The 42,727-nt window shown below is 40.8% G+C and carries 45 protein-coding genes, 1 pseudogene and 1 riboswitch; of the genes and pseudogenes, 3 read left to right on the top strand and 43 right to left on the bottom strand.

The window, feature by feature from the left end; genetic code table 11:
• The 19 genes from BM243_RS13440 to BM243_RS13360 form a co-directional block, all read right to left on the bottom strand.
• Window positions 1-1,791, bottom strand: a 1,791-nt coding sequence (locus BM243_RS13440) for a methyl-accepting chemotaxis protein (protein WP_074912885.1), incomplete at its 3' end; no start/stop codon positions are given.
• Between the two features lie 347 nt (window positions 1,792-2,138).
• Entirely contained in the window at window positions 2,139-2,837 is a 699-nt protein-coding gene (locus BM243_RS13435) for a GTP pyrophosphokinase (RefSeq protein ID WP_074912884.1), read from the bottom strand.
• A gap of 220 nt (window positions 2,838-3,057) precedes the next feature.
• Window positions 3,058-5,004, bottom strand: coding sequence for an FAD-dependent oxidoreductase (locus BM243_RS13430; RefSeq protein WP_074912882.1), 1,947 nt, complete (start codon window positions 5,002-5,004; stop codon window positions 3,058-3,060).
• A 224-nt stretch (window positions 5,005-5,228) separates the two neighbouring features.
• Window positions 5,229-6,029, bottom strand: coding sequence for a MerR family transcriptional regulator (locus tag BM243_RS13425; RefSeq protein ID WP_074912880.1), 801 nt, complete (start codon window positions 6,027-6,029; stop codon window positions 5,229-5,231).
• Window positions 6,030-6,065: 36 nt separating this feature from the next.
• On the bottom strand, window positions 6,066-8,333 hold the full coding sequence (locus BM243_RS13420; RefSeq protein ID WP_074912878.1) for a putative bifunctional diguanylate cyclase/phosphodiesterase: 2,268 nt from the start codon (window positions 8,331-8,333) through the stop codon (window positions 6,066-6,068).
• Between the two features lie 273 nt (window positions 8,334-8,606).
• Window positions 8,607-9,671 carry an EAL domain-containing protein gene (locus BM243_RS13415; protein ID WP_074912876.1) on the bottom strand — a complete coding sequence of 355 codons (1,065 nt, stop codon included), beginning with the start codon at window positions 9,669-9,671 and terminating at the stop codon, window positions 8,607-8,609.
• 96 nt (window positions 9,672-9,767) lie between these two features.
• Window positions 9,768-9,908: a hypothetical protein gene (locus BM243_RS15315; protein WP_177213532.1), complete on the bottom strand. Its 141-nt coding sequence runs from the start codon at window positions 9,906-9,908 to the stop codon at window positions 9,768-9,770.
• Window positions 9,898-10,446, bottom strand: coding sequence for a dihydrofolate reductase family protein (locus BM243_RS13410; RefSeq protein WP_074912874.1), 549 nt, complete (start codon window positions 10,444-10,446; stop codon window positions 9,898-9,900). Before BM243_RS13410 ends, BM243_RS15315 begins: the two co-directional genes overlap by 11 nt.
• Before the next feature lie 35 nt (window positions 10,447-10,481).
• Window positions 10,482-11,462 (bottom strand): serine hydrolase domain-containing protein, encoded by a 981-nt coding sequence (locus tag BM243_RS13405; RefSeq protein ID WP_074912872.1) that lies wholly within the window; start codon window positions 11,460-11,462, stop codon window positions 10,482-10,484.
• A gap of 184 nt (window positions 11,463-11,646) precedes the next feature.
• Window positions 11,647-12,510: an AraC family transcriptional regulator gene (locus tag BM243_RS13400; protein ID WP_074912870.1), complete on the bottom strand. Its 864-nt coding sequence runs from the start codon at window positions 12,508-12,510 to the stop codon at window positions 11,647-11,649.
• Window positions 12,511-12,679: 169 nt separating this feature from the next.
• A complete protein-coding gene (locus tag BM243_RS13395) occupies window positions 12,680-12,913 on the bottom strand; it encodes a heavy-metal-associated domain-containing protein (RefSeq protein WP_074912868.1) in 234 nt (77 codons plus the stop codon).
• 68 nt (window positions 12,914-12,981) lie between these two features.
• Window positions 12,982-14,886: a heavy metal translocating P-type ATPase gene (locus BM243_RS13390; RefSeq protein WP_074912866.1), complete on the bottom strand. Its 1,905-nt coding sequence runs from the start codon at window positions 14,884-14,886 to the stop codon at window positions 12,982-12,984.
• 26 nt (window positions 14,887-14,912) lie between these two features.
• Window positions 14,913-15,221 carry an iron-sulfur cluster repair di-iron protein, ric gene (locus BM243_RS13385; RefSeq protein WP_074912864.1) on the bottom strand — a complete coding sequence of 103 codons (309 nt, stop codon included), beginning with the start codon at window positions 15,219-15,221 and terminating at the stop codon, window positions 14,913-14,915.
• A 176-nt stretch (window positions 15,222-15,397) separates the two neighbouring features.
• Complete coding sequence (locus tag BM243_RS13380; protein WP_074912862.1) at window positions 15,398-15,784, bottom strand: hypothetical protein; 387 nt, start codon at window positions 15,782-15,784, stop codon at window positions 15,398-15,400.
• Window positions 15,777-16,208, bottom strand: coding sequence for an NAD(+)--rifampin ADP-ribosyltransferase (gene arr, locus BM243_RS13375; protein ID WP_074912860.1), 432 nt, complete (start codon window positions 16,206-16,208; stop codon window positions 15,777-15,779). The genes BM243_RS13380 and arr overlap by 8 nt, the downstream gene beginning before the upstream one ends.
• A 37-nt stretch (window positions 16,209-16,245) precedes the next feature.
• The gene (locus BM243_RS15310) at window positions 16,246-16,395 is read right to left on the bottom strand and encodes a hypothetical protein (RefSeq protein WP_177213531.1); all 150 of its coding nucleotides are present in this window, start codon (window positions 16,393-16,395) and stop codon (window positions 16,246-16,248) included.
• Between the two features lie 68 nt (window positions 16,396-16,463).
• Entirely contained in the window at window positions 16,464-16,805 is a 342-nt protein-coding gene (locus BM243_RS13370) for a hypothetical protein (RefSeq protein WP_074912858.1), read from the bottom strand.
• A 285-nt stretch (window positions 16,806-17,090) separates the two neighbouring features.
• Window positions 17,091-19,331 carry a glycoside hydrolase family 2 protein gene (locus BM243_RS13365; RefSeq protein ID WP_074912890.1) on the bottom strand — a complete coding sequence of 747 codons (2,241 nt, stop codon included), beginning with the start codon at window positions 19,329-19,331 and terminating at the stop codon, window positions 17,091-17,093.
• Window positions 19,332-19,402: 71 nt separating this feature from the next.
• Window positions 19,403-20,812, bottom strand: coding sequence for an MFS transporter (locus tag BM243_RS13360; RefSeq protein WP_074912855.1), 1,410 nt, complete (start codon window positions 20,810-20,812; stop codon window positions 19,403-19,405).
• A 194-nt stretch (window positions 20,813-21,006) separates the two neighbouring features.
• Here BM243_RS13360 and BM243_RS13355 point away from each other — a divergent pair, with 194 nt between their 5' ends.
• Window positions 21,007-22,242 carry a helix-turn-helix domain-containing protein gene (locus tag BM243_RS13355; protein ID WP_074912853.1) on the top strand — a complete coding sequence of 412 codons (1,236 nt, stop codon included), beginning with the start codon at window positions 21,007-21,009 and terminating at the stop codon, window positions 22,240-22,242.
• Window positions 22,243-22,312: 70 nt separating this feature from the next.
• Here the strand turns inward: BM243_RS13355 and BM243_RS13350 are convergent, their stop codons facing one another.
• Complete coding sequence (locus BM243_RS13350; protein WP_074912851.1) at window positions 22,313-23,149, bottom strand: prenyltransferase/squalene oxidase repeat-containing protein; 837 nt, start codon at window positions 23,147-23,149, stop codon at window positions 22,313-22,315.
• 191 nt (window positions 23,150-23,340) lie between these two features.
• A complete protein-coding gene (locus BM243_RS15430) occupies window positions 23,341-23,703 on the bottom strand; it encodes a cytochrome b5 domain-containing protein (protein WP_074912849.1) in 363 nt (120 codons plus the stop codon).
• A gap of 381 nt (window positions 23,704-24,084) precedes the next feature.
• A riboswitch (purine riboswitch) is annotated at window positions 24,085-24,187 on the top strand.
• Between the two features lie 219 nt (window positions 24,188-24,406).
• On the opposite strand from BM243_RS15430, the gene BM243_RS13340 reads away from it, so the two are divergent.
• On the top strand, window positions 24,407-25,732 hold the full coding sequence (locus BM243_RS13340; protein WP_074912847.1) for an NCS2 family permease: 1,326 nt from the start codon (window positions 24,407-24,409) through the stop codon (window positions 25,730-25,732).
• A gap of 86 nt (window positions 25,733-25,818) precedes the next feature.
• Here the strand turns inward: BM243_RS13340 and BM243_RS13335 are convergent, their stop codons facing one another.
• The 5 genes from BM243_RS13335 to BM243_RS13315 form a co-directional block, all read right to left on the bottom strand.
• On the bottom strand, window positions 25,819-26,925 hold the full coding sequence (locus tag BM243_RS13335) for a plasmid pRiA4b ORF-3 family protein (RefSeq protein WP_074912845.1): 1,107 nt from the start codon (window positions 26,923-26,925) through the stop codon (window positions 25,819-25,821).
• A gap of 39 nt (window positions 26,926-26,964) precedes the next feature.
• Window positions 26,965-27,432, bottom strand: a complete 468-nt coding sequence (locus BM243_RS13330; RefSeq protein WP_074912843.1) for a DUF3788 family protein — start codon at window positions 27,430-27,432, stop codon at window positions 26,965-26,967.
• Between the two features lie 24 nt (window positions 27,433-27,456).
• On the bottom strand, window positions 27,457-28,116 hold the full coding sequence (locus BM243_RS13325) for a hypothetical protein (RefSeq protein ID WP_074912841.1): 660 nt from the start codon (window positions 28,114-28,116) through the stop codon (window positions 27,457-27,459).
• Between the two features lie 51 nt (window positions 28,117-28,167).
• Window positions 28,168-28,866, bottom strand: a complete 699-nt coding sequence (locus tag BM243_RS13320; protein WP_074912840.1) for a flavodoxin family protein — start codon at window positions 28,864-28,866, stop codon at window positions 28,168-28,170.
• Between the two features lie 179 nt (window positions 28,867-29,045).
• Complete coding sequence (locus tag BM243_RS13315) at window positions 29,046-29,537, bottom strand: pyridoxamine 5'-phosphate oxidase family protein (protein WP_083422812.1); 492 nt, start codon at window positions 29,535-29,537, stop codon at window positions 29,046-29,048.
• Between the two features lie 221 nt (window positions 29,538-29,758).
• Here BM243_RS13315 and BM243_RS13310 point away from each other — a divergent pair, with 221 nt between their 5' ends.
• Entirely contained in the window at window positions 29,759-30,277 is a 519-nt protein-coding gene (locus BM243_RS13310) for a GNAT family N-acetyltransferase (protein WP_074912838.1), read from the top strand.
• A gap of 45 nt (window positions 30,278-30,322) precedes the next feature.
• Here the strand turns inward: BM243_RS13310 and BM243_RS13305 are convergent, their stop codons facing one another.
• From BM243_RS13305 to BM243_RS15340, 17 genes and pseudogenes are all read right to left on the bottom strand, one after another.
• Entirely contained in the window at window positions 30,323-30,544 is a 222-nt protein-coding gene (locus BM243_RS13305) for a YdbC family protein (RefSeq protein ID WP_074912888.1), read from the bottom strand.
• 88 nt (window positions 30,545-30,632) lie between these two features.
• On the bottom strand, window positions 30,633-31,388 hold the full coding sequence (locus tag BM243_RS13300) for a formate/nitrite transporter family protein (RefSeq protein WP_177213530.1): 756 nt from the start codon (window positions 31,386-31,388) through the stop codon (window positions 30,633-30,635).
• A 395-nt stretch (window positions 31,389-31,783) separates the two neighbouring features.
• Window positions 31,784-32,371, bottom strand: a complete 588-nt coding sequence (locus tag BM243_RS13295) for a helix-turn-helix domain-containing protein (RefSeq protein ID WP_074912836.1) — start codon at window positions 32,369-32,371, stop codon at window positions 31,784-31,786.
• 232 nt (window positions 32,372-32,603) lie between these two features.
• On the bottom strand, window positions 32,604-33,068 hold the full coding sequence (locus BM243_RS13290) for an immunoglobulin-like domain-containing protein (protein WP_074912835.1): 465 nt from the start codon (window positions 33,066-33,068) through the stop codon (window positions 32,604-32,606).
• 143 nt (window positions 33,069-33,211) lie between these two features.
• A complete protein-coding gene (locus tag BM243_RS13285; RefSeq protein WP_074912834.1) occupies window positions 33,212-33,733 on the bottom strand; it encodes a hypothetical protein in 522 nt (173 codons plus the stop codon).
• 26 nt (window positions 33,734-33,759) lie between these two features.
• Window positions 33,760-34,095, bottom strand: coding sequence for a hypothetical protein (locus BM243_RS13280; protein WP_074912833.1), 336 nt, complete (start codon window positions 34,093-34,095; stop codon window positions 33,760-33,762).
• A gap of 1,034 nt (window positions 34,096-35,129) precedes the next feature.
• Window positions 35,130-35,849, bottom strand: a complete 720-nt coding sequence (locus tag BM243_RS13275; protein ID WP_143093599.1) for a hypothetical protein — start codon at window positions 35,847-35,849, stop codon at window positions 35,130-35,132.
• 462 nt (window positions 35,850-36,311) lie between these two features.
• Complete coding sequence (locus tag BM243_RS13270) at window positions 36,312-36,845, bottom strand: hypothetical protein (RefSeq protein WP_143093598.1); 534 nt, start codon at window positions 36,843-36,845, stop codon at window positions 36,312-36,314.
• A gap of 493 nt (window positions 36,846-37,338) precedes the next feature.
• The gene (locus BM243_RS13265) at window positions 37,339-37,611 is read right to left on the bottom strand and encodes a hypothetical protein (RefSeq protein ID WP_074912830.1); all 273 of its coding nucleotides are present in this window, start codon (window positions 37,609-37,611) and stop codon (window positions 37,339-37,341) included.
• Complete coding sequence (locus BM243_RS13260) at window positions 37,608-37,985, bottom strand: hypothetical protein (protein ID WP_074912829.1); 378 nt, start codon at window positions 37,983-37,985, stop codon at window positions 37,608-37,610. The genes BM243_RS13265 and BM243_RS13260 overlap by 4 nt, the downstream gene beginning before the upstream one ends.
• Window positions 37,986-38,297: 312 nt before the next feature.
• On the bottom strand, window positions 38,298-38,612 hold the full coding sequence (locus BM243_RS13255) for a hypothetical protein (protein WP_074912828.1): 315 nt from the start codon (window positions 38,610-38,612) through the stop codon (window positions 38,298-38,300).
• 84 nt (window positions 38,613-38,696) lie between these two features.
• On the bottom strand, window positions 38,697-38,993 hold the full coding sequence (locus BM243_RS13250) for a hypothetical protein (protein WP_074912827.1): 297 nt from the start codon (window positions 38,991-38,993) through the stop codon (window positions 38,697-38,699).
• 160 nt (window positions 38,994-39,153) lie between these two features.
• Entirely contained in the window at window positions 39,154-39,756 is a 603-nt protein-coding gene (locus BM243_RS13245; protein ID WP_074912826.1) for a hypothetical protein, read from the bottom strand.
• A gap of 126 nt (window positions 39,757-39,882) precedes the next feature.
• Window positions 39,883-40,245: a hypothetical protein gene (locus tag BM243_RS15510; protein ID WP_074912825.1), complete on the bottom strand. Its 363-nt coding sequence runs from the start codon at window positions 40,243-40,245 to the stop codon at window positions 39,883-39,885.
• A gap of 100 nt (window positions 40,246-40,345) precedes the next feature.
• A complete protein-coding gene (locus tag BM243_RS13235) occupies window positions 40,346-41,854 on the bottom strand; it encodes a beta-barrel domain-containing protein (RefSeq protein ID WP_074912824.1) in 1,509 nt (502 codons plus the stop codon).
• Window positions 41,851-42,318 (bottom strand): AraC family transcriptional regulator, encoded by a 468-nt coding sequence (locus BM243_RS13230; protein ID WP_074912823.1) that lies wholly within the window; start codon window positions 42,316-42,318, stop codon window positions 41,851-41,853. Before BM243_RS13230 ends, BM243_RS13235 begins: the two co-directional genes overlap by 4 nt.
• Before the next feature lie 176 nt (window positions 42,319-42,494).
• Window positions 42,495-42,727 (bottom strand): annotated as a pseudogene (locus BM243_RS15340) (AAA family ATPase); the annotation flags it as partial.

The raw sequence follows: 42,727 nt of genomic DNA, 5'->3' as shown, positions 1-42,727 counted from the left end.
TTCTATGAACGTCGTGAGGATCGATTCCAAGGCATGGACATTCTGATCCACCTCGTCAAAGACCACCACGGTTTCATCAAGGCTTCCCTTGGCTGAATCCACAGAGCTTTGGGTTTCTTCCACAGTTTTTGTAGTGATACTCACAACAGACACGATATTGTGGATGATGCTGTTGATTTCTTCTGCAGATCCTGAAGACTGTTCCGCAAGCTTTCTGATTTCTTCTGCCACCACAGAAAAACCACGGCCCGCTTCTCCAGCTCTGGCTGCCTCAATGGACGCATTCAGTGCCAGAAGGTTCGTCTGGTCCGCAATGCCTTTGATGGTGCCAAGAATGTTCTCGATGGATTTGGAGCTTCTTCTCAGCTCCTCCACATTGGCTGCGACTTCTCCCGTGTTTTCCACGGTCTTTCGGAAGACTTCCTGCAGACTGCCAATTTTATCTCTGCCTTCTGTGTTCGAACGAACCATATTCCCCGATATCTCCTGCGCTTCAGAAAGACGTCCTGTGATCTTCTGGATGCTCTTTCCAAGATCCTGTCCTGCAGAAAGTCTTTCATTAACCCCTGTAGCTGTCTCCATGGCCCCTTCAGCAATCTCCTCCACAGCCTTGGTCACTTCTCTGCTTGCAGAAAGGAGTCCTTCCACATTGTTCATGACATTGTCTGACGCGCTGGTCACCGAGGCGAAACTTGAAACGGTTCCTTTGATGAGCCTTCGTATGTTTTCTGTCATAAGACCAAACTGTATGCTGGCAAGACCGATCTCATCTTTAGACTTGTAACCAATCTCCGCCGTAAAATCTCCCTGTCCTACTCTCTCCATGGCTTTCTCCATAAGTCCCAGAGGCTTTGTCACCCATCTGCTGAGAACCAAAGAAATAACCGCAAGAAGGATCACGATGGATAATACCACAGCAACGATATTATTGATCAGATTGTTTCTTGTGATGGTCATGATCTCCGCTCGTGGATAGGTCACGAGATAGGTTCTTTCTTCAAAATCTTTTGCCATGGCATAAAACGGCTTATCCCCTACAGTCACCTGATGCAGTGTATCTTTTTCTGATAGTACAGGTGCCATCCATGGATTATCCGCAGAAGTCTTACCCACAAAACTTTCATCTTTGTCATATAGAATGACTCCGTTCTGATCTAGAATAACAGCAAATCCACCATTGCCGATATCAAGCATTGCGATGGTGCTCTGTAAATCCAGGGCCTTGAGAAGTTCCTGCACTGCTTTAGGCTCCAGCCCAATCTGCACCACACCAGGAGCATCTACTCTGGAAACGCCGATGTACTGGAATAAAGTTCCATCGGTTCCACGCTCTGTCGGTTCCTGTGCAAGGCTTCCTCCATTCATATCAATCAGCGTCAGAAAGGGTTTTGTCTGATCTGAGCCCGCAAAATCAAAGCCATAGAAATCACTGATATTTCCATACTGCAGCACTCCATTTTCATCTGTGATGTGTATCTCGTCGACACCCAGCACTTTCGCCAAAGTAACCAGTTTCTCCTGCTCCAGATAGTCTGGATTGGACGCAATGATCTCCGCCACGGTTCTGGTTAAGGCGATATTTTTATCGTTCAGCGCATTTTTCGTGATTTCTACCACTTCATCCGCCGAAATGTGTTCGTTTTCAAGATTCTCAATCTGATCCTCCAGCTGCATGACAATGACCTTCTCCAAGGATCTGCTGGTGGAAATCATGCTGACTAGAGCCTGCGCTCCTATGGCCAGAACAATGATGATGCTGGTGACAAATACAATTTTCCCTTTTAACTTCATCGGAAATTTTCTCCTTCGTATACTAGAATGAGCAACCAAAACTGGTGCAATGGTCTTTCTAAGAATCCACACTGATTCTTATTCTCTGTCTTTCCCTGCTGTCCCGTTCCGTCCTTACTCCCCCCAAAAAGATTCCAATTTCACTTCTTAACTCCATCCAGTGAAATTAGGTGATATCATCTTTTTCGGCATATTTCACCTGATATTAAGTCTTCACTTGTGTATAATTTGGTGACACCGCTCTCACTTTCTGCGGCCTTCACTTATTTTCAACATGAAAACAAAAAAATAGAAGCACTCCTGTGACACACAGGTATGCTTCATATTTCTCTATTCTGATTTTACTTCTACGGCTCCAGATGCTTTTGCTTTTCTACACTCTTTCTGATGGCATCCATACGTAGGTCAAGATCTGCGCTGATCCTTGCGCACTCCATGAGTTCGTCCGCCATTTCCTTGGTGAAGTAGCTGTTTTTCTTATACCTCAGCTGATGTTCCAGGGATGCCCAGAAATCCATGGCAATGGTTCTCAGCTGCACTTCCACCTTCATCATTTTCTTTTCTTTAGCAAGAAAAATCGGAATCCCGATAATTAAATGAAGACTTCTGTAGCCATTGGGCTTTGGATTCTTTATATAGTCCTTTTCTTCCAGAAGCACCACATCATCTTGTCGGATGAGCGCATCTCTCATGGCGTAGACATCCTCTGGAAAAGAGCAGATGACTCTTACCCCTGCTACATCCATAAGATGCTCTTCGATATTCTCCATGGACAGCGGATGACCTTTTCTTTCCAGCTTTCCGATGATGGACGGCATGGATTTCAGTCTTTTCTTGATGCTACTGATGGGATTGTGGTCCAGTTCCCATGAGAACTCCTCATTAAGAACATTCAGTTTGGTTTCAATCTCCATCATGGCGCAGCGGTAATAGGACATGAGCCTTGCTACTTCTTTAGACTTTCTCTGTACCCAGATCAGCGTGTCCTCATCAATCCTCTTTATGTATTTCTCCATTTCACTGATTTCATTGTTTGCAATCCGCATATTTTTCCCCTTTACCGTTTATCATTATACTCTTCATCATAAAGCAGAATACTAAAAAACAGATGAAAAATCCGTAATAAAATAACTTTTCCTGCTCTGCTCAGAGAGCTAAACACGGAGAAAAATAAAAGGACGGCTGCTTTCGTTCCGTCCTCCGATCTTCCATATATGCAAGCACTTTACTTCTAATGAAATCTACTCTGGTCCCAAATCATCCCAACTAGTTCTCATTCTTAGCATTAACAGCTGCTTTTTCACCAGCGATTCTACCGGAATTATAGGCGAATCCTAAAGTTCCTCCTTCGAAGGTAACATAATTGTTTCCATAGATTCCGCCTGCATCAGCACCTGCAACCCATAGATTTTCAATAGGATTCCCCTCTCCATCGATGGCCTGGATATTCTCATTGATGGCAACTCCACCTAACGTACCTAGACATCTTAAATTAACAATAACGGCATAAAAAGGACCATTATTGACAGGATACATAAATTTGGCATCTTTGTAAAACTGATTGTCTTCCCCTCGAGCTGCCATTTCATTGTAATGTGCCACTTCTTCCACAAGATAGGGTGCATCCAGGAGTGCTGCAAGTTCTTCAATGGTATCTGCCTTTACCGCGACTCCTGCTTTTACAGCCTCTTCCATGGTATCAGTATAATCTTTAGGTGCTCTCCACTCTTCCGTGCTGGCATCAATATCCGTAACATGTCCTGCTTCTGAAAACTTGATTCCCTGACCATACATATGAGCCCAGCGATCCACAAATACTTCAGCTAGACCTTTTTCTTTCACGCTTTCTATGAGTGCAGTATCTAAAATAATATACATCTCTGCATTTGGCTGGTTATACATCATGGTTCCTAAAGCAGCGCTTTCATAAGCTTCTTCTTCATTCCCGAATCTTACTCCTTCGTTATTGACAAAGAGAAGAGGATTTCTCACAAGTTTTGTAAGATCTGATGTATTTCCCATCTTTTTTGAATTCTCAGAATCATATCTCATGCCAAACCACTGGGCTACATCAAGGCCTGCTTCCATTGCTCCAGCAGACCAGGCCATATTGATTCCATCCCCTGTAGCGGTACTTATAAGACCCGTACCTGCCTTCTCACCAAACACCTCTGCCATCATATCCTTATTTCCACCAAAACCACCGGTGGCAAGAATTACGGAGTCTGCATGTATTCTCAGTTCTGTTCCATCCGCCTTTTTTGCGATGACTCCAGCGACTTTATTGTTCTCATCAAATAAAATAGATTCACCAGCAGTCTCATAAAGAACCTCATTGCCGTACGAAACCACCTTGTCATGCAGCGTTTTAATCGCCACACTACCTCCATCTACATACCCATGGGCCGTGGCAGGCATACCTACATGGGCATACTGTGCCCCTTGTCCAGCATCCAGAAGAACCAGATTCACACCGTTTTCTATGAGCCAGTCAACTGTTGATGCGGATTTATCAATAATTGCACTGACAAGTCTGGAATTAGAGTAATAGTTGCTTCCCTTTGTGAACTGGTCATAAAGCCATTCACTGTCGACTTCTTTTCCCGCTTCCACTTGAAGTGAGCTGTGGTCTGCAAACAGCACACCTGCCATCGCCCCCGCTCCGCTAACGGATGCAGCCTTTTCCAGCAGAATCACTTTTGCTCCAGATTCTGATGCTGCCACTGCAGCTGCAGAACCGGAGGCTCCCCCACCTACAACCACTACATCTGTCACCACTTCTTCTACCTTTGCTTCTACGACCGGCTTCTCTTTATTTCTTAAAGCAGTAACATCTCCACCAGCCTGCTTCACGGCATCTTCCACCGCATTCAGTATCCCTGTGCTGGAATTGGTTGCTCCACTTACAACATCAATATTTAACGACTGATTCTCTATGATCTTCTGTGGAATGTTAGTTAGTGCAGGGTCTGAGATTCCCTCAGTCTCCTTGTGATTCGTCACTTTGACAGAAGAAATCTCATTCTCTGTAAATTCAACCTCTACCTCAATGTCACCATTGTGTCCTTTGGCAATCCCCGTAAAAGTTCCTGCTGAATAATTCTGGGATGTTTCATTTCCTTCTTCAGGTTTCTTTACAGTTTCATTTTCTTTACAGCCAGCAAGTGAACCTGTAAGAGCCAACAGCAAGACTGCAGATACGATTTTTTTCATTGCGATACTCCTTTTTGTTATTATTTTAACTAAAGTAAGTATAAGCTTGACCCCTAGGGTCAACTCAAGCCCTATTTCATTATTCTATGAAATAGAATCTGGCAAGTTCTTCCTGTGCTCCATATGCATAAACTGCCCCAATGAAGAAGTGGAACTTTTCACCGGAACTCGTAAAGTCCAAACAAAATAAAAACGACCGCTTTATCCGTCTTAAAGCAGCCGTTTCAATGGATTGGAATCCAAATTAAGCATTGATATATTCTTTTACCGTCAATATACTGATCATATCCGCCTTCAACAACATCTCCCGCCAGGGTCCATCCCTCTTTTTGCATAAGTGCCATGGCATCTTTCAATATTATATCCTTCGTTCCTTCTTGATAAGGTGCACTATAATAATACAAGAAACACTTCTGCTCTTCCAATAGCACCATCGTCTCCGGAATGATACGCATCAGCTGCTCCGCAGTCTCTTTTGAGATCCCCAATCCCAGATTATTCTTTGCAGAGCATTTATCCAATTCTTCTTTATAGTGGTATGCAAGCTGCAAAACATGGGGCTGCAGCTCCATAAGCATCTCAGCAGTATTCCATACAGTCCCAGGGATAAACTCATCATCGTGGACATGCTTCAGAAAATAGTATGCTTTTCTGTTTTCAATACTGTACCCGTTGGCATGATCCCTGATCAGCAGATACTTCTTTCTGATTTCCTTCAACCGCTGAATCTTAAGCCTTAGAAGCAGCATCTCCCTCTGATGCTCCTCCTCTTTACTGTCCAGCACTTCCACAATGCTTTCGCAACTCTTTTGTGTCATGATTTCAGAAGTCTCTTTTACTGTAAAACCCAGCTGGGTGAAGCACCTGCTGCGGAGCATTCGTCCTCCATGCATATAGCTGTAGTACCGGTAATTGGAGTCATCATCCACTTCTGGTACTACAATCTCATACTTCTCGTAATGCTTTAGTGTTTTCAGACTGACGCCCATAAATCTTGAAAATTCGCCAATCTTATACTTCTTCAAATCGACCCCCTCCTTTATAAAACAAACCTGCTGCTTTTACTGATCTGTTTTATTCTGTTTCTTTTCGTCGAGAAAAACCACTGCTTCCTTTGCTGATAGAGGTTTACTGATATAGTATCCCTGAACCACATCGCAGTGATACTTTATGAGATAATCCATCTGTAGTTTTTCTTCCACGCCTTCAGCCACAGCCTGTAGCCCAAATTTGTGCGCCATGGAAATGATATCCGCTGTGATGAGCTTATCCTCACTATGTTCTACAATCTTATCAATAAAGTACTTGTCAATCTTCACAATATCAATGTTCATGTCCCTCAGTCTGGAGAGAGAGGAGAATCCTGTGCCGAAGTCATCCAGAGAGATGAGGATCCCTTTTTCTTTGATCTGCTCCAGTTTTCTGTTCACCAGCTCATAGTTGCTGAGAAGTACGGATTCTGTGATTTCCAGCTCCAAACGCTCTGGGCTGATGCTGCAAATCTTCAGGATGTTCTGAAAATCAGTAAGAAATGTCTCTCTCAGCAGCTGTATTCCAGAAACATTCACTGACACAGTCATATCCTCATAACCCCTCTCTTTCAGCTTTTCCAGAAACTGTCCGGTTCTCCAGAAAATCAGGTTCCCCAGGTCATAGATCAGATGACGTTCTTCCGCTATGCTGATAAATTCCAATGGAGAAATCGGTCCTACCCCTTCTACATTCAGTCTGGCCAAAGCCTCAAATCCTTCTACTTCATTCGTCGCAAGATTCACCTTAGGCTGGAAAGCAAGAGAAAACTGTTCATCATCAAAATTCAGGATGCATCCACGAAGTACCTTTTCTATACGGTCCTGTCTTTTCAGCTGGTCCTCCATGGCTTCCTCATAAAATGAGATGGCAAACTGCTCATTGTGGTTGATACTTGATAACGCCAAAGCGGCATCTTGAATCATCTTATCGGATGTATTTTTCTGATTCTTATTCTCCACAATACTGAGTTCCATGGACAGGAACTGACTGCCTGCTGCAGTAGAGATGGGATGCTTAAAAAGACTCAGTACTTCTTCCCCCAGTTCTCTCAGCTGATCCTTATCTTTATAGTCCCCAACCACCACAGCAAACCTGTCTCCATCAAACCGGAATATCTTTCTGTTTTTTCCGGTGATGGCTTCCAGCTTCTTCGCCATCTCCTTCAGGATATCATTGCCATACCGGTATCCATAGGTCATGTTGAGCACTTTAAAGTTATTGCAGTTCAGCATCATCAGTGCCACTTTTTTTTGCTTTCCGTGGGTGAGAAGTTCTTCCAAATGATCTTCCAGATACGTCTGATTGGGAAGACCTGTAAGCTCATCATAAAAAGCAAGCTGTATATTTCTCCTGTTTTTCCGATATCCATAATACATAATAGAAAATAGCATGACAGATACTACTGTGAATTTAAGAACTCCCTGAAAGATGATTCCTCTGATCTCAGCGCTGCTTTGTGCCGTTTCCCAGTACACTGCCAGAATGCCATAGTTGTAGCCATTTCTTTTCACAGGTACAGAGACTCTGAATACTTCCTGATTCTTTAGAACCGTTCGCTCTGTGTGGATCTCCCCTGTGGCAAGTGTCTTCACAAACTGATTTTCCGCTGCGGGCCTTCCGATGTATTCTTTAAGACTGCTCGCTTCCACTTTAAGGTCGCTGCTGATGAACATCAGATTGTGGATGTAATCATAATCTGCCAGCTGATCCAGCATTCTCTGCATTGTAAAACGATCCAGAAAATACCGGATCTTATCTGTATGAATGCCGATCTGTATGAAGCTGCCATCCGCATCCCTGATATAAGCATACTTGTAGTAATTCTCACTTTCAGAATCTTTGCGGATATCCTCTACAAGATACTTCTCTCCGCTTTTCATAAAGGCATCTACTGGATGTCCCTCATAGGCTTTCCATCCCACATACTTGTTTTCTTTACTATAGATGATTTCTCCTGATGGATCATATAGATGAATCTCATCCACTTGAAAGCGCTCTCCAATCTCTGTGAGTTTATCGCTGTCCTTGCGGTCTTCCAGTAAAAGAATGGCTTCACTTACAATCTGAAGTTTATCTTCCAGCAGCTGTTCTATGATCTCTTGAGCATCGCTGGCATTGAGTAAGGATGAGGTATACCTGTCTGTAATTGCCAAAGCATAGTGTTCCAGTTCCTCATTCATTCCCTCCACCCGTTGCATGACATCCCGGTACATGAAGACAGAGAACAGAGCAAATATGATGGAAAATGGTATGGCAAAATACCGTAAGTCCAGATTTTTGATTCTGCTTTTCTTCAAACTTTGCTCCTTCCTGAGCTCAATCAGCCCAGATTCATTCTTACAGTACCTTGAGAACGGTGTTCATACTCCTTGATGGCCATTCCTTTTGGTAATCAATCGTTAACCACTAAAGTCTATCAGATATATTTGTCAAAGGTCAATCAATCTTTATGCTTATTGTGACTTTATATACAATTTGTGCTATAGGAAAGAGGAATGTCCTCGCGTAAACCTTCTCAAATGCCATACTAAAAAAGCACTGGCATAAAAACCCGTGCTGTTCCTATCATTTTATAAGTTCATCAGAAATGTTTTCTCCAAAAGACCTTCCTGAGGTTTACCAAAATAGTATCCTTGACAGAGATCTACTCCTGCACTTTTCAGGTATTCATATTCTTCCTGACACTCAATGCCTTCCGCCAGTATTTTCGCTCCAATTTTTCTGGCATTACCGATAAAGTCAGACAGTACCGTCTGATTCTTCAGGTTCTCATGAATGTTCCTGATCACATCCATATCAATCTTCATATAATTGGGTTTCAAGTTCAGAAGTGTTTCAATGTTCGAGTACCCACTGCCGATGTCATCCAGTGCCGTGGAATATCCCCGATTGCGGTAATAATCAAGAATTCTGTTGAGATGATTAAAATCTTCCACTCTTTCTGTCTCCACCACTTCAAAGACCACCTGGTCTGGAGAAAGGCCTACCTCACTGAGGGTTTTTGCTGTGGACTGAAGACAGAGGGAAGGTTCATAAATGGCCGTGGGAATAAAATTAATAAAGAGCTTCTTGGTTAGATTCAGCTTAGCAGCAGCTCTAATGGACGCTTCTCTGCAGACCTTGTCCAGATTGAAGAGAAGATCCATGGCTTTTGCTTCAGAGAAGAGTTTCCCTGGATTCATCAGAAGTCCATCCTTTTGAACACCTCGGCTGAGGGCTTCATAGCCATAGATTTCTCCCGTCTCCACCTCAATGATGGGCTGAAACAGGGTACGGATTCTTTTTTCTTGGATAATGGAGAGCACTTCTTCATTTGCTTCAAGTCTTTCCCATTCTTCGAGACTTCTGTAGTTTTTAAGATCGCAGAAGCTCAAAGATTTCCCATGGGGGATCTTCAGGATTCTCACATCCTTTTTCTCCACCGAGTTAAATACCGTAGTGGCAAGATAGGAAATGAACTCCTCTCCTTCCAGCTTCTCGATGAAATAGCCTTCTTCCATCTTCTCAAACATCAGACCTTTTTTCGCTAGAGATTTTTCAAACCCTTCCACATGATGGTCTGTGGGGAGCGTAATATAATAATCTTGTACATTGTGATCAAAAATTGGTATGGATTCACATCTTTTACACGGCATAAGGCTCTCCTTATAAAGTCTAGAATTTTTCTCTTATTTCTATCGGTCACTTCAGATGAATATTTACTCTGAAATCGGCTTTTTCTAAGACCCCACCTAAAAACAGTCTCCGATTTTTTCAAGGAGTTTTTTTAATACCCAGGCGACCTCTTCCTCTGTCTGATTGTCCATAAACACCTCATAGTCCGAAGTCCGGGATTCTTTAGGGACTTTCTCATGAAAAACTTCATTTTTCATAAATCAGCTGCACAACTCCGGAGGGGAAAGACTTGGTTTCTCTCAGTTTAAGATTCTTCCGCTCCATAAGGCCTGTAAAAAGAGGCTTCCCGCTTCCCAATAGCACCGGATGCACCGAGAGTCTGTACTCATCCACAAGATCTTCTTTCATGAATGCCTCAATGAGGCTGGCGCCTCCATAAAGCCACAGATCCTTCCCTGGCTCCAGCAAAAGCTTCTCCACTTCTTCCTTCAGATTTTCAGATATGATCCTTCCCTCATCTATGACTGTCAGACTTCTGGAAAACACAACTTTCTTCTTGCTGTTCATGGTTTCCATCATGGATCTGTCTTCTTCGGAAAGAAACGGATTTCTTAGAAACTGAAGAAACAGCTCATAGGACTTTCTGCCAAAAAGAATCGTATCCACTCTTTCCAAAAACTGGTCAAAAGCCATCTCTTCTTCCATGATGCACCAGTCAATCTCTCCATGAGGCCCCTCAATATAACCATCCAGTGATACTGCAAGATCTAAAAGAACTTTACGTTTCGTACCCATAAGATTCCTCCTGTTTATTCAGATTAAGACGACAACTATTTACTGAGCTCATTCCTGATATGATCATGAAGGGTCTCCGCATCATATTCTACATTGGAGAGTATGGTGATGATGCGTTCTTCCTTCAGATCAAAGGAAGTGTAAAAATTCACCCCCGGGTCACTTCCCTGAAAACAGGGTGTATCCAAATCAAGGATCCACAGCCCGTACCCATAAAAAGAGACTTTGCCCTGAGGCTTTTTCATCACATGAAACATCTCTTTTGACATGATCTTTCCTGATTCCAGTGCTTTCCAGAACTTCTCCACATCTTCTGCAGTCGTGAATGCACCGCCAGCCCCTGTTCCTTTCACATCCACAGAATAAATATTGTTTCTGTAGTCTCCCCTAACCTCATCATAGATATAGGCATAGGCACATCTTGCAGGGAGCCTGTCCATCTCAAAGTAGCCTGTATCTTTCATCCCCGCAGGATCAAAGATTATTTCCTGAAGGTATACATCAAAAGGAACCTTTTTCAGAGCTTCTATCAGCAATCCCAGCATCACATACCCAGAATTGTTATACTGAAACTTTTCTCCTCTTGCATACATCATTGGCTTGTCGATGAAAAGAGGAAGAAGATCTTTGGAGGTTCTGATACGATAATTAGGCACCTCCACCCACAAGTCCTCATAGTTCTCCATCACATATTCATCAAAGTAGTCGGGAATGCCGGAGGTATGGGTCAGAAGCTCATAAACTGTAACCTTTTTATCTATCCCCTGTAGATCAAAATCCAGCACGTCACCAAGCGCAGTCTCAAAGCTCAAACTCCCCTCTTCAATAAGCTTCAGAATTGCAGCCGCCACAAAGGCTTTTCCAGCAGAAGCGGTCTCAAATCTTGTATCAACAGTATTTGGGATTTCATTGGCACGGTCTCTATAGCCAAAGGCCTTCTGGTAGATGATCTTATCTTTCTCCACCACAGATATCACGCCAGAGAAGTCTTTGCCGATGTTCTTTTCAATATCCATACGCTAACTCCCTTCCAGGTCCTGACTGATATGAATCAGCTCGGAGACTCTATCATTTCTATTCTCTTATTGTAGCTTTTATTCAGAAGAAAAAACAGAATATTACTAAAAAAGTACCGGTTCTCCCTTTGAAAAACCGGTATCCTAGCGTTATTTGAGTTATATGGATTGTATTGATTTCATCTCACTTTTCCACTGCAATCCAGATTTCTTGTTTTTTCTCTGCCAGATAGCATTCTATGACAGGAAGATCTGCCAGACGAAAGCCGGACTGAGGCAGCCATTCTTTATAGAACTCCCTGTACTTTTCCTGAATCGCCTGAGGAAGCTCTCCATCTGCTTTAAGAATCACCCAGGTGGATGACGGATAAAACCTCTTTTCTAATCCTTCTGGAGCTTCACTTCTACTTTTCATATTCTCCTCATCCACGGTCACACCCAGGATATATTCCATACTGTCGCTTTCACCCCATTTCCCACCGGCTGCAATGCCAAGATACCCTTCCGGCTTCAGTCCACTGTACCACTCATTCAGCTTTTCCATGGTTCCATCCTTCCAGGCACAAGCCCAGATGTCAGGCACTTTCATAAAAGCTTCCTCTGTTCTCATTGGATGCACTGATCCCAGCACAGTAAAGGCTGGTCTTTCTTCCACTTGATAGTTCATGGTTTTTCCCCCTTCCATTTGTAAGGTAAACGTAAGTCTCGGGCAAGACTGAAGAGAAGCTCCACCTTTCCGAACTTTAGAGGGGAGGATTCCGTGGTATGTCCGAAAATCTCTGCTGAAGGCATCTTGAGACTCATACCCATATTTTAGCGTAAGATCAAGAATTCTTACTTCTCCCTTCAAAAGATCAAATGCCGCCTGAGTCAGTCTTCTGTTTCTCACATAGTCACGAAAATACTGCTCTGCCAAGTAAGAGAATACCCTCAGAAACTGATCTTCACTGCATCCAGCCAGCCTTGCTGCTGTATCAGCTGTAATGTTGTTTTCTAGATTCTCTTCCACATACTGAGTCACTTCATTCATTCTGCCAATCCAATCCATTTGTCACCTCTACTGCCAGTTTACTCGTAATCATCATCTGAAGCTCGACTTTTGGAGCCTGAGATTGTCGGTTTCTTCCTTTTTAGTGTAACATGGACCTTTTCCAGACTGAAGATAACCAAAAAGAAAAGCACCTGTATCAGATGCTTTCACTTTCCTGGATATGAGGTTAGGCTTCTTTTTCCTGGGATTTCAAAACGTCATACCCAAGTTTCACAATGGCTTTTTCCACATCATGAAGACTGACCTTCTCTTCATCAAAATCAAATTTCACTTTACTGGAGTTGAAGGATATTTTTAAGGTGTCTTCCTGGATGCCATCCATTTTCTTCACGGCACCTTCAATCTTCTGAATACAGGAAGGACAGGTCAGGGTTTCCAGCTGCATGGTTCCTTTTTTCATGGGGTTCACTCCTCTTTTTTCTTTGTCTTTATCCTATCTCTTTTACATGGGTTCGTACTTGATGCAAATCAAGTTCCATAGGATTCTTTCGGCATTATTTTTCTTTCTGATTCAGCTTTGGGAGAGAATAGGGAAAACTTCAGAAGTCTCATGCCATTTAGAATCACCACCAGGATACTTGCTTCGTGGACCAGCATACCGATGGACATATTCATCCATTCACTGAAGAATAAGCTGAATAGTAGAACCAGTACCACACCTACTGCAATGGCAATATTCTGCTTCATATTTCTAGCTGTGGCTTTGGTGAGCCCCAGGGCATGGGGAAGCTTTCCGAAGTCTCCATTCATCAGTACCACATCAGAAGTTTCAATGGCCACATCTGTTCCGCTGCCCATGGCGATACCAATCTCAGCCAGGGCTAGAGATGGACTGTCATTGACCCCATCCCCGACAAAGGCCACTACGTGACCTTCCTCTTGAAGCTTCTTAATATAGGCGGATTTGTCTTCTGGCAGCATATGTCCAAAGGCTTTGGTAAGCCCCAGTTCTTCTGCCACCACATCCACGGTGCCCTGATGGTCTCCCGAAAGAAGAACCAGCTCTTTCAGCCCAAGCTTCTTGAGTTTTTTAAGATCCTCTTTCACTCCAGGTCTCACCTGATCCCGGACACCAAGCGCTGATTCCAGCACTCCATCCACTGAGGTCAGAACCAGTGAATCTCCTCGTCTTTCATACTGATGGATGATTTCAAGGGATTTTTCAGGAAATGTAACCTGGTTTTCTTCCATGAGGTACAGATTTCCCACAAGAACCTGTCTTCCTTCCACTTTGGCTAAGATTCCTCCACCCTTCATCACCTCTGTTTCACTCACCTTATAAGGATCCGTGATGCCAATATGTTCCACCACGGCCTTTGCCAGGGGGTGGTCAGACTCTCTTTCCACGCTGGATAAATACTCCAGGGTTTCTTTCTCATCCTCGCCAAAATAAGCATGGTCTGATACCTTCGGATGTCCCACGGTCAATGTGCCGGTCTTGTCAAAAACCATCACATCCACCTTGCTGAAATCCTGGATCACTTCACTGCCCTTGAGTAAAATACCGTTCTTTGCTCCATTGCCGATGCCTGCGACGTTGGAGACAGGTACACCGATGACCAGAGCACCTGGACATCCCAATACCAGAATGGTGATGGAAAGCTCCACATTCCGGGTCAGAGCAAACACAAAAGCGGATAAGAGAAGTACCAGCGGAGTGTAATACTTGGAGAATCTGTCAATAAAGCGCTCCGCTTCAGATTTCGCATCCTGAGCCTCTTCCACCAGCTCTATGATTCTGCCAAAGGTCGTATCTTCTCCCACTCTATCCGCCACAATCTGAAGGGTTCCATTTTCCAGGATGGTTCCCGCAAAGACCTTTGATCCCTGCTTCTTCTCCACAGGAAGGGACTCTCCGGTGATGCTCGCCTCGCTTACATATCCTTCTCCAGAAAGCACTCTGCCATCCACCGGAACTTTGGCACCGGTCTTCACCAGAAGGACATCCTCCACATCCACTTCATCCACGTCCACTTCAAGAAAGGAACCATCCGGCTGTCTCTTTAAAGCACTTTCCGGTGCCATCTCAGTCAGTTCTTTGATGGCAGACCTGGTCTTATTGAGCGTACGCTGCTCAAGATAGGCTCCAAAGAGAAACAGGAAGGTAACGATGGCTGACTCTTCCAGATTCTTTATGGCAAAGGCGCCAAGAACCGCGATGGTCACCAGCACATCAATGCTCACAACCTTCACCTTCAGCGCCTGATAGGCCTGAATGGCAATGGGCAGGACACCAAGAATCGATGCGATGCCAAGGCCAGCTATGGCAAGCATTTCGTTCTGGAGTAGAAACTCCCCCGCAAAGCCCAAAGCAATAAGGATCCCACTCATGACTAAAATACGGTTCTTACTTTTTAATATGATTCTTTGCATCCTATTTCCCACCTTTCATGGTTCTATTACCGTTCACTGCCATAAGCCTCATCCATTTCTTCTAAGAGCCGATAGACAGCCTCATAACTTTCACAAACATCCTCAGGTACTTTGTAATGATCCGTGACCCCTCTAAGCTTCCAAAAATACTCTTCAAGGTCCTTGGTGCTTTCACCTGCTTGATTCATTTTGGAAAGCATTCCCTCAAACAGCTCCTTCACTTCGTTCATTTCAGGATGGTGTCCTCCATGAACTCTATTCACTATAGGAACATACTGTTTCAGTACTGGCACATTTTTTTCTGATACTTCTACAAACTTCTTCTTTAGCATCATGATGATCTCACTGCTCCTTTATTTTTTATTTCATTCGTATCTGATGAGCTTAGTATAAATCGAATTCTCTCTTTCTCACTTGACGTACATCAAGTAATAAAAATATGGAAGAAGAATTTTACAAAAAAATCCTGAGCCAGCAAAAGTTTTTCTTCCTTCTGTCAGCTCAGAATCTTCTATTTGATCATTCTATTCTCTCTTAAGTTCAGCTGCTCCATACTGATGGTGATGGTTTTGATGAGTCTTTCCAGTCTTTTTACCTGGGGTGAATGAGGCTTCGATTTCTCCAGAGCTTTCTGAGATTTTCTGATGATGGAAGCTAAGGGCTCCAGAATGCTCTCCATACTTTCCTTCGGTTCAGAACAGTTTCTAGCCGGATCTGAAAGAAATTCATAAGAGACTTCAAGTGCCCGGATCCGATTCAGGAGCAGTGTATGCTGCGGACTCTTCTCTGGAAACTTTGGCAGCATTTTCCTGCAGTTTTCTGTAAGCGCATGGAGATGCTTCCTTGCATCTTCCAACTCTTCCTCATGATATGGAATCCCTTCCTTGATGTTACTCATTGATGGCCTCAATACCCTGATTCTTCAGCTCCCTCAGATGACTCCTCATTCTCTCAAGATCTTCTTCTGAATGTCCCTGAAACCCCTTCACTTCCCCAAGTACGCGAAGCGCTCCTTCGGTTCGGTAGGATCTCGTCGGATTGCCTGGAAACCTTTTGTCTGTCAGATTCGGATCATTCTCAAAGTCTCCAGCAGGTTCCACAAGATAAATCCTGCCTTTTGACTCTCCCTGCGCCAGTTCAGCACCCCATATGGCCGCATCCATGGTTGCGGTAAAATAGATGAACTTTGCAGTTTTTCCTGAACCGTAATTGCTGGTAAATCCTGGAAACAGGAGATCCCCATCCTTTAGCTCCGCTTTTGTCCCATGATAGAACGGACCTTCATCAAGAACGTTCTTTTTCGTATTCGTGTAATCAGCCATAAATAACCTGCCTTTCTTTTCAAATAATCAATATTCTCTAGTATGGATTCTGGTAGAAATAAGCCCACACCAAAATAGTTCCCAGCAGTCCCAGCGCTGAAAAAATAAGTACTGCTGGTCTTCTGGCTCTGATGCCATGGTAGATACCATAAGCGGAGAACAAAACAAGAAAAACACCAAACAGCATTTTGACTCCCCCTTGCTTTGGAAATTCTTTCATTTTCACTTATCTTTCCCACAGTACAGATTTCTTCTTTACAAAGTAAAACCCAAAATCATGAGAATCAGGGATCCAAAGAAAATCAGACCCGTAAAAGAGAACCAGCCGCTGATAACAGCAAGGAGATACAGCAGCACCGTTTGGTCTTTGTATTTCAACAGCGCTTTTGCCGTGTAAAAAAAAGTGATAAAAGCAAGGACAAACGTCAGGTAGATCAGTGTGCCAAGCAGGGGGCTGTTCAGTGGATTCGGATACTCGATCTTATTGTCTGTGATGCTGGAGACCAAAGTACTTGCTGCTCCCGATGTGACAAAGAGAAAGAAAAAAAACAAAGCCCGTCTGCCTTGAAGAGTTTTTGGCATGATTTTTACTTTCATATAAACCCCTCCAAACCCTATGATTCTGTACTTATATCATAATACGGATTTCAGAAAAATAAATGAACATAAAGAATCATTCTTGATTTTTCTGACGACTACCTTATTCGGCCTGCTTCTTGAGGATCTATACTGCTCATCTGAACTCTTCTGCTTTTAGGAGATGAATGCTCAAAAAAGAGACCCTGTCAAAAGAAGAGTTCTTCTTTTGATAGGGTCTCCATTCTATCTTAGAGGGGACAAACCTCGTGGATGGTGATCACATAGATCGGTCATTAAATATTCCTACAGATGATCCGGCTTCTTTATTGTATTCAGTTTTGCGTTTAGGTCCAGCAGATCTTCTTTTGTCAGATTGACCCCCATCATGCCGATCATGCCGCTGAGGCGAAGCACTGTAAATCCGCCCAGCATGCTCATCATGGATTCATTCATCTCAAATCCCCCAGCTACTTTGTCTCCTTCTTTAGGCAGAAGTTTTGAGAACAGCCCCATGAAAAGTGCGCCACCTTGGGGTGTCTTCAGAATATCACTGATTTTGTCATTGAGGGAGAAGTATCCTTCTAGGATTGTCACATCAAACCAGTTGAGGATGGCATTCTTTTCTTTCAATCGGTAGGATTCATCAAAGGTATCCACTTTTCTCAAGAAGCTTTCATCCCGAAGATTTCCTGCAATGGCCACGAGCTCCGTTTCACCCACATTCGGCACCTCAAAGTAGAAGAAGTATTTCCCTTCCTTGCTTCCAAGAGATACACCATTCACAAAGAGCTCCACGGAAGGCGCATTGGAGTACACCGTCACCTTGGTCACATCTTCCACCCGGTTCACATATCTTTTGCCGCAGATATGGACAAAAGGCTCATCGGAAAGCCATGCCTTGTAGGCATAGAAGGCATCCTTCTTGTACTTTCTGTCAAAAGTCACAAGCCCTTTATGGTTCTGACCGTTTTCTCCACCTTCACTTCTTGCATCTGCGCCAAAGTCAAACATATTCCATACGTGAGTGGCCCATAGATACTTTCTTTCATCAAACTGCTTGATGAGTTCTTCATGATAAAGAGCCTGATACTCTTCGGTATAATCTCCCTGCACAGGATCCGAAGTATGCCAGTCGAGGCCTTCACAGCCATACTCAGAGCATCCGATGGGGATATGGGGATGCATTTCGTGGAACTTGTCAAACCAAGGTCCGTTCATAGACGTATCGCCGCCATACCATCCAAAGTAGTGATTATAGGACACCACATCCGGAATGTTGATATATGGACTGTCCATGGGACAAGGGGAGACAGCTGCAATGACTGTAGGTCTTGTCTTGTCCATCTCATGACAAAGGTCGTTCAGGATATGATGGTTCTCCAGAAGATCCGGATCCGAATCCCCTTTCATGGTGATTTCATTGGAAAGACCCCAGACCACGATGGAAGGATGGTTATAGCACTGTGCAATGAGCTCCTTCATCTGAGAAACTGTGTTCTCACGCCCCTTTGGCATATGCTGGGAAATATAAGGAATTTCAGCCCAGACCACCATACCTCTTTCATCACAAAGATCATAGAAGTACTGGTCATGCTGATAATGGGCAAGTCTTATGGTCGTAGCGCCCACTTCACAGATGAGATCCATGTCTTCTTCATGATGCTCCGGTAGAAGCGCATTTCCAATGCCCCATCTGTCCTGGTGTCTGGAGACGCCTCTTAAGAGGTACTCTTCTCCATTCAGAATAAAGCCTTTCTCCGCATCAATCTTAAAGGTTCTGCAGCCAAATCTTGATGAAACGGCGTCTACGGTCTCTTCTCCCTGTAGAAGCTCTGCCTTCATGGTGTAAAGATAGGGATCTTTTCTTCCATGCCAAAGATGCACTTCTGGAATGGTAAGTGTTACCTGGGTCTCTCTAGAAAATGAAGAAACCACCTCTTTACCTTCCTGATCGGAAATGGTATATTTCAGAATCTGATTTTCCTTAAAACTGCTGATCCAAGTCTCTACAGTCACTTCTGCGTTCTGTCCTTTTACTGTGGGGGTGACTTTAAGTCCTGAAGCCCCATAAAAATCAAGACCAAAATGGGAGTCTTTGACACAGATGATTCTCACGTCCCGATAGAGTCCACCGTAAAAGGTGAAATCTGCAGCTTGTGGGTAAACCCGGTCATTGGCTTCATTATTCACGGTAACCGCAAACAGGTTCTCCCGCTGAAGACTCTCTGTAATCTCCACTCTGAAGGTGGAATAACCGCCATCATGGTGCGTCAGATGCTTTCCGTTGAGGTAGACATCTGCAGAGGAGTTTGCCCCCTGCACTTCCAGATAGTACCTGTCTGCTTCAGGAAGATCCATTTTATCCAAGGTCTTTGCGTAGTAACCTGTTCCGCGGTAATAATCATTCCCGCCATCTTGGCCATCTAAAGCATTCCAGCTGTGGGGGAGGTTCACCCAGTTCCAATCCATTGGAATCACCTCTGGAATCCTGTCCGCCTGCTTCGTAAATGCCCATTTTTCATTGAAATTATAGTATGTTCTCATTACGTCCTCCTTTGTGTTCGCATGGAAAGGCACTTTCATCGCCTTTCCTCCTTCTGTTGCATTTTATTCTCTTATGCACGTCTTTTTTCAAGATCGCTGTTCATCTCTTCCAGTCTCTTCTTATCCAGATTGTAGATGAGCCCAAGCCCTGTAAAGGATAAGACAGCACTGACGGTATATAAGGCTGCCACGAGGTATCTCATATTCAGCGCAACCTCCATGGTCTGATTTCCTTTGTTCGCTTCCACATAACCAAAGCTAACCATGAGAACCAGGGCAAGAGCCGGTCCAACCCCTTGCGCCAGCTTTCGGAAGAAGGAATGAAGTGAATAGGTAACCCCTTCTTCCCGGACACCATTCTTCCATTCATTATAGTCGATGGCATCCCCCATGAGCGCCCAGGAAACAGTGGAATAGATGCCCATACCCAAACTGTTCACCAGCTGACAGACAACATAAATCATAAGTCCAGTAGCATCTGGTGTGATGGGCAGAACCAGCATCCCGATACTGGCTACGAGGCTGCAGATGGTTCCTACCACAGAGATTTCCTTCTTTCCATACTTCACCACAAGCTTACGGGCAAGTGGTGTAAAAATCATGATGGGAAGGAGGGAGAACAGCGAAACCACTCCGGAGATCCTGGCGTTCTGAAAATAGGACTGGAACAGCACCTGCACCGCAGTGGCAGCTCCCTGCATTCCAAGGAACAGTCCCATGGCAGCTACAGTTGCCCCCACTGCAGGCCTGTTTTTCATGAAATTGCCCATGGCTTTCACGGCATTGAACTTTTCTTTCTTTTCGTTCAGGGTAATAGGCTGTTCCACACGGATTTCCGTATTGCGGATCATGAACTGGAAAGAAATAAAGCCGATGGCTCCCATGAGAAGAGCTGCAAAGAACACTCTTTCTCCCACGATGTTGTTACTGGAGTCATAAATGAGAAACGGAAGAATCGCAATTGGAACCAAATTCCCAAAAATGGAACCTACAGACCGCCAAGCGGATAGAGATGCCCGGTCTGCCGGCTCACTGGAAATGAGCGACAGAAGGGATCCATAAGGAACATTGGCAATGGTGTAGAAGGCATCCCAGATCACATAACCGAAGATGAATATAATAACCTTCGCTGCTTTTGGTGCGCCAGGAAGCGGGATAAAGCAAAGTGCTCCACCTACGATAAGTCCTACAGAGCCTGTAAAAATATAAGATAAGAACTTGTTTCTCTTGTACTGTCTCTGGTCTGCATCGATGATGGAGCCGATGAGCGGATCGTTTATGGCATCCCAGATCTGCACCACAATGAGAAGCGTTGCATAAAGAATCGAATCCATCTGCATGAACTGTGTCCAGAATATGGCCATGGTTCCCTTCAGCGCAAAGCTCATATTGCAGCCAAAATCTCCTGCTGCATAAGCCAGGCTGTCCCGTATCCCGAATTTCCGGTGACCTTTTTTATCCAATACTACTTTCTTTTCCATTGGTAATCCCCTTTCTTTTGGCAGAAAACTCTTCCTTCTGCTTTTCACATTTATACTACCAATGATAACGTTTAATCGTGAGTATTTTTTTCAGATGTTTTCGTATTATTTTCAGATGTTCCTTGTTTTTCGTAAAAATCCCCATCATACTAGTAATCATAAACTTGTGCTTTATAAAGGAGATGTGGCTTGCTATGGAGTATGATCGTGAACTTACTTTCTACCTGAATATACTGAAGAAACTCAATGTGAAGTATTATTTTCTGAGTGACATTTCATTCCATGATGAGTCACTGGATCTAGGCATCAGACATTTCTTAAATCGTCCTGAGGAGTACTTTTATACCTTTAAAGAGCTTCCGATGAAATCCCAGCCCAACACCATCTATAAGCTCACGGACCAGTATCTCTGCAATTATATTTACTTCATTTTGCCTGATAAGAAAAATACATTTCTTTTCATAGGTCCGTATCTTAAAACACAGATCACACATAACCATCTTCTTCAGGAACTGGAAAGACTCCGCATTCCTCCACACTTATACAGCCAAATGGAGGACTACTATGGCATGATTCCCGTTTTTCAAGATGACCGGGTCTTTATGTTCTCACTAAATGCCATGGCAGAAACGCTCTGGCGTGGCAGTGATTCTTTTGCATTAATTGTTGTACAAGAAGATACCGTGTTTACAAATCCCGCTGATGTTGAAGAAAATAGTCCTACGGTTCAGGATACGCTGATTTCTATGGAGTACTTGGAGCAGCGCTACCAAGTAGAGAATCAGCTCCTACGTGCTGTTTCTTTAGGACAAACGCATAAGGCCCTTCAAATGCTGACATCCTTCAGTGAACTGGCACTCAAAAAGAGAGTCTCTGATCCATTAAGAAACGCCAAAAACTACTGCATCATCATCAATACTTTACTGAGAAAAGCTGCGGAGAATGGCGCAGTGCATCCTCTATACCTGGATAAAGTGTCCTCAGAATTTGCTAAGAAAATCGAACTCATGACGGATTTATCTTCCGTCATCCCGCTCATGACGGATTTTATCACTGCGTACTGCAGACTCGTGAAGAAGCATTCCTATGATAAGTACTCTCGAACGATTCAAAAGATCTTAGTCTCTGTGGATGCAGACCTCACTGGAGATCTTTCTTTGCATTCTTTGGCAAAGCTCCACGCCATGTCTCCTGGCTATCTCTCTACACTGTTCAAAAAAGAGATTGGAAAAACACTGACAGACTATGTGAACGAGCGTCGCATGAAACATGGCGCACAGCTTCTCACCACCACAAATCTTCAGGTCCAGACCATCGCTCAATACTGCGGCATTTCGGATGTGAACTACTTTTCCAAAACATTCAAACGCTATTATGAGCATACTCCCACAGAGTACCGTAAACTCAATCATGTCAGCGTCATAAAATAGAAAAAAGGACATACAGCTGTGTTACGGTGCAGCGGATGTCCTTTTGTATCACTCAATTTGAACTTCTTTCTTATTGGTGTTTTAGATTCTTAAGGATTTCATTGTATTTCATTGTGGCAAGTGCACTTTTCTCGCCTTTCTTGCAGAAGGAAAGCTTTGAGAGCTTGGGAACTGATCTTTCTACAACAATTTGTCCATCTTCTGTTTTGGATCTCAGCTGCGATAGTGCATCCAGAAACCTGGGATCTCCTTTTGCACAATCATAATAAGAGAGAACATAGACATAATAGAAGAGATTATAAGTCCGAAAAGGATACTCCACCTGACTAAAAAGAGTGCCAATGCCATAATGGCAGGGACCCAAGGGCAGCTTCGTGGTCCAGTGACGTAGAAGAAACTCTATTGCCTCATTCAGTTCCTCTTTTTGATTGATCCATGTCGTGTATCTGAAGGCATCTAGTGCAATCAGTGTGGGAAAAGGATTGGAGAATTCCGTCTCTGGTCCATGGCCATAGCTGAATTTTTGGCATCGCCATCCTCCATCCTCGTGCTGTATCTCTAGCAGATGCTGAAAGGTTCTCTGCAGTCTTCTGTCCTTTGCATATCCTAGACGACCCAAAGTATTCAGTACATGAATGGTCTGGCAAGGATAGAGGGCGCCTTTGGGATACACTTGAAACCGGCCATCTTCTCTCCAAAGGGAAAAAAGGAGATCAGCAGCTTCCATCAATAGAGGCTCCTCTGGCTTCATGCCGATTTCCAGCAGATACTGCACAGATTCAATCAGTGAAAAAGGGGATCCTTTCAGAATTCTTTTATCTTCGCTTGTCCAAAGATCCCCTCCAAGATCATATCTATGCGCACATATTTCCTCCAGATCTTTACGGTACTTTTCAGAAACTGACATCCACTTGGCACCTTCCTTTCTCGTGGTCCTATGTTAAATTCTATTTTCCATTTCGTCATGCATTTGTTTTCAATTGAATCATAGAATTTCTTGCTTTCATTCTAGTTCCAGTATGTTGAAGAATCAAGAAGCAGAAAAAAGAAAGCCTTGGCGCCCTTCACGGGAGCATCCAAGACTTCTAAGGTGTATCATCAGTTTTCTACAAGTTTACCAATGGCAGGGACATTCTCCAGTGCACTGATACCGTGAGGAGAATCTTCCATGATTTCCTTGGTCAGATCCTGACCTGCCTGATTTCCATTATGGTTTCCATCCTTCCATGCAGAGGAATCTGTAACATCATAGATGATGCCATCCACAGCAACATAGGCTTTGTTTCCATTTTTGCCGTCAAAGGCACTGAGTTCCTCCAGTGTAAGCATCAGTTCTTCCTCTTCTCCTTCTGCTGGTGTCTCTTCCGGAGTTTGAGGTTCTTCACTTGGTGAGCTGGAGCATCCTGCAATGACAAAAGATACGCTGAACAGCATGAGTAAAAGTACTACAATCTTCTTCATATTAACCTCCTTCAAATGCTTGAAAGCATTGCGATAGCGTTAGGTTCCACAAGATATCCTAAAAGCAATCCGTTCAATCCTGCAGTGAAATCATTATACAATATCCCTTGGACTTTGAGCGTAAATCCATGATTCTTATACAAATATTTCACTGTGTATTCATTATCTTCATATTCAGGCTAAATGACCAAAAGGCGAATGTTGAGTTCTCTTTAAGCTTTCTAGATAGATAATAGGATCGGAAGAATGGCAGATATCCTTGGATGAGACACTCTGAACAGACGCACCAGAACAACCACACACCAAAAAAAGACGAATATTATTCTCTTTTTGTTAAAAAACGTTTGACCATATACCGATCATTTGGTATTATGTACCTAAGAATTGAATATAGAGAAAACTCATATAGTGTCCGATAATGTGGTTCGACAGTCTCTACAGAATGACCTTAAATCATTCTACTATGAGTGAACATGTCTTTTTGAACTGGACTTTCTATCCTTTAGAAAATACATTCAGATGACATGGACTTATTTCCCTGCCGCGCCAACAAAGAGAAAGCCGGACGGATTGGTTTCACTCACAAGACAACCTACCGCCGAGCTCTATTTTTTTGCAATTATTCTACCATCCTAATGTTTGGGCACTGAAAAGAGATCTCAATTTATGTTCTAAAATAACGATTTTTAGGAGGCAACAAAACATGAATGAGTTCTTCAAATTGAAGGAACACAACACCACAGTCAGAACTGAAGTTATCGCCGGACTCACTACTTTTGTCACCATGGCATACATTCTGGTTGTAAATCCCGTCTATTTATCCGTGGCAGGTATGGATTTCAATGCTGTATTTATGGCAACCTGTATCTCTGCTGCCATTGGTACCCTCATCATGGGTCTATATGCCAAACTCCCCTTTGCTCAAGCTCCTGGTATGGGTCTCAATGCATTCTTTGCCTATACTGTGGTTGGTGCTCTGGGATATACCTGGGAAGCAGCACTGGCTGCTGTATTTCTTTCCGGAATTTTCTTTATCATACTGACCGTCACTGGATTCAGAAAAGTCATTGTGGAAGCCATTCCAAACTCTCTAAAACACGCCATTGGCGCTGGTATTGGTCTTTTCATCGCATTCATCGGATTCCAGAACTCAGGAATCGTTGTGAACTCAGAAGCAACCCTCGTCACCATCGGTGACTTCACCGAACCAACCGTTCTTCTTGCGGTCATAGGACTTGTGATCACAGCAGTGCTCATGGCTAAAAAAGTACGTGGCGGCTTGCTTCTTGGCATCATTGCCACCACACTCATCGGCATCCCCATGGGTGTTACGGATACCACCTTCAACAGTTTCTCCTTGAACATCATGCCTACACTGGGGAAGGCCTTCACTCCTGGATTTGCCCAGCTCTTCAATATGGAAAATGGCCTCGTAGCCATGCTGAGCAGTGTATTTGTAGTGATTCTTTCCTTCATGCTTGTAGATATGTTTGACACCATTGGTACCCTCATCGGTACTGGCGCCAAAGCAGGTATGCTGGATCAGGACGGAAAGCTCCCAAATATGGAGAAAGCGATGCTCGCAGATGCCGTTGCTACTTCTGCTGGTGCCCTTCTTGGTACCTCTACCGTTACTACTTATGTGGAATCTGCAGCAGGTGTTGCAGAAGGTGGAAAAACAGGTCTTACCGCTGTTACTACAGGTGTGCTTTTCCTTCTGTCCATCTTCCTTGCGCCTTTTGCTCTGATGGTTCCAGCCCAGGCAACTGCTCCTGCCCTCATCGTTGTAGGTGTCCTTATGATGACTACCATCAAGAACATCAACTTTGATGACTTTGAGGAATCCTTGCCCGCATTCTTTACTCTGGCTATCATGGCATTCACCTACAGCATCTCCAATGGTATTGCTGCAGGACTGATTTTCTACCCTATCACAAAGCTTGCTACCGGAAAGACCAAAGAGATTCATCCTCTGCTTTACTTCCTGTTCATCGTCTTTGTCCTTAAGCTTGCTTTCTTGCCAAGATAATTTCATTATAAACCCTATAGAAACTCCCCTGTCAGGCATTGCCAACAGGGGAGTTTTCCTTTTTCAGTCCATACATTTTCGAAGCTTCAATAGATGCGCAGAAGTCTGGGGCGTTTTTCCCAATCGGCCAGTTCAGGCTTCCAGTAGGGATTCCAATGGAGAAGATCTTCATATCTTGGATGAGATGGATCTTTTTTAGCTTCCAGGAAATCTTGAAAACCTCCGACACCTCCCACATCTTCTGGTGGAGTTTTTCCTTCTAACTCCAGAAGAAAAGGAAGACTGCCATCATAGTGTTCATGTTCCTTCAGAAAAGTGATCTGATGTTCCCAATAGTCGCCAAAATCATAGACATAATTGATTTCTCTTATCTTTGGCATGAACTCTGAAAGAATACGGCCTTCCATCGTTTCATCCTCTTCATGGTACTCAAGATCCTCTTCCCTTGGCACAATTCTCTTGATAACTTTTCCAGTTTTCTCGTCCTTCATCTCAAATTCAAAGAGATGGTAGTCCTGCCATCCAAATGCACTTTGTATGACCCTATGGAGATTTTCAAAACTGATGTCTGAAGGCACGAGGACTCTTCTTTTCACCTGATAGATTTCAAGGTCCAGTGTGATCTGGAGTTCAAAAGCTCTGGTATCATAGGCTTTCATTCCCGTAAGTTTCTGAAGTTCTGTAACCATGTCCATGAAAGGTACATGGATAACATCCTTGCTGGATCCTGCTTTTCTAAAAGTATTGTGGTTCACCAGTGCACCAAGGGTATCACTGTAGAAATTCGGAACATGGGCATAACTATCCGCAATGGGGATGGAAAGATCAATTCCTGTCTGGGTCATCCAAGAGGTGATCTGGCGGTTGCTGTTTTTTGCATAGACAAAGCTCCCTGAGAGCCTCAAATATTCTTCTACCATCTCCGGATTGAGATTCATCGCAAGCATGGTTTTCCGGATACCTTCCACAGCTATGCGCTCGAAATTCTTCAGATCTTTTTTCTTCACCTTATAAATTGCCACTGTGAATCTAGTAGCGTTATTTATGAGAATCAGAAGCTCCTCGGTCTTTCTGTCACTCCAGATTGTGGTCCAGTTTGCTGTCCAGGTGAAGAGTGGACTGATGGATTCATCAAAGGCTTCTGGCTTTTGTTTTAAAGCATCTGCAAGCTTTTTCGTTAGTGCGATCTGCATATAATACCTCCACATTCAGTTCGTTTTAGCATTGGGTCTTTATCTCACGGCTTTCCTAAATGAAAGCACTTTACTTAGATCCTCCAGTGTTTCTTTGGTATAGACTTCAAAAACAACGGGGAAAAACCTTAGCTTTTCGCCAAGTTTTCGGGTTTCAGCGATCTCTTTCCTAAGATTCTCTTTCATAGGAAGGTTCATCATATTCTCTTTCTCCCGGTCTGGCACATATACCGTCACTTTGAAAAACCCGTCCCAGATGGACAGCCAACATACAGTTGTTTCTTTTCTTCCACCTCTAGGACCAGTCCAGCCATAGATTCCTTTTCCAAGCCATGCTTGGCCATCTTTATAAAACTTCCAGTTTAGCCGGATGTCCTCTAGGTTCAGCCCTTCAAGAAATTGGCAGTATATCCCATATGTATTACCAAGCGCTTCTTTCAGCACTTCCTCTGTGGGTTCCGGTAAGGGGGTTCGCAGGAGCTGCAGTTTTTTAGAATCAACATTCAAAAATATCCCTCCAATACTCTCTCTCTACTTCTTCATTTCTTCCACTCGCTTTACAAACAGTACCGCTTTTTTCGCCACAGCTTTCCTCTCACTATGTAATTGCTTCTTTGCAAATTGCAGTATTTCTTCCTGATGCGCTGACTGGTCATAATACTGCTCAAAACATTCGAGCACCTTCCCACATACAATGGCATTGCATTCCGGAGAGGGCTCTCCCTTGTGAACATAGATGATCTCAGGTACTGAAAGAAGCTTCTCTGTGATGATTCCTTCAAACTGAGGCAGTGCATGAACTATTTTCCAGGCATTACCACCTGCATTGCCTGCGGTAATCATTTGTGGATCTTCTAGAAGAGAAAGATAAGCCTCAACATAGGAAAGCTGATTTTCCTGTTCTACATATCCGGCAAGATTTGCCATGACAAAAATCCCATCCCATTTGATGAAGCTGTTCTGATGATGGATCCAGGAAAAGATCTCATCCATGTGAGGCTTGAGCACTTCAGGGTGTTCCTCGCTGATGAGCCTTATGATTTTTGAGGCTTTATACTTCAGGCTGGACTGCTCCTTTTTCACAAACTTCACCACAAACTCCAGGTCCTCTTTTTTCTCCGCGAAATCCAAAGCCATCTGTTTGTAGTCTGGGTTCCCATCAAGGCTCAAAATCAGATCTTCCTTTTTCATACAATCCCCTTCTTATGATCTTGTACACAACCTAGGAAACTTGCTTCACTGTCAGCTCTGCCAAGGTCGAACCTTTCCCAGCCAACCTTCTTTTTCCCAATAGTTTTTCTCGGAGATACTTGCACCTCTATTCCCTTGCTGCATCTTTCTCATCATAAGGAAAAAAACCTTTGTCTTCATCCCTGCTTTGGGGTGATGGTTACGCTGAAGACTTCTTGCAATCCGGTCCGTTCTTTTTTCGATCTGTGACTTCTTCTGATCAGAAACTCCTGCCCAGTTCATCGCTTGCACACCGACGCCATAGGTTTTGATTTTGGGTATCCCCCAGAAGAACAGCGCATTAGAGATATCTTTCAAAGCATGTCTCATTCCGCTGCCAGCAGCGGTTGTCACCACCACAGCATTTTTTTGGAACATGACTTTTCTGGGTTTATGGACCATCCAGTAGCTGAACGTCAGATCCAGAAAACTCTTCATGGGTGCAGAGGCTCTCATACAATAGGTTGGTGTTGTGAAAATAAGAAGATCCGCTTCCTCCACTTTATCCATCATCTTCTTTTTCTCCCCATAGAAAGGACACTGGCTTTCATCTTCAATGCACCGGTAGCATCCAACACAGAAATGATTGAGATCTCGCGGCAGAAAAAACTCTGTCACTTCTTTCTCTCCTGGCAGTTTATTCTCAATCATTCTTCCAATATGATACGAACTTCCTTTATGATTTTGGCCATGGATGAGAACTATCTTCATTTTTATCACCACCTGTTCAACTTTGTGCTTTTCACTTCTAGTATACGCAATTTCGCCAAAGAATCTACATATCCAGTATTTTTTTCATACTTACAGTAGGAGTATGAGGGAAAAAATGGGAAGAGCAGAAATTACAAGAAACCACTGAAAAAGTATCAGCGGTTCCTTCTGTCTTTATGTTAGAAATCTTTGGGTTTTTTTCTTTCTTTTGCTGTGATCTCGAGAACTTTCACTCTTACTACTTCCACAGAAAGTGCCATCTCCTCACTCATCTCAAAGGATCTGCCTGTCTGGTGGAGCATCAGATGCTCTAGTCCTTTCACTTTTTCTTCTGGGTTCTCCACAATATCTGCACTTCCTCTGGCTATGACAGAGGAAAAGGTGGCTCCATATCTGCAAGGAACATCCCCGCCGGAGACTATTTCCACATCTACATCCAGTTCGATGCATACATTGGGATTGTCTCTTATCAGATCCAACTTATGTCCTTCTTTTGCAGAGTGCATATAGAAGATCAGATCTTTTGTTTCAGAATCATACGTATACCCGAAATGAAGCGGAACAATATAAGGATACGCACCATCAAATAGTCCAAGACGCAGAATCTTAGCTTTCTCTATTATTTTAAGAATGTCTTCAAACTCCCGTACTTCCCGATCCGTTCTTCTCATATTACTCTCCTTTGTATTCATATCTCAATTTCATCAGCCAGATAGAATTCTTCCCGCCCTTCATAAGGCTCTACCTCCTCACAAATCATGCCGTAAGACTTCATAACTCTATAGCGGCTTGAGTTTAACACTTTTTTTCTTTGCCATTGTATGACAAATGAATGTTTACTAGTTGTATTCTATTATCTTATAATTGAAAAGAGAAAGAAAGAGGTGTCCTTATGAGTATTATTTTCAGACGAATGAGCATGGAAGACGTGGAGAGTGTGTGGCGCATGTTCCAGGACATCAGAGAAGAGAAGATTGACATGTCCTTTGCCGAAATATCCAGTATAGAAGAGGTTACATCCTATGTGAACAATCCCTCAGAGCTCACTTATGTGGCCGTTTCAGAAGAAGATCCTCATACTGTGCTCTGCCTCATAAAAGGAAAGCGTGAGATGACGGAAGAAAAAAAGCATGCGGTCTTCCTGTCCGCAGCTACAGCCCGAAGCGCTAGAGGAAGGGGCCTTGTTTCAAAACTCACAGACTATGCTTTGAATGAGATGAAGCATGAAGGCATCACCATCGCGAGAATCTATGTCTACAGCAATAACATCTCTTCCATCAAAGCCATCCAGAAGATGGATTTTACACACGCTGGAACCGTGCTCATGCATCATAAAGATCGTGCCACCGGTGAATTCGTGGACGACTTGATTTTCCATAAGATCCTAAATTTAAAAAGCAAGGCATTCTAATTTTAGATTAGAGTGCCTTGCTTTTTCAGCAGCTTTATTACAATGTTAAAGGTCTAAATCATTCAAGAGATCACGAAGTTTCTTCATCTCTTCTACGCTCAATGTTACACCTTTTCCCATTTTCTCATGTTCAGGTGACCAGTCTCTGATGTCATACTTTGGCTCTCTGTCATTCCAGCTGATGAGGTTCACTTCCTTTGACCAGCCCCTGTTGTTTTCTGAAAGTATGCCTAAGGTTTCTTTGATCTCATACTTGATATCTGCCACAATCCTCATTCCTTTCATCTGTAAGTGATTCTTAGTATATACACTTTTTATGAAAAATCAACGTAATCGCTGGCTTTTAGAGACAGGTCTATGCAGCCAGTTCTTTGTCAATGTAGTAATTTGCTCCAGCAATTATCACTGCGCCACCAACGAAATTCCCAATCGCAACCACCACAAAACTAATTAGAATGCCAGATACAGTAATATTAGCTCCATTGACAAATGCCATGACCAGATAGAACATGTTGGCAACAATATGTTCTGTGCCGCTGAGAACAAAAACAGCAATCGGGAACCACACCGCGAGGATTTTCCCTGCTACTGTCTTCGCACTGTAAGCCATCATCACCCCACTGCAGACAATAATATTACACAAAACTGCACTGATGAACATTTGTCCAACGGGCATTGTTGTTTTTGCTATGGCACTATTGGAGATTACTTCAATCATATGTTCACTGAAGATTCCCGCTCCTGTGCTGAGCAGTGCGATGATCACTGCACCAACAAGATTTGCTGCGAGTACTGTAGTGAGCATCTTCATAAATCTGCCCATTTTTACAGATTTTTTATACACACTGAGAATCGCCATACAGTCACTGGTAAAGAGTTCGCTTCCCAAAAGCAGTATTGCAATAATACCTGTTGGGAAAATCAGCGCTCCCAAGAACTTTCCCACACCTGGATCTTCCGTATAAGCTACCAGTCTGAAATAAGCGATTGCACCAATCGCGATGAACATTCCTGCTAGAATCCCTTGAATGACCAGCGCCTTAATATTTCTTTCTGTTTTGCTCACTCCGGCATGTTCAATGTATTCCATGATTTCTTTAAAACTTTTCATTACTTCCTCCAACATTCTTCCTGTATACTGTTTTTTTGTTTCTTTTTCTCTTCCCCATGAGATCCTAAGAGTACTAGGATCCGCTTCACTTTTGTTTTGTTGCTATCTTTTTGTGGTCTCCTTCCTATGATTTTAAACAGTGACATTTCTTTAATAATGGCAATTGAAACTAGGCCTAAACGCAGTTCATCATCGAAACACTTTAAACAGTAAAATGTTTCGATGATGAATTAAATCTAGATTATAAACCCTACATGACAAACTCTCTGTTAGGGTTCTTTTCTTCAGCGTTTCTCCTGCATTTACACAATCGCATTCCATTATACAGTATGAAAGAGGAGGAGGTCAACAAAAGCATCTGATTTCCAAGAGTATTTAACCGGTACCAGGTACCGCTAAAACAGCTTCCTGCTCGATTTCTTCAAATAATGTTCAAAAGAAGGATATCTCATAATTATCTTCTCTTTCATATAAGGATAGACTATGATTGCTATTCCCAACAAAGCAAACGAAACACATAGCACAATCAGCCACTCTAGATTATTATGCTCAATAAATGCAGATATCCCTGTCGTTATCCTGGTTGAATTCTCATCTCCTGCGATTGCCGTATAGATTTTTACTGGAAATATGGAACTCAGTATTCCTATGATGAGTACACAAAACAGACCCATTAAGGAAAGGGAGATTCCCAAGTAGTTGTTAGAAATACCCAAGAAACCTTCACTATTTTGGGGCTTCTCTTCAAACGTTGCGGTATCATTCTCATGAACCTCAATATCGTCTATTAACAAATAATCTATGGAAACATGGAACAGTTTGCTGAGCAGAATGATATTTTCTGTGTCAGGCAAGGAGCTGTCTAGCTCCCATTTTGATACAGACTGCCTTGATATGGTTAGTTTTGTTGCTAACTGTTCCTGTGATAGACCATTTTGTTTGCGTAGAATTTGTAGTTTTTCTCCGAATGTTATGATGACCACCTCCGGTATTTATGTTTCCAGTATGGAGTCTAAAATAGATATAATCTACCAAGTTGACTTTGAACCTACGCAACTGTCAGTTGCATCACTAAGAAAAGAGAGAGTTTGCATCTCTCCCATCTATACAATAACGACTTCATTCTATCATTCACTTCCAACGCTTCGGATATAGTCTTTCAGATCATCGATACCAGTGTACATTCTTGATATCTTGTCATCTGCATGACGATCCTCACTCCACTATTTCAAAAACTTGAGAAACGAAGAAATATTCATTTCCAGGTTCTTCTTCCTTTCTAATTTCATTATACTTTGAAAGATTGAACTCTTTTACGATCCGATATTTCCCGGGTTTTACATTCTTCCAGTATTCAAGATGAATTTGGTACTCCTCTTGACTATTGGGCGGGAGATGATATAGCTCTGGCGTAACTTCTGCATCTACAACAGTTTCCACTTTATACCATTTCCCTAATCGATCTCTTTCAAACTCAAACTTCGATCCAAACCAGATGCTCTGATCTGTGCCGTTAACAAGCGTATAATTAATAACATTATTGTTTTGGCGAACATCAGTGATTTCTACCTCGCCTACTGAATTCATTTCCACACGATCGTATCCTGATCTTTTCCAGCCACTACATCCGGTAAAAATAGTGATGATGATTAATGAAAAAACAATTATTCCTTTTTTCAAATATATCCCCCCATCATTCTGTTGCTACATAGCTATGAGTCATAATAAAACACTCTAGTTTATAATAGAGTTTCATTAACCATAACGGGAATAGAATGTCATCTCTACCTCTTATTCAGATGACTCAGAAAGTAAATTCCTATTTATCTCTCTATTCCTAATGCATCATAATAGTCTTCAGAAAACGGAATCGTTGAATAGTCAAAATTAGCTTGTAAGCTTTTCACATATTGATACGCATTTGGCTTGACTTCGATTCCAAATTCCGTACGCAAGATATTCAGTGCAGCTTCTTGTGCTGAATATCTATTCCCTTCCTCTAATTTCAGCAACTCTAAAAACTGTTCTTCGCCCATCCAGCAAATCTGCTCTAACGGACTAGTATCTTTACAGAAAAGCACGAGTGATAAAAACTCCTGAAAGTTACGCGCAATTGGCTCAACATAATGTTCACCACATGGCATAGGGCTAACAGCAAATACCATGTCAAAACTAATAGATGGAATAAAGCAAAAAAGTATCCCATCAACACCTAACCAGCCGATAACTTCTGCGTCAACTGGGGTACAAAAATATGCCATATCACTTTCATTCCAACCTAATCCTATAGAAGCCTTAGCAAATTGAAAGGCTTGGAAGCGCTTAAATAGATTATTATTTATCATCTCATTGACCTCGTTAAATTAGAAATTTACATTCCATAATGAATTACATATTTTCCTTTATCTTTTGCCTGATTAGCCAATTCAATCAAAGAAGAAAGTTCCCTTTTATTTTGATACAATAAAATACTTGTAAATTCTTCCATAGATCTGGGAGGTATAAGGGTAATACCACAATAAGCAAGACCTTTTTCTGCTGTTTTCAGGGAATGCCAATAGCAATCTACTCCTTGCAAATCGATGATGATTGGTTCAATGAAATCATCATCAACCGCAATACAATTGTATTCTTGTGGTTCATAAGTATCGTAACGTTCGTTAACCAATGGTTCCTTTTGCATAATACCAAATTCGTGTTTCGCCACTATTGTTACACCTCTACAAATTCTGATTTATCGGTCGCAAGCCTATCTCTAATTATCTTTATCATATTAAATCCATATTATATTTATAATAATTATATAATATCAGATTCTCTCCTAGCCAGCGTGATCTCGTCAACTCACCCCATTATGATAGTAATTTTATAAACTAACTATCTTTTTAACATTAATACCATCAACTCAGTAGGCAAATAGTAATAATGTCCACTCAACCCAACATTAAAGGGGTTTTGGATATGTTCTTACAACTATATTTCTGTAACCCCGAACCCAGCTTGAATATGAGTTCAAAATCACGGAAACCCCTTTATATCAGGCACTTTTACACTCTTACTTCTCTATCCTTGACATCAATACTACCGTCTCAACATGCACTGAGAGGTCAGGATAGCTATCGAAATCACCTACATAGAATTCATTTTTATAAATAGTCGTGCGCGGGAACATATCAAAGATTGGTTTTCCTCTTTGGAAACATATCATAAGAGAGTTAGCTGATTTTCTTATGTGTGTATACGTTGGTATTAGACTTGAATACATCCCTTGTTTTTAGAAGACCGTCTCCAACAGTTACTATGGCCTAAGGTATATTTGCTTAGCAAATAGCTTTTAACTGAGTTGAAAATTCTTTTTCTTCATGCTCAATTAAACTGATTATTCAATTATTTTGATGAAAGCTCTTGTCATAATACTTATGCTTACTGTTTACAATTAACTCAAGGCCAACTATAAAGAAAAGTACATACTCAAGAAAACTCAATTCTGATATTCCTAATCGATAAATAAATAAAATGCAAAGAGAAACAAACGACGCAATCGTTAATATCTTGGTCATACTTCTGAAAACCCCTGTTCCCAATCAAGAATTGTATCGCTGTGGTTCCTACACCTTGAGTTGCTATCGTTACACAAGCTGCAACTAATCAAAATATTTTACACTTCGAAACTCAAAATATTTAATATCAAATTAACGTTTCAAAAAGCACTTTACTTCATAGCGATTTTCTTTAATTCTATTAGCCTTTGATAAAAATACTCTTCTCCAGTTTAGTTCGATAACTAAAGATTGTTTTTCGATTTGAGTCAAAATTATGATAAATAGAAATTTTACTGTTTTTTCCATTTATATAATCTATATAAGGATATAAAAAATCATAACTTTCACCAGCCCTGATGTGATCTTCAATGATCATATTTATATGTTTATTGAAGATCTCTAAATAGTAGCTATTTTCACACTTCAAAGATAGCAATCCAATTAGTTTTATTACATTAACGATAGTGACAATCTTTAACATCACAAACTCATTATTTTCATACCGTTTCATCAATAACTCATCCAACTTATCACTGTTTAACCAGCAGCTTCTTTCATGAATACTTTGTAATAAATAATTTTCAATAATATTTAATGTTTCGAGATCAAGCTCCCCCTGATATAAAGCCAAATAGTTAGCATAATCTTTCGCATCCAGTTCCTCAATGTTAGGAAAGCTATAAAGATATTTTATAAAACTATTTTCTTTATAAATATATTTCAATCCCTTCCATGTAACTCCATCACTCAAAATTTTCTGAATTTCTACCGCTATATAACTAATTGAAAAAGCTAATGATAAATCATGCATAAATAATATGTCTATGAATATGAATATCAATATATATGATATTGCATCAGATATGGTATTAATTAGTAATATTTTTTTCAAGCTAGTTTTTAATTTTGCATTGTCCATTACTTCATTCTGAATATGAAAAATCAGATTTAAGGGCATGATATCCCGAACAGTTTCAGGATTCATTAATAGAACGATAGGCTTGAAGTTTATTCGTTCATCTATAGTAAAAGGATAGAAAATATTATATTTTATTTTAATGTTTGTGAATATTCTTACTAATATATACTCTATGATCGTACTAAATATTTTTATGAAATAAAGAATAAATATTGTCAACAATAAGCATAGCCCGATATTTGTTAAAGTTAATCCTGACCTGTTATTAGCTATGTTAAGTAACATAACGTAAATCGGCCCCATTACAAGTAAAAAGCAAATAACCAAGATATTTTTTTTGTGAAACAGTTCAACATTATATATAATCTTTCACTCCTCTAAAATTTGGTGTTCCTATGAACTAAATCAACAAAAACTGATACCATCAGACCTGTTAGAAGATATGCAATATTACTAGAAGGATTAATAACTATTACGAATACTAAAAAACCAAATAATATTAAGAACTTTAATAATGCGATTCGAAATTCTTTTTTTTACATCATTATTAGTACTAGAGAGAATTAACCTGTTATATAAGTTCCTAAGTGTAATCATTTCTCCTAAAAACATTATAAGCAGCAAAGCGATATTATTAAGATTGTTTGGATTCATTAAACCTAATAGAAAAAATAGAATTAACAATTGCCAAGCATTCTTTATGAGCATTACATCACCGACATGCTGTCGTGTTTTAGCGATTTGATTGATACTTTCTATCGTTATATTTTCTAATATTATTTGCTTGTGTACCTCAAGTCTATTAACTAGATTCGCAATACTGATTGATAGTAAAATCAAAAGCAGAATCCAGAATTTATCTGGACCCCAAATATGAGCAATTTCAACCACAAGAATAAGTTGGAGCATTTTAAAGATACCATCCAAAGCAATTCTAGAGCTTGAGATATTGTACCCCATTCTTAAGTATGAGTTTGGAAATCCAGATATAATCATAGATACGATCATCGAGATTAACAGAATAAATAGCAATATTTCACTCCCATCAAAATAACTGATTATCAACAATGAATAAAGAGACAGCTCATATATTATATTCGAGTGCAAGTTAACATTAAACATATAACACCTTTTCTTTAAAATAATATTTTTGAAATTAACAAATGTTAAGTCGTGTCATTATATACAACAACATGACTTAGCATTTTTATTTATATACTTAAATATATTTTATTTATATTGTACTGATGTATTCACACCAATAGGATCGTTAAAAATATTCCAATTATATGTAAATGTACTACCTTGATGTGTAGCTCCCATTAGTGGATAGCATATAGCGCCAGTATTTCTACAGCTTTTTAAAGTGCGAGTATAAGCAGGCCTTCGCTCCCTCCATTATGGTCCACTTCAAAAAGCGGTTACACCCATCCGATTATTGACCGCTTTCTTTAATCCTTGGTTGAACTAGCAGCCCTGCTAATATCAATTACCAAAACAACATCACCTGAAGTACTACACCGATTAAAGTTAAAGTAGCTAAAATACCTATCAGAAGAATTGGTTTTGTTTTGAGTAGATTAGTAATTGAATATTTATTTTCAGGTTTAAATGCACTGTTCAGAAAAGCAAAAAATGCAATCATTAAAACAACATTTTTCCCAAAGTCAAATGCAGGTTTTTCAGGATATAGTCTAACCTGCATCAATAAAATCGTTCCAATCGCTAAAGTTATGAATACTAGTGTCTTTTTATTTCTCATATTGGTTTCACATTATGAACACCAAAGCCGAAAATTGACCAAGATCGGTGTTGGAATCCGTAGTCTTTTGCTAATAAATATATACCTAAAGTAAGGGCTCCTAAATTAAGTGCTGCTCCAAGAAGCGATCCACTCGCTCCAAGTGCAGAAAGAATTGCTGCAGCAGCACCTATAACTGTAGCTCCTGCTACAGAGTATGTTGCAGTTTTAACTAGTAAAGCGGCAGCAGATTTATACCACCCACCTATACTCAGCAAAATGTTATTGAGCTCATTTGCAGCTAACCATCCTCTAACAGTAGTCCATCCTCCATCCAAATACATCATTTCTTCTTCTTCAATTTCTACATAGTTTCTTGGTAAAACCATTTCCATGATTTAACCTCCTTCTCATAATTATTATTTTGAAACAGTGTTTTTGATCGAATCACTTCTCCTCCCCTTCTTTTGGATTACCAGTTAATGTTGCTATTTTGGGAAGAACTATACAATATTTAATTTCTTTCGTATCAAATGTTATCTGCTAAATAGCTAAATTTTTATCTTTTTGATATTGAAGCAAAAAACTCAAGAGCAATTATGAAGAAAAGTATATACTCAAAAAAACTCAGTTTTGATATTCCTAATCTATAAATAAATAAAACACAAAGAGAAATTAATGCAATAATTGTCAACATCTTTCTCATATTAAAAAATATCCCATGTTCCCAACGCAAATATTACTGTTGCACCTACACCTAGCGTTCCTATTTTAGCCCAAGTTGGAAGTAATACAAACGCAACTTTAGCACTTGTACCAGTTTTTGCTACTAATGCCCAAAACCCGATACCAGGGTTATCCTTTATAACTCCACGGATAAAATTCGCTACGCCTGCCATTCCAGCCACTGCTGCAAGTCCAGTGAGATTTTTGCCTACTTGCTGAACACTCCATCCTCCATCCAAATACATCATTTCTTCTTCTTCAATTTCTACATAGTTTCTTGGTAAAACCATTTCCATGATTTAACCTCCTTCTCATATATCGACCCTTGACATCAATACTACCGTCTCAACGTGCTAATACAAACATATTTGCAAGTTACTCTACTTAATATTCTTTTCGAGGTTAGCATAATTTTTATTCTTGCCAACTAGTATTGCTTGAACTATCCACCAGGTAATAAAATATATTACACCTAGGATGGTTAGATATGTTAACATCTCATTAGTAGTGCGATTTTCAGTCGCAATTTCATAACCTAATAATCCGAAATAAAAAGCAGCAATTACTATAGTTAAATCAACAAGTTTTTTCCCTTTTTTCATATCTCTTTTCATGCTTATAAATAATATAATTGGAGCTATTAAAGCGATAATTATATCAAAAAGAATTTTCCCCATACATACCACCTTTATTATAGTTTTTATATTTTCGACGAAGAATCATGATAACCTTTTAATTAACTTGCTTCTAATATACTGAATGGAGTATTCCCTTGATAAAGACAGTCTGAATCACCCTGTACCAGGGTGATTCTCATGACCTATCCTCCATTGATACCTAATTTTTCTTTATTATAATAAGCAGTAATAATTCAATGGAAATTATACCTAGTAGCCAAAGAAAATCCCCTCCGGTTGCAATCCATACAGAAATCGGATAAAGGAGCAAAATCGTAAATTTAAAGATCTTAAAGTTTTTGCCTAATATTTTTTTATAAGTTTTACTTCCTATTGAAAGCTTATAATACTCATCAATTAAATCATCAGTGAAACTGTAAAACAATTTATGTTTATATTTATTATATATTCCAAGAAATGCAAATTCTAATGTTATAAAAATAAATAAAATGATTATTATGAATTTTCGATATGAATCAGTCTGAGGAATGAATAGCATTAATAAAAAATAAAATGCGATTTTAATTGAAAATCTAAACCAATATATTAATAATCCCAACGGCTTGGTAGGTATTACCTTATAATTATTCAACGTCAAAGAATATATTAGCAATAATAAAACGGATATAAACACCCCCATTGTCAGCAAGATCGAAGCGCTTTGATAAAACTGTAATTCTCTTAGAATATAGACTAGTAGATAATAGAAAGCAACAAAATAAGTTTGATTATTTTCAAGTTCATATGAATAGAGTTTTTTCATTATGATGCTCCTTAAAATACGCTATGTTATTCTTTAATAAGGTTTTCTTTTCTTATATAATTTAATCCAATATATGTAAAATTCAATAGACCAGAATCTGCTTCTGGTCTATTTCGGAATAACTAATTACCTAGCAGAAAAGGATAGTTGCGGTAATCCATACCACCATCCAACGGTGATATCTAGACCCCTTCTTCGCATAAGAGCACTCACAAAGGCTGGGGCAATAGAACCTGCAGTTGATACAATATATGCAGCTCCTACCAGTGCGATTATGTTCCCGCCTGGTATTGCAGCTAATTTAGCTGCAATAAATGTAGCACCCAACTTAAGCGCGATAGTTGCAGCTGGTATTGATTGATGCGCAGTCATCCCGACTACGGAAGCAATAGACTGTACGGTGCTATGACTTACATATAATCCCCCATCCAAATACATCATTTCTTCTTGTTCGATTTCAACATAATTTCTTGGTAATACCATTTCCATGATTTAACCTCCTTCTCATAATTATTATATTGAAGCAGTGTTTTTGATCGAATACTTCTCCTCCCCTTCTTCATCTGATTAAAACACTTTACTAGAATATCTAGTTTCTAAAATTAAGCATTCCAAGAATCCATTGTAAATAAGATTCCTCATTGTAGACGACTCTTGCCTCTACTGGCATAGATCGGAGTAGTTCTAAGACTTCTCCATTCTTACTTTCCAATTCACTTTTTTCAAGCTCTACTTTAATACGGTATAGAACACTAACGCCTTCCTGAGATTCATTCTGTACTGTTCCTGGCTCAATAAATTTTACTATTCCAGAAAGTGTGCCAAATCGGTATGTATTGATTCCTGAAATTGCTACCTTTACAGGTTTCCCTTCTTCTATTCTGCTTCTGTCCTGCGCATTAACATATGCATCAATGTACATACGTTCATCTTTGTTTGAGATTTCTCCGATAATTTGACCTTGTTGTACCGGCATGCCAATGGAGGTAGGAGTAAAGTAATGTAGTTTCCCAGTATTATTCGCTAAAACATAATGAATAGCATCTTGGTCTAACGCAGCAACATAGTTTGATTCCAACTCTGTAAGTCTCGATATGGATTGATTTCTTGTCTGTCCTAACTCACTTAGTAGCTGAAAAAGTGTCTGTTCTGCTTGGGAATAGGGGGATTCCAATTGTCTCTTTGTTTGTCTGATCTCTTCTTCTATACCTTCAATAGCAGACTTCGCTATGTCTATCTCATTCTCTTTTTCTAGCTTTTCTCCCTCTTTTCTTGCCTTGCGATCTTGTAGATCTACCATTTCTTCCTCAATTTCTATAATATTTCTCTCCAGATCTTCCAATATGGATGCGGCTTCTTTCATCATTTCTGTTTTTACCGATTCTTCTTTCAATGCATCTTCTTCATATTCCTGGTTTTGTAGGGCTTCAATTTCGTCTTTCTTACTCACTCTTTTTTCTTCAATATTTTTTTTATCAATTCCATTATTTTTAATAGAGTCATTAATCGAATTAATCTCATTTTCAATCTCTTCCACTTCAGCTCTCAAAATCTCTATCTTATTTTTTTCAGTTTCCAACTCCTGTACTTTTCCCTGTAAATCTTCTTCTGTTACTTTTTCTTCTCGTTCTTCATTGTTAACAATATCCAAGTAGTACTCAACTTTTGCATAGTATTCTAATTCCCTACCTTCATTACTAAGTTGATTCTCTCTCTTTTGTAAAGAGGCTTCATATTTGTCCAGCAATTTTAGTGTAAGCTGAAGATCTTCTATCTGATTTTGAATAACCGAAGCTTGGATTCCTTCGTTTCCTGATGAAATTGAGAGGATTACTTCTCCCTCTTCCACTATGTCTCCAGATTCTTTTAGTATTTCCCTTACTACGCCATGTCCTTTTGAGGCGATATATCCAGTACCTTCTATAGCTACCTGTCCTTGTGCTCTGACAACATAAGGCCTTTTCACATAGTTTGCAATATAACTCAAAGTAATAAGTAACACTATCATAAAAATAATAAGATAAAGCATAAACCGTGGTGGTACTTTATCAAAAAAAATTCTGGAATCTCTTAGATCTTCTTTTTTGAACAACTTCATAACTGAACCACCGGCTTAAAGAAATCAATTGTTACCTTGTCTTCTTTTTCTTCCAAGAAAACGTTCAACATACTACCATCTGAGATGAGTTCCTCTTCATAGAAGTATAGGTCTAGTTTTGAATACGCAAAATGAATATCTTCTGGCTTTCCTTCATACCGAAGATACACTGAGTGCGAATATTCCACTCGCTCCTTCACGGCATATACATTCTTGTATTGCATGTAATCATGAGCTTGCATCATGATCTGATAATCTATCGTAACAGTTCCGTCATCATGAAAAACACTTCCAGATGTTCGCGCCACTAATGGCCCAAAAGTTTGAACTTTCAACATCTTAAGTTCATTCATGAACTTAGTGATCTCTTGATCAATCTTCTCTATTGGTATGTTATCAAGAGTTTTAACTAGTACGTTCTTTAGTACTAATTTTTTGTGTTCTTTAATCTCTAGCTTACTCATATACAACCTCCTCATTGTCATCAAATGATTCTATTTCTATATTAAGATTCAGTCCACTTGTCGATGTGTGCCCTATCTGGGTGTTAATGACTTTTTATAATGTCCAGAAACTGACGGTGTTTACTGTCCATAAATTGCTGGTAGAAATGGCAAGCTTGATAGGCTTGCCATTTGTTTTAGCTTAATTCTCCATTGATTACGATCTTTACCATATGGTCATCGATAATTCTTTTCCCATTCTGGTATCCATAGATGAGAGAACTGGTACATACCTTGTTTACGAGTCTGGAAGAGCCTCCTGAGAACCGGTAAATTATCTCAATCGCCTCATCCGTAAAGATATCTCGGTCGGTTCCTGCGTAATTTAGGTGACACCTCAAGTACTCGCGTACTTGGGAATGATCCATAG

This window comes from Proteiniclasticum ruminis (genome assembly GCF_900115135.1).
GTDB classification, from domain to species: Bacteria; Bacillota; Clostridia; order Clostridiales; family Clostridiaceae; genus Proteiniclasticum; species Proteiniclasticum ruminis_A.
This window is presented reverse-complemented; position numbering and strand designations above follow the sequence as displayed.

Excerpts from the sequence above, each read along its gene's own strand:
- arr (WP_074912860.1), bottom strand. The coding sequence starts at position 16,208 with ATGGCTGATTACACGAATACGAAAAAGAACGTTCTTGATGAAGGTCCG.
- BM243_RS13310 (WP_074912838.1), top strand. The coding sequence starts at position 29,759 with ATGAGTATTATTTTCAGACGAATGAGCATGGAAGACGTGGAGAGTGTG.
- BM243_RS13385 (WP_074912864.1), bottom strand. The coding sequence starts at position 15,221 with ATGATGCTAAAGAAGAAGTTTGTAGAAGTATCAGAAAAAAATGTGCCA.
- BM243_RS13260 (WP_074912829.1), bottom strand. The coding sequence starts at position 37,985 with ATGGAAATGGTTTTACCAAGAAACTATGTAGAAATTGAAGAAGAAGAA.
- BM243_RS13255 (WP_074912828.1), bottom strand. The coding sequence starts at position 38,612 with ATGGAAATGGTTTTACCAAGAAACTATGTAGAAATTGAAGAAGAAGAA.
- BM243_RS13250 (WP_074912827.1), bottom strand. The coding sequence starts at position 38,993 with ATGGGGAAAATTCTTTTTGATATAATTATCGCTTTAATAGCTCCAATT.
- BM243_RS13415 (WP_074912876.1), bottom strand. The coding sequence starts at position 9,671 with ATGCCGTGTAAAAGATGTGAATCCATACCAATTTTTGATCACAATGTA.
- BM243_RS13235 (WP_074912824.1), bottom strand. The coding sequence starts at position 41,854 with ATGAAGTTGTTCAAAAAAGAAGATCTAAGAGATTCCAGAATTTTTTTT.
- BM243_RS13270 (WP_143093598.1), bottom strand. The coding sequence starts at position 36,845 with ATGATTATATCTGGATTTCCAAACTCATACTTAAGAATGGGGTACAAT.
- BM243_RS13405 (WP_074912872.1), bottom strand. The coding sequence starts at position 11,462 with ATGGATATTGAAAAGAACATCGGCAAAGACTTCTCTGGCGTGATATCT.
- BM243_RS13265 (WP_074912830.1), bottom strand. The coding sequence starts at position 37,611 with ATGAGAAATAAAAAGACACTAGTATTCATAACTTTAGCGATTGGAACG.
- BM243_RS15430 (WP_074912849.1), bottom strand. The coding sequence starts at position 23,703 with ATGAAGAAGATTGTAGTACTTTTACTCATGCTGTTCAGCGTATCTTTT.
- BM243_RS13335 (WP_074912845.1), bottom strand. The coding sequence starts at position 26,925 with ATGCAGATCGCACTAACGAAAAAGCTTGCAGATGCTTTAAAACAAAAG.
- BM243_RS13340 (WP_074912847.1), top strand. The coding sequence starts at position 24,407 with ATGAATGAGTTCTTCAAATTGAAGGAACACAACACCACAGTCAGAACT.
- BM243_RS13320 (WP_074912840.1), bottom strand. The coding sequence starts at position 28,866 with ATGAAGATAGTTCTCATCCATGGCCAAAATCATAAAGGAAGTTCGTAT.
- BM243_RS13400 (WP_074912870.1), bottom strand. The coding sequence starts at position 12,510 with ATGGATTGGATTGGCAGAATGAATGAAGTGACTCAGTATGTGGAAGAG.
- BM243_RS13370 (WP_074912858.1), bottom strand. The coding sequence starts at position 16,805 with ATGAAAGTAAAAATCATGCCAAAAACTCTTCAAGGCAGACGGGCTTTG.
- BM243_RS13300 (WP_177213530.1), bottom strand. The coding sequence starts at position 31,388 with ATGAAAAGTTTTAAAGAAATCATGGAATACATTGAACATGCCGGAGTG.
- BM243_RS13360 (WP_074912855.1), bottom strand. The coding sequence starts at position 20,812 with ATGGAAAAGAAAGTAGTATTGGATAAAAAAGGTCACCGGAAATTCGGG.
- BM243_RS13380 (WP_074912862.1), bottom strand. The coding sequence starts at position 15,784 with ATGAGTAACATCAAGGAAGGGATTCCATATCATGAGGAAGAGTTGGAA.
- BM243_RS13410 (WP_074912874.1), bottom strand. The coding sequence starts at position 10,446 with ATGGGTACGAAACGTAAAGTTCTTTTAGATCTTGCAGTATCACTGGAT.
- BM243_RS13245 (WP_074912826.1), bottom strand. The coding sequence starts at position 39,756 with ATGAAAAAACTCTATTCATATGAACTTGAAAATAATCAAACTTATTTT.
- BM243_RS13430 (WP_074912882.1), bottom strand. The coding sequence starts at position 5,004 with ATGAAAAAAATCGTATCTGCAGTCTTGCTGTTGGCTCTTACAGGTTCA.
- BM243_RS13315 (WP_083422812.1), bottom strand. The coding sequence starts at position 29,537 with ATGAGAAGAACGGATCGGGAAGTACGGGAGTTTGAAGACATTCTTAAA.
- BM243_RS13365 (WP_074912890.1), bottom strand. The coding sequence starts at position 19,331 with ATGAGAACATACTATAATTTCAATGAAAAATGGGCATTTACGAAGCAG.
- BM243_RS13350 (WP_074912851.1), bottom strand. The coding sequence starts at position 23,149 with ATGTCAGTTTCTGAAAAGTACCGTAAAGATCTGGAGGAAATATGTGCG.
- BM243_RS13390 (WP_074912866.1), bottom strand. The coding sequence starts at position 14,886 with ATGCAAAGAATCATATTAAAAAGTAAGAACCGTATTTTAGTCATGAGT.
- BM243_RS13355 (WP_074912853.1), top strand. The coding sequence starts at position 21,007 with ATGGAGTATGATCGTGAACTTACTTTCTACCTGAATATACTGAAGAAA.
- BM243_RS13435 (WP_074912884.1), bottom strand. The coding sequence starts at position 2,837 with ATGCGGATTGCAAACAATGAAATCAGTGAAATGGAGAAATACATAAAG.
- BM243_RS15510 (WP_074912825.1), bottom strand. The coding sequence starts at position 40,245 with ATGGAAATGGTATTACCAAGAAATTATGTTGAAATCGAACAAGAAGAA.
- BM243_RS13275 (WP_143093599.1), bottom strand. The coding sequence starts at position 35,849 with ATGGACAATGCAAAATTAAAAACTAGCTTGAAAAAAATATTACTAATT.
- BM243_RS15310 (WP_177213531.1), bottom strand. The coding sequence starts at position 16,395 with ATGCTGTTTGGTGTTTTTCTTGTTTTGTTCTCCGCTTATGGTATCTAC.
- BM243_RS13395 (WP_074912868.1), bottom strand. The coding sequence starts at position 12,913 with ATGAAAAAAGGAACCATGCAGCTGGAAACCCTGACCTGTCCTTCCTGT.
- BM243_RS13325 (WP_074912841.1), bottom strand. The coding sequence starts at position 28,116 with ATGAAAAAGGAAGATCTGATTTTGAGCCTTGATGGGAACCCAGACTAC.
- BM243_RS15315 (WP_177213532.1), bottom strand. The coding sequence starts at position 9,908 with ATGAAAAATGAAGTTTTTCATGAGAAAGTCCCTAAAGAATCCCGGACT.
- BM243_RS13285 (WP_074912834.1), bottom strand. The coding sequence starts at position 33,733 with ATGATAAATAATAATCTATTTAAGCGCTTCCAAGCCTTTCAATTTGCT.
- BM243_RS13230 (WP_074912823.1), bottom strand. The coding sequence starts at position 42,318 with ATGAGTAAGCTAGAGATTAAAGAACACAAAAAATTAGTACTAAAGAAC.